46 protein-coding genes, 1 pseudogene and 1 riboswitch (1 of these 48 only partly in view) are annotated in these 57,000 nt (G+C 72.4%); of the genes and pseudogenes, 19 read left to right on the forward strand and 28 right to left on the reverse strand.

Features of this window, described 5'->3' with window-relative positions:
* Window positions 1–197 precede the first annotated feature (197 nt).
* Both ACVV2G_RS20555 and ACVV2G_RS20560 read left to right on the forward strand, forming a co-directional pair.
* The gene (locus ACVV2G_RS20555) at window positions 198–470 is read left to right on the forward strand and encodes a type II toxin-antitoxin system Phd/YefM family antitoxin (RefSeq protein ID WP_453844200.1); all 273 of its coding nucleotides are present in this window, start codon (window positions 198–200) and stop codon (window positions 468–470) included.
* On the forward strand, window positions 467–736 hold the full coding sequence (locus ACVV2G_RS20560; protein ID WP_216723616.1) for a type II toxin-antitoxin system RelE family toxin: 270 nt from the start codon (window positions 467–469) through the stop codon (window positions 734–736). The genes ACVV2G_RS20555 and ACVV2G_RS20560 overlap by 4 nt, the downstream gene beginning before the upstream one ends.
* A 37-nt stretch (window positions 737–773) precedes the next feature.
* Here the strand turns inward: ACVV2G_RS20560 and ACVV2G_RS20565 are convergent, their stop codons facing one another.
* The 12 genes from ACVV2G_RS20565 to ACVV2G_RS20620 all read right to left on the reverse strand — a co-directional run bounded on the left by ACVV2G_RS20565 (window position 774) and on the right by ACVV2G_RS20620 (window position 13,681).
* Entirely contained in the window at window positions 774–1,727 is a 954-nt protein-coding gene (locus tag ACVV2G_RS20565; protein WP_453844201.1) for a Ppx/GppA phosphatase family protein, read from the reverse strand.
* The gene (locus tag ACVV2G_RS20570; protein WP_453844202.1) at window positions 1,724–2,263 is read right to left on the reverse strand and encodes a DUF501 domain-containing protein; all 540 of its coding nucleotides are present in this window, start codon (window positions 2,261–2,263) and stop codon (window positions 1,724–1,726) included. Before ACVV2G_RS20570 ends, ACVV2G_RS20565 begins: the two co-directional genes overlap by 4 nt.
* A gap of 49 nt (window positions 2,264–2,312) precedes the next feature.
* Window positions 2,313–2,795: an FtsB family cell division protein gene (locus tag ACVV2G_RS20575; RefSeq protein WP_453844203.1), complete on the reverse strand. Its 483-nt coding sequence runs from the start codon at window positions 2,793–2,795 to the stop codon at window positions 2,313–2,315.
* Between the two features lie 138 nt (window positions 2,796–2,933).
* Window positions 2,934–4,223, reverse strand: coding sequence for a phosphopyruvate hydratase (gene eno, locus ACVV2G_RS20580; RefSeq protein WP_453844204.1), 1,290 nt, complete (start codon window positions 4,221–4,223; stop codon window positions 2,934–2,936).
* 282 nt (window positions 4,224–4,505) lie between these two features.
* Window positions 4,506–5,246, reverse strand: a complete 741-nt coding sequence (locus ACVV2G_RS20585; RefSeq protein WP_453844205.1) for a transglycosylase family protein — start codon at window positions 5,244–5,246, stop codon at window positions 4,506–4,508.
* A 3-nt stretch (window positions 5,247–5,249) separates the two neighbouring features.
* Window positions 5,250–5,416: riboswitch (cyclic di-AMP (ydaO/yuaA leader) on the reverse strand.
* A gap of 181 nt (window positions 5,417–5,597) precedes the next feature.
* Window positions 5,598–6,641 (reverse strand): transglycosylase family protein, encoded by a 1,044-nt coding sequence (locus ACVV2G_RS20590; protein WP_453844206.1) that lies wholly within the window; start codon window positions 6,639–6,641, stop codon window positions 5,598–5,600.
* 142 nt (window positions 6,642–6,783) lie between these two features.
* Window positions 6,784–8,091 carry a cytochrome P450 family protein gene (locus ACVV2G_RS20595; protein WP_453844207.1) on the reverse strand — a complete coding sequence of 436 codons (1,308 nt, stop codon included), beginning with the start codon at window positions 8,089–8,091 and terminating at the stop codon, window positions 6,784–6,786.
* A 178-nt stretch (window positions 8,092–8,269) separates the two neighbouring features.
* Window positions 8,270–9,265 (reverse strand): nucleoside triphosphate pyrophosphohydrolase, encoded by a 996-nt coding sequence (locus ACVV2G_RS20600; protein ID WP_453844208.1) that lies wholly within the window; start codon window positions 9,263–9,265, stop codon window positions 8,270–8,272.
* Window positions 9,266–9,538: 273 nt separating this feature from the next.
* Window positions 9,539–10,186, reverse strand: a complete 648-nt coding sequence (locus ACVV2G_RS20605) for a SurA N-terminal domain-containing protein (protein WP_453844209.1) — start codon at window positions 10,184–10,186, stop codon at window positions 9,539–9,541.
* Window positions 10,187–10,334: 148 nt separating this feature from the next.
* Window positions 10,335–11,825 (reverse strand): serine/threonine protein kinase PkaE, encoded by a 1,491-nt coding sequence (pkaE, locus tag ACVV2G_RS20610; RefSeq protein WP_453844290.1) that lies wholly within the window; start codon window positions 11,823–11,825, stop codon window positions 10,335–10,337.
* A 38-nt stretch (window positions 11,826–11,863) separates the two neighbouring features.
* On the reverse strand, window positions 11,864–12,493 hold the full coding sequence (locus ACVV2G_RS20615) for a hypothetical protein (RefSeq protein WP_453844210.1): 630 nt from the start codon (window positions 12,491–12,493) through the stop codon (window positions 11,864–11,866).
* A 414-nt stretch (window positions 12,494–12,907) separates the two neighbouring features.
* Window positions 12,908–13,681 (reverse strand): HNH endonuclease family protein, encoded by a 774-nt coding sequence (locus ACVV2G_RS20620; RefSeq protein WP_453844211.1) that lies wholly within the window; start codon window positions 13,679–13,681, stop codon window positions 12,908–12,910.
* A gap of 134 nt (window positions 13,682–13,815) precedes the next feature.
* On the opposite strand from ACVV2G_RS20620, the gene ACVV2G_RS20625 reads away from it, so the two are divergent.
* A complete protein-coding gene (locus ACVV2G_RS20625; protein ID WP_453844212.1) occupies window positions 13,816–14,010 on the forward strand; it encodes an antitoxin in 195 nt (64 codons plus the stop codon).
* 250 nt (window positions 14,011–14,260) lie between these two features.
* Here the strand turns inward: ACVV2G_RS20625 and mfd are convergent, their stop codons facing one another.
* On the reverse strand, window positions 14,261–17,794 hold the full coding sequence (mfd, locus tag ACVV2G_RS20630) for a transcription-repair coupling factor (protein ID WP_453844213.1): 3,534 nt from the start codon (window positions 17,792–17,794) through the stop codon (window positions 14,261–14,263).
* A 442-nt stretch (window positions 17,795–18,236) separates the two neighbouring features.
* Between mfd and ACVV2G_RS20635 the strand changes: the two are divergent.
* A pseudogene (locus tag ACVV2G_RS20635) lies at window positions 18,237–18,458 on the forward strand (HAD family hydrolase); the annotation flags it as partial.
* A 699-nt stretch (window positions 18,459–19,157) separates the two neighbouring features.
* Here the strand turns inward: ACVV2G_RS20635 and ACVV2G_RS20640 are convergent.
* Together ACVV2G_RS20640 and ACVV2G_RS20645 are read right to left on the reverse strand one after the other, a co-directional pair.
* Complete coding sequence (locus ACVV2G_RS20640) at window positions 19,158–21,722, reverse strand: ABC transporter permease (protein ID WP_453844214.1); 2,565 nt, start codon at window positions 21,720–21,722, stop codon at window positions 19,158–19,160.
* The gene (locus ACVV2G_RS20645) at window positions 21,719–22,507 is read right to left on the reverse strand and encodes an ABC transporter ATP-binding protein (RefSeq protein ID WP_453844215.1); all 789 of its coding nucleotides are present in this window, start codon (window positions 22,505–22,507) and stop codon (window positions 21,719–21,721) included. The genes ACVV2G_RS20640 and ACVV2G_RS20645 overlap by 4 nt, the downstream gene beginning before the upstream one ends.
* Window positions 22,508–23,118: 611 nt before the next feature.
* On the opposite strand from ACVV2G_RS20645, the gene ACVV2G_RS20650 reads away from it, so the two are divergent.
* Window positions 23,119–24,648, forward strand: a complete 1,530-nt coding sequence (locus ACVV2G_RS20650; protein WP_453844216.1) for an MFS transporter — start codon at window positions 23,119–23,121, stop codon at window positions 24,646–24,648.
* A gap of 288 nt (window positions 24,649–24,936) precedes the next feature.
* Here the strand turns inward: ACVV2G_RS20650 and ACVV2G_RS20655 are convergent, their stop codons facing one another.
* The 3 genes from ACVV2G_RS20655 to ACVV2G_RS20665 all read right to left on the reverse strand — a co-directional run bounded on the left by ACVV2G_RS20655 (window position 24,937) and on the right by ACVV2G_RS20665 (window position 29,748).
* Complete coding sequence (locus ACVV2G_RS20655; RefSeq protein ID WP_453844217.1) at window positions 24,937–25,827, reverse strand: coiled-coil domain-containing protein; 891 nt, start codon at window positions 25,825–25,827, stop codon at window positions 24,937–24,939.
* Window positions 25,828–25,946: 119 nt separating this feature from the next.
* Window positions 25,947–28,694 (reverse strand): SUKH-4 family immunity protein, encoded by a 2,748-nt coding sequence (locus ACVV2G_RS20660; RefSeq protein ID WP_453844218.1) that lies wholly within the window; start codon window positions 28,692–28,694, stop codon window positions 25,947–25,949.
* Between the two features lie 7 nt (window positions 28,695–28,701).
* Window positions 28,702–29,748 (reverse strand): HNH endonuclease, encoded by a 1,047-nt coding sequence (locus tag ACVV2G_RS20665; RefSeq protein ID WP_453844219.1) that lies wholly within the window; start codon window positions 29,746–29,748, stop codon window positions 28,702–28,704.
* Window positions 29,749–30,019: 271 nt separating this feature from the next.
* Here ACVV2G_RS20665 and ACVV2G_RS20670 point away from each other — a divergent pair, with 271 nt between their 5' ends.
* Entirely contained in the window at window positions 30,020–30,547 is a 528-nt protein-coding gene (locus tag ACVV2G_RS20670) for a YwqJ-related putative deaminase (protein WP_453844220.1), read from the forward strand.
* A 71-nt stretch (window positions 30,548–30,618) separates the two neighbouring features.
* On the forward strand, window positions 30,619–31,113 hold the full coding sequence (locus ACVV2G_RS20675) for an SUKH-3 domain-containing protein (RefSeq protein ID WP_453844221.1): 495 nt from the start codon (window positions 30,619–30,621) through the stop codon (window positions 31,111–31,113).
* An 8-nt stretch (window positions 31,114–31,121) separates the two neighbouring features.
* Here the strand turns inward: ACVV2G_RS20675 and ACVV2G_RS20680 are convergent, their stop codons facing one another.
* Window positions 31,122–32,444 (reverse strand): sensor histidine kinase, encoded by a 1,323-nt coding sequence (locus ACVV2G_RS20680; RefSeq protein WP_453844222.1) that lies wholly within the window; start codon window positions 32,442–32,444, stop codon window positions 31,122–31,124.
* A gap of 663 nt (window positions 32,445–33,107) precedes the next feature.
* On the opposite strand from ACVV2G_RS20680, the gene glmU reads away from it, so the two are divergent.
* From glmU to ACVV2G_RS20705, 5 genes are all read left to right on the forward strand, one after another.
* Complete coding sequence (gene glmU / locus ACVV2G_RS20685; protein WP_453844223.1) at window positions 33,108–34,556, forward strand: bifunctional UDP-N-acetylglucosamine diphosphorylase/glucosamine-1-phosphate N-acetyltransferase GlmU; 1,449 nt, start codon at window positions 33,108–33,110, stop codon at window positions 34,554–34,556.
* A 132-nt stretch (window positions 34,557–34,688) separates the two neighbouring features.
* Window positions 34,689–35,663 carry a ribose-phosphate diphosphokinase gene (locus ACVV2G_RS20690; protein ID WP_453844224.1) on the forward strand — a complete coding sequence of 325 codons (975 nt, stop codon included), beginning with the start codon at window positions 34,689–34,691 and terminating at the stop codon, window positions 35,661–35,663.
* Between the two features lie 205 nt (window positions 35,664–35,868).
* A complete protein-coding gene (locus tag ACVV2G_RS20695) occupies window positions 35,869–36,459 on the forward strand; it encodes a 50S ribosomal protein L25/general stress protein Ctc (RefSeq protein ID WP_453844225.1) in 591 nt (196 codons plus the stop codon).
* A gap of 72 nt (window positions 36,460–36,531) precedes the next feature.
* Window positions 36,532–37,167, forward strand: a complete 636-nt coding sequence (gene pth, locus ACVV2G_RS20700; RefSeq protein WP_453844226.1) for an aminoacyl-tRNA hydrolase — start codon at window positions 36,532–36,534, stop codon at window positions 37,165–37,167.
* Window positions 37,168–37,241: 74 nt separating this feature from the next.
* A complete protein-coding gene (locus ACVV2G_RS20705; RefSeq protein ID WP_453844227.1) occupies window positions 37,242–37,751 on the forward strand; it encodes a hypothetical protein in 510 nt (169 codons plus the stop codon).
* 78 nt (window positions 37,752–37,829) lie between these two features.
* On the opposite strand, the gene ppc is transcribed toward ACVV2G_RS20705, so the two are convergent.
* Window positions 37,830–40,565 (reverse strand): phosphoenolpyruvate carboxylase, encoded by a 2,736-nt coding sequence (ppc, locus tag ACVV2G_RS20710; protein WP_453844228.1) that lies wholly within the window; start codon window positions 40,563–40,565, stop codon window positions 37,830–37,832.
* 290 nt (window positions 40,566–40,855) lie between these two features.
* Here ppc and ACVV2G_RS20715 point away from each other — a divergent pair, with 290 nt between their 5' ends.
* Genes ACVV2G_RS20715 through ACVV2G_RS20725 form a run of 3 tightly spaced genes read left to right on the forward strand, consistent with a single transcriptional unit; the run spans window position 40,856 to window position 43,737 of the window.
* Window positions 40,856–41,866: an acyl-CoA desaturase gene (locus ACVV2G_RS20715; RefSeq protein WP_453844229.1), complete on the forward strand. Its 1,011-nt coding sequence runs from the start codon at window positions 40,856–40,858 to the stop codon at window positions 41,864–41,866.
* Window positions 41,863–42,537 (forward strand): TetR family transcriptional regulator, encoded by a 675-nt coding sequence (locus ACVV2G_RS20720; protein ID WP_453844230.1) that lies wholly within the window; start codon window positions 41,863–41,865, stop codon window positions 42,535–42,537. The genes ACVV2G_RS20715 and ACVV2G_RS20720 overlap by 4 nt, the downstream gene beginning before the upstream one ends.
* A 24-nt stretch (window positions 42,538–42,561) precedes the next feature.
* Window positions 42,562–43,737 carry a CaiB/BaiF CoA transferase family protein gene (locus ACVV2G_RS20725; RefSeq protein WP_453844231.1) on the forward strand — a complete coding sequence of 392 codons (1,176 nt, stop codon included), beginning with the start codon at window positions 42,562–42,564 and terminating at the stop codon, window positions 43,735–43,737.
* Window positions 43,738–44,064: 327 nt separating this feature from the next.
* Here ACVV2G_RS20725 and ACVV2G_RS20730 read toward each other — a convergent pair whose 3' ends face one another.
* Entirely contained in the window at window positions 44,065–44,904 is an 840-nt protein-coding gene (locus tag ACVV2G_RS20730) for a trans-aconitate 2-methyltransferase (RefSeq protein ID WP_453844232.1), read from the reverse strand.
* A 119-nt stretch (window positions 44,905–45,023) separates the two neighbouring features.
* Here ACVV2G_RS20730 and tamR point away from each other — a divergent pair, with 119 nt between their 5' ends.
* Window positions 45,024–45,521: a MarR family transcriptional regulator TamR gene (gene tamR / locus ACVV2G_RS20735; protein ID WP_453844233.1), complete on the forward strand. Its 498-nt coding sequence runs from the start codon at window positions 45,024–45,026 to the stop codon at window positions 45,519–45,521.
* A 108-nt stretch (window positions 45,522–45,629) separates the two neighbouring features.
* Here tamR and ACVV2G_RS20740 read toward each other — a convergent pair whose 3' ends face one another.
* Complete coding sequence (locus tag ACVV2G_RS20740; RefSeq protein WP_453844234.1) at window positions 45,630–46,403, reverse strand: LuxR C-terminal-related transcriptional regulator; 774 nt, start codon at window positions 46,401–46,403, stop codon at window positions 45,630–45,632.
* Between the two features lie 297 nt (window positions 46,404–46,700).
* On the opposite strand from ACVV2G_RS20740, the gene ACVV2G_RS20745 reads away from it, so the two are divergent.
* Window positions 46,701–47,156, forward strand: coding sequence for a GNAT family N-acetyltransferase (locus ACVV2G_RS20745; protein WP_453844235.1), 456 nt, complete (start codon window positions 46,701–46,703; stop codon window positions 47,154–47,156).
* A gap of 5 nt (window positions 47,157–47,161) precedes the next feature.
* Here ACVV2G_RS20745 and galK read toward each other — a convergent pair whose 3' ends face one another.
* Genes galK through galT form a run of 3 tightly spaced genes read right to left on the reverse strand, consistent with a single transcriptional unit; the run spans window position 47,162 to window position 50,374 of the window.
* Window positions 47,162–48,325: a galactokinase gene (gene galK, locus ACVV2G_RS20750; RefSeq protein ID WP_453844236.1), complete on the reverse strand. Its 1,164-nt coding sequence runs from the start codon at window positions 48,323–48,325 to the stop codon at window positions 47,162–47,164.
* Window positions 48,326–48,353: 28 nt separating this feature from the next.
* Complete coding sequence (galE, locus tag ACVV2G_RS20755; RefSeq protein ID WP_453844237.1) at window positions 48,354–49,316, reverse strand: UDP-glucose 4-epimerase GalE; 963 nt, start codon at window positions 49,314–49,316, stop codon at window positions 48,354–48,356.
* Window positions 49,313–50,374, reverse strand: coding sequence for a galactose-1-phosphate uridylyltransferase (galT, locus tag ACVV2G_RS20760; protein WP_453844238.1), 1,062 nt, complete (start codon window positions 50,372–50,374; stop codon window positions 49,313–49,315). Before galT ends, galE begins: the two co-directional genes overlap by 4 nt.
* Before the next feature lie 180 nt (window positions 50,375–50,554).
* Here galT and ACVV2G_RS20765 point away from each other — a divergent pair, with 180 nt between their 5' ends.
* Together ACVV2G_RS20765 and ACVV2G_RS20770 are read left to right on the forward strand one after the other, a co-directional pair.
* A complete protein-coding gene (locus ACVV2G_RS20765) occupies window positions 50,555–52,234 on the forward strand; it encodes a sodium:solute symporter family protein (RefSeq protein ID WP_453844239.1) in 1,680 nt (559 codons plus the stop codon).
* 21 nt (window positions 52,235–52,255) lie between these two features.
* Window positions 52,256–52,567, forward strand: coding sequence for a hypothetical protein (locus ACVV2G_RS20770; RefSeq protein ID WP_453844240.1), 312 nt, complete (start codon window positions 52,256–52,258; stop codon window positions 52,565–52,567).
* A 282-nt stretch (window positions 52,568–52,849) separates the two neighbouring features.
* On the opposite strand, the gene ACVV2G_RS20775 is transcribed toward ACVV2G_RS20770, so the two are convergent.
* The 3 genes from ACVV2G_RS20775 to ACVV2G_RS20785 all read right to left on the reverse strand — a co-directional run.
* On the reverse strand, window positions 52,850–53,524 hold the full coding sequence (locus ACVV2G_RS20775) for a helix-turn-helix transcriptional regulator (protein WP_453844241.1): 675 nt from the start codon (window positions 53,522–53,524) through the stop codon (window positions 52,850–52,852).
* Window positions 53,525–53,721: 197 nt separating this feature from the next.
* Window positions 53,722–55,587, reverse strand: coding sequence for an outer membrane protein assembly factor BamB family protein (locus tag ACVV2G_RS20780; RefSeq protein WP_453844242.1), 1,866 nt, complete (start codon window positions 55,585–55,587; stop codon window positions 53,722–53,724).
* A 139-nt stretch (window positions 55,588–55,726) separates the two neighbouring features.
* Window positions 55,727–57,000, reverse strand: partial view of an outer membrane protein assembly factor BamB family protein gene (locus ACVV2G_RS20785; RefSeq protein WP_453844243.1) — the 3' portion only. It continues 571 nt past the right edge of the window; only the last 1,274 of its 1,845 coding nucleotides appear in the window; its start codon lies off the right edge, out of view; it ends in the stop codon at window positions 55,727–55,729.

The following is a 57,000-nucleotide window of genomic DNA, read 5'->3' on the forward strand; positions in this document are numbered from 1 at the left end:
TCGGGGGGGGGGTGTAGGGGGGCCCGAAAAGCCCCCTCGACACCCGCTCAATCGTCGTCGGCCCTGCTCGGACCGCGACCGCGGAGCCCGGTCGCGGACGCCTGCGCCACGGCCCAGGCGATGCCGTCGAGGATCGCGCACGAACGCGATTCCTCCCGAACATGCGTTGTGTACACGCAGGTGCGTACACTGACTCCATGACTGAGAACACCGTGACCGTACGGGAAGCCCGCGCGCACCTCGCCGACCACATCAACCGGGCCGAGGAAGGTGTCCCGACCGTCATCACGCGCAACGGCGCCCCCGTGGCGGCCGTGGTTCCGATCTCGGACTTCGAAGCCCTGGAGGAAGCGGCCGACGTGATGCTGGCGCGCGAGGCCGAAGCGGTGCTGGCCGAGGGCGGCACCACCGTGACCATGGCGGAACTGCTGGCGGACCTGTTCACCGAACAGAACGGCGACGCGGCGTGAAGTACGCCTTCCGGTTCACCACTGCGGCGCAGCGGCAGCTCCGGGCCGTCAGCCGACCCGACGCCATGCGCATCCTGACCGCGCTGACCGCACTCGGTGACGACCCGTACCGCCAGGACGCCGACGTCAAGAAGCTCACCGGCCCGTCCGGGCTCTACCGGCTCCGGGTCGGAAGCTACCGGATCGCCTATCAGATCAACGATGGCGAACTCGTCGTCCTGGTCGTCAAGGTGGGCGACCGGCGGGACGTCTACCGCAACCTGTGACGCCCCGCCCGACACCCGTGTCGCCGGGCACCGCCCCTCAATGCGCCTCGCTTGCCGCGTAGTGGGCGATGCCGTCGAGGATGTCGTGCTCGCTCACCACGACCTCCTCCGCGCCCGTCCGCTCCATGATCGAGAGCAGCACGAGCGCGCCGGCGCCGATCACGTCGACGCGGCCCGGGTGCATGGACGGGACCGCCGAACGCTCGGCGTGGGTGGAGCGCAGCAGCCACCCGGTGATCTCCCGGACCCGGTCGCGGGAGACGCGGGAGTGGTGGATGGCGGCCGAGTCGTACGCGGGCAGCTCCTGGGCGATCGCGGAGACGGTCGTCACCGACCCGGCCAGCCCGACCAGCGTGCGCGCCTCGCGCAGCGGCACCGTCTCCTCGGCGAGGTCCAGGGCCGCCTCGATGTCGGCCCGCATCGCCGCGATCTGCGCCTTGGTGGGCGGGTCGGTGACGGCGCCGTCGCGCACCAGGTGCCGCTCGGTCATCCGGACGCAGCCGACGTCCACGGAGCGGGCGGCGCGCACGTGGTCGTCGCCGACGACGAACTCGGTGGAGCCGCCGCCGATGTCGACGACCAGGTAGGGCTTGCCGAGGTGGTCGCGGCCGGCGAGTTCCCTGGTGGCGCCCGTGAAGGAGAACTCGGCCTCCAGGTCCCCCGAGATGACCTCCGGCTCCACGCCGAGGATGTCCAGCACCCCGCGCACGAAGTCGTCCCGGTTCTCCGCGTCCCGGGAGGCGGAGGTCGCCACGAAGCGCAGCCGTTCGGCGCCGTACTCCTTGACGACCTCGGCGTACTCGCGGCAGGCGGCGAAGGTCCGCTCCAGCGCGTCGGGCGCCAGGCGTCCGGTGCGGTCGACACCCTGGCCGAGCCGCACGATGGTCATGCGGCGGTCCAGGTCGGTCAGCTCACCGGTGGCCGGGTCCGCGTCGGCCACCAGCAGCCGGATGGAGTTCGTACCGCAGTCGACGGCGGCGACACGGGTCATCGGCCGTCCTCCCCGCACCTCTCGCCGGGCGTCACGCACGGTCCCTTGCGCCACCACTCGGGCAGCATCGCGAGCGCCTCGTCGCCCAGCGGGTTGACGCCGGGGCCGGCCGCCAGCGAGTGGCCTACCAGCACGTGCAGGCACTTGACCCGGTCGGGCATGCCGCCCGCGCTCGGGAAGCCGGTCAGCTCCTCGATCTCGTCGCGGCGCCGGATGTAGTCCTCGTGCGCCGCGCGGTAGGAGGCGGCCAGCTCCGGGTCGGTGGCCAGCCGCTCGGTCATCTCCTTCATCACGCCGTTCGCCTCCAGCGTGCCGATCGCGGAGGCCGCCCTCGGGCACGTCAGGTAGTACAGCGTGGGGAACGGGGTGCCGTCGGGCAGCCGCGGTGCCGTCTCCACGACGTCCGGCTGCCCGCAGGGGCAGCGGTGCGCGATGGCGCGCAGGCCGCGCGGGGGACGCCCGAGCTGCTGCTTGAAGGCCTCGACGTCCGCGTCGGTGGGCTCGGTGCGCGGGGTGGTCGGCGGGGGAGTCTGCATGACTGTCTTCTGCTGGTCTTCCTGTTGAGTCACTGCCGGCGCGGTCGGTTCACGGCCGGTGGGCGGCGGCGTCGGCCTTGTCGACCCCGTCCCAGACGTTCCGGTACCAGGGGCGGTCGGCCCCGCCGGCCTCGGCGCGGGCCTGCTTGGCGGCGTCCGGGTCGACGACGACGAACCCCGTCTCCCCCGGCATCACGTAGTGCAGCCGCAGCCGGACCTGCTGCTCGGCGTAGGCGTCGTCCTGCCAGCGCGCCTTGAGGTCGCGCAACTCCTCGACCCGGTCGCGGGTCTCCCGCTGCTCCCGCTGGAGACCGGCGATCTCGGCGCGCTGGGCGACGTACTGCCGTATCGGGTACGCGAGGGCCACGACGAGCGAACACAGCACCATCGCGAGCAGCGCGGCCCGGCCGGTCAGCCGGGAGCGACGGGCCTGGCGCTTGGTCTGCGAGCGGTAGACCCGGGCCGCGGTCTGCTCCCCGATGATCCGGATCCTGGTCGCGGTGGAGAAACGGTCCCGGTCCTTCACCGCCATGTCCCCGCCTCCCGTCCACCTTCATACGTCGTCATGCGCCGTCCTACGCGCGTACGTCCCCGCACACGGTACGGGACCGAGTACGGGGACGTACGTACGACGCCTCCTCTTGCGGGGCCGGGTCGGCCCTCGCCGCGCCTACTGGTTCGCGGAGCGGAACCGGGGGAACGCGCTGCGGCCGGCGTACACGGCGGCGTCGTCGAGGATCTCCTCGATGCGCAGCAGCTGGTTGTACTTGGCGACCCGCTCGGAGCGGGCCGGGGCGCCGGTCTTGATCTGGCCGCAGTTGGTGGCGACGGCCAGGTCGGCGATGGTGACGTCCTCGGTCTCGCCGGAGCGGTGGGACATCATGCACTTGAAGCCGTTGCGCTGGGCCAGCTCCACGGCGTCCAGGGTCTCGGTCAGCGAACCGATCTGGTTGACCTTGACCAGCAGGGCGTTGGCCGCGCCCTCCTCGATGCCGCGGGCCAGACGCTCCGGGTTGGTGACGAACAGGTCGTCACCGACGAGCTGGACCTTGTCACCGAGCCGGTCGGTGATGGTCTTCCAGCCCTCCCAGTCGTCCTCGAACAGCGGGTCCTCGATGGAGACCAGCGGGTACGCCTCGACCAGCTCGGCGTAGTAGTCGGTCATCTCGGCGGCCGTGCGCTCCTTGCCCTCGAAGGCGTAGGAGCCGTCCTTGTAGAACTCGGACGCGGCGACGTCGAGCGCCAGGGCGATCTGCTCGCCGGGGGTGTAGCCGGCCTCCTTGATCGCCTCGAGGATGAGGTCGAGGGCCTCGCGGTTGGAGCCGAGGTTCGGGGCGAAGCCGCCCTCGTCGCCGAGGCCGGTGGCCAGGCCCTTGTTCTTCAGGACCTTCTTGAGGGTGTGGTAGATCTCGGCGCCCCAGCGCAGGGCCTCGGAGAAGGACTCCGCGCCGATCGGGGCGATCATGAACTCCTGGATGTCCACGTTGGAGTCGGCGTGCGAGCCGCCGTTCAGGATGTTCATCATCGGCACCGGCAGCAGGTGCGCGTTCGGGCCGCCCAGGTAGCGGAAGAGCGGCAGGTCGCTGGCCTCGGACGCGGCGTGCGCGACGGCGAGCGAGACGCCGAGGATGGCGTTGGCGCCGAGCGAGCCCTTGTTGTCGGTGGCGTCCAGGTCGAACATGGCCTGGTCGATCAGGCGCTGCTCGGTGGCGTCGTAGCCGACCAGCTCCGGGCCGATCTGCTCGATGACGGCCAGGACGGCCTTCTCGACGCCCTTGCCCAGGTAACGGCCCGGGTCGCCGTCACGGAGTTCGATGGCCTCGAACGCACCGGTGGAGGCACCGGACGGAACGGCGGCACGACCCGTGCTGCCGTCGTCGAGGCCGACCTCGACCTCGACCGTGGGGTTGCCTCGGGAGTCCAGGATTTCCCGGGCTACGACGACGTCGATGGACGGCACGAGCATCTCCTTCTTCCATGTGACGCTTCGGTGTGACGCGCGGGCCCACGGGACCGCGGCGGCTCTGCGGGACCGAGCCTAACCGGCTCCGGACGATCGGCCAGCCGATCGCCCACCCGATGGACAGAACCGAGAGTAAATTGTTTCCGAACGGAACAAAGACGTTTCCGGAAACACGTGCGGATCCGGGGCGGAACCCCGGGACGGGGTGGGGACGTGAAAATCCCGTCCCGGTGCGTACGGGGGAATACGCACCGGGACGGGAGCAAGGGGGGCCGCTGCCTACTTCAGGTGCAGCTGCTGGCCCGGGTAGATGAGGTCGGCCTCGTCGACGATGTCGTCGTTCAGCTCGAACAGCTCGGCCCAGCCGCCCTTGACGTCGTGCTCCGCGGCGATCGAGCTGAGGGTGTCGCCCTTGACGACCTTGTACTCGCCGTCGCCCTTCTCGACCTTCTTGCCGGTCGGGGTGGTGACGGTCTTCTTCTCGGCCGGCTTCTCGGCGGCCGGGCGCTCGTCGGAACGCGAGGCCTTCTGCTCGGTGGAGCGGTCGGCGGTGGAGCCGCTGCTCTGGCTCTGCGAGCTGCCGGAGCTGCCGGAGGACTGCGCGGAGCCGCCGCCCTGACTCCCGGTGGAGCCGCCGCCGGTGTACGCGGCGCTCGACAGGCCGGTGCCGCAGACCGGCCAGGCACCCTTGCCCTGGCCCGCGAGCACCTTCTCGGCGATCTCGATCTGCTGCGCCTTGCTGGCCTGGTCGGCGGTCGAGGCGTACTGCGTGCCGCCGTAGCCGGCCCAGGTGGAGGCGGAGAACTGCAGGCCGCCGTAGTAACCGTTGCCGGTGTTGATGGACCAGTTGCCGCCGGACTCGCACTGGGCGACGGCGTCCCACTCGGACGCGGTGGCGGCGGAGGCGTTGCCGGCCGCCATCAGCGGGGCGGCGACGGCGGCACCGGTGACACCGGCGACGGCGATGACACGGGTGGCCTTGGACGGGCGGCGGTGCTTGCCCTTGCCGGAAAACAGCATGGTTGATCCCCTCACCGACGCCTGCGAGGTGAGCTGTCGGGTTCGGGCCGGTTGAGTTGCCCGGCCGGGTTCCTCGCGGAACTCGGCTCCACCCCTAGCCGCTCCGGCTCAACTGCCCGGTGCGGCACTTACCTTGGGTCCCCCGCTCCTGCCTGCGGCGCTTGCGCGACGACTGTTCCCGGACGGCCGCTGGCAGGATTCGGCGTTGCGGCAGCCGGGGCCCGCGATGGCGAGCGATCACGACCGTAGACACGCGCGCCGCGGATTTTCAAAGACGATCACGACTTCTGAGACCTATATCTCACGTGATCCAAAACGGACATACGGCTCGAACCGTGACGCGAACTCCCCCTACTTTTCACCCGATTCGCCCCCGACCGTGAGCGTCTGACCGGGCAGGATGTGGTCCGGGTCGGCGCCGACGACCTCCTCGTTGCCGGTGTAGAGCGAGCGCCATCCGCCGTCGACCCCAAGGGAGTCGGCGATGCCCCAGAGACTGTCGCCGGACCGCACGGTGTAGGACCCGTCCACGACCTCTCGCGCCTCTCCCTCACCGCGCGAGGCGTGCCGCCCCGACGGGTCGGACGCACGCTCGTCCACCGGGTTCTCGTCGGCATTGCCGCCGCGGTGCTTGCCCGCGCCGGACTCATCGGTCTCGGCGAGGGGTGAAGAAGCGTCACTCTGCCCGACCTTGTCCACTTCATCACCCTTGGTGGTGGGTGCGGAAGAGCTGCCGGAATCCTGTGGACCGAGACCCGCCGCGGAGTCGGACGAACCGGACCCGGCCGACTCGCTCCGGTCGGCCGACGAGGCGCCGGAGGTGGACGAGGGCGAGGCGGACGGCGACAGTCCGGGCCGCGGCTCCGATGTCCCGGACGAGCCGTCCGACTCCGGGGAACCGGTCAAACCGGACGGATCAGACGGATCGGCCGACGCGGGCGCGGTGGGGGCCGAGGAGGCGTCCGCGCCCTCCGACGAGCCGTCACCCGTCGCACCCGTGCCGCCGTCCGCGGCCCCCGGGGCGTTCCCGATGCCCGCGAGCGGCGCGCAGGTCGGCCAGGCGGCGACGCCCTGGTCCGCGCGCAGCTTCTCGGCGACTCTTATCTGCTGGGAGCGACTGGCCTGGTCGGCGCTCGGCGCGTATTCCAGGCCGCCGTACCGCTCCCAGTCGTCCTGCGACAGCTGCAGGCCGCCGTAGTACCCGTTGCCGCTGTTCTGGCTCCACGCGCCGCCGGTCTCGCACTCGGCGACCCGGTCCCAGTTCGTCCCGTCGACCGCGTGCGCGCCGGTGGCGCCGAGGAGCGGGATCGCGATGGCGGAGCCCGTCACTCCAGCGGCGACGACCAGGGCGGGAGCCTGGCGGGGGCGGCGGTGACGACCGTTCCCGGAGAGCATGCGACGACCTTTCACGAGACAGCGGGGACCGCGCGGCGGTGAGGCTCAGGGCCACGCTGATCCGTGAACGTATAGGCAGATGATCGCTTGTCACAAGTTCATGCCGCGCAGATCACGTGAAGATCACAAAGGTGAGGGCGTGTCATGTTTGCGGAGGTGACGTACCGTTCCGTTCCTCCGGTGCGACCGGGGTGAACGACACGGGCAGGGTGCGCAGGCCCCGCATGATGAGCCCTCCGCGCCAGCGCAGTTCCGCCGGATCCGCGGCGAGGCTCAGGTCCGGGAGGCGGGTGAGGAGGGTGGCGAGCGCGGTCTGCCCCTCCAGCCGGGCGAGCGGGGCGCCCAGGCAGTAGTGGATGCCGTGGCCGTACCCGAGGTGCTGGCTGTCCCGGCGGGAGAGGTCGAGCGTGTTCGGGTCCGCGAACCGCTCCGGGTCCCGGTCGGCGGCGGCGAGGACGACGAGAACGGGGTCGCCCGCCGCGACGTCCTGCCCGCCGAGGGACAGCGGCCGGGTGGCGAAACGCCAGGTGGCCATCTCCACCGGACCGTCGTAGCGCAGGAGTTCCTCCACGCCGGTCTCCAGCAGGGCGTGCTCCCCGGCGGCGAGGGACGTCTGCAGGCGGCCCCGCTGCTCGGGGTGGGTGAGCAGGGCGTACATGCCGTTGCCGATGAGGTTCACGGTGGTCTCGAACCCTGCGAAGAGCAGGATGAAGGCCATGGCGGCGGCCTCGTTCTCGGTGAGGTGCTCGCCGTGGTCGGAGGCGCGGATGAGGCCGGAGATGAGGTCCTCACCGGGGCCGGCCTCGGGCGGCAGCGCCGCGCGCTTGCGGTGGATGAGGTCGGCGAGGTAGCTCCGCATCTTCTTCACCGACCGCGCGACCCCGCCCCGCGGTCCCCCACCGTGACGGATCATCATGCCCGCCCAGTCCCGGAAGTCGTCCTGGTCCTCCCGGGGTACGCCGAGCAGGTCGCAGATGGCGTGGATGGGGAGGGGAAAGGCGAAGTCGTGGATGAGGTCGGCGCTGCCGGTGCCGGCGAACCGGTCGACGAGTCCGTCGGCCAGCTCCTGCACGCGGGGCGCGAACTCGGCCACGCGGCGCGGGGTGAAGGCCCTGCTGACCAGCCGGCGCAGCCGGGTGTGGTCGGGCGGGTCGATGTTCAGCAGGTGGGTCATCAGCTCGGCCTTCCGCTCCCCCGGAATGCCGGTCTTGCCCTTGGCGTGCGCGGACTCGTCGTGGTGGGCCGGGTTCTTGGACAGCCGAGGGTCGGCGAGCGCCTGCTTGGCGTCGGCGTACCGGGTCACCAGCCAGGCCTCCACGCCGCTGGGCAGCCGCGTCCGGTGCACGGGCGCGTGCTCGCGCAGCCAGGCGTACGCGGGGTAGGGGTCGCTCGCGAACTCCCAGGTGAAAAGCTCGGGGGTGGGACAGTCGGGCGTGGAGTGGTCGGTCACCCCTCGACCGTATCCGGGGCGGCGGGGGCGGCCGGGGTGCAGGTGCCTCTTCTCCGGGGCTCGGGCGCCGGGGGGCCGTTTCCCGGGGCTCCGTTTCCCGGGGCTCCGTTTCCCGGGGCTCCTCCGGTGTTCCCTCCCCGGTGCTCCTTTCCTCCGCCGGTACCGGACGGCATCGGCCTCAGCCCTCGGCGCCCTCCGCCTCCCTGATCGCGTCCCGGTACGCCCGGGCCGCCGCTCTCAGGGCCGCTTCCGGGTCCGTGCCCTCGGCCTCGGCGCGGGCCGCCAGGGACAGCAGTTCGTAGCCGATGCCCTCGCCGGAGGGCAGGGGGACCGGGAGGCCTGCCGTGCGCACCCGGGAGGCGAGCTTCGCGGCGAAGGCGAGGCCGGGCTGGCCGAGCGGGACGCCCTCGGTGACCGAGGTGCGCTGCTTCTCGGCCGCCTTGGTGCGCAGCCAGTGCTCCCTGACCTCCTCCGGGGTGGAGGCCGTCTCGTCGCCGAACACGTGCGGGTGGCGGTGGATCAGCTTGGCGACGATGGTGCCGGCCACGTCGTCGACGGAGAACGGCGCGTCGGGGTCCTCCTCCGCGATGCGGGCGTGGAAGACGACCTGGAGGAGTACGTCGCCCAGTTCCTCGCGCAGTTCGTCGCGGTCGCCGTCCTCGATCGCCTCGACGAGTTCGTACGCCTCCTCGATGGCGTACTTGGCCAGGCCCCGGTGGGTGCGCCGGGACGACCACGGGCACTCCACGCGGATGCGGTCCATGACCTGTACGAGGTCGAGCAGGCGGGCGCCCGGGAGGTCGTAGGAGGCGGGGAGCAGTTCCAGGTCCGGCATGGAGACGCGGCCGGAGCCGGCGAGGCGGGCCAGCCCGTCGGTCAGCGCGGGATCGCCCTCACCGGTCGCCACGACCACCACCGTGTGGCCGCCGGCGCAGGTCGCGACCAGTTCCTCGGCGGTCGGGGCCGCCTCGTCGACCGGTATGCCCGCCTCGCGCAGATACGGGAGCTGGGGGTGCGTGCCGTCGGCGCACAGCACACGGTCGGCGGTGCGCAGGGCCTGCCAGGCGGGCCAGGACAGCAGGCCGGGGGCGACCCGGTGGCTGGTGGTGAGCAGGACGATGCGGCCGGGGTCGGGGGCGGTGCCGGGGGTGGCGTCGGCGCTGGTTGCGTTCACGATCAGAACGTAACGCACGCGGCGGACAACCCCCGGAGTTGCCCACAGGGGGGCCGGCCGGAGCGCAGCCGTCCACAGGCGCGGCGCACTGGCGGGGCGTTGTCCACAAGGGCCCGGACCACCGGTGGGACGTTGTCCACAGGGGCCCGGCTCACTGACAGCCCTCTGTCCGCGAGGGATGACGGGAGGCGGGGCACTGTCGGCAGAGGACCGAGGAGGGCGGGACGCTGCCCGCCGGGGGCCGGCCGGAGGCGGCGGCCCCCTGCGGGGCCTTTACGCCGTCTGCGGGGCCGGCGGTGCCGTGATCTCCCGCAGCCACGGCGTTTTCGTGTCGACGCGGCTGCTCTTCTGGACGTCCCAGTCGCCGTAGCGCGGATTGAGGTCGACGTCGAGCTTCGCCGAGGCCTTGGACAGGGCCTGCCAGAACTCGGGCCGGCTGGTGTCGGTGCCGAGGCTCTCGGCGAGCTTCTGGGCCTCCAGCTGGAGACGGAGGTTCTCGTCGAGGCGCTCGGGGGCGACGCCGTACTGCTGCAGCCAGACCGTCTCCAGCTCCTTGGCGCCGCCGGCCTGCTCCTCCAGTCCGCCGCGCATCTCCTGCACCTCCCTGCGGGTGACGGTCACGTCCGCGTCCTCGGCGGCGCGGTGCAGGACCCGGTCCAGGACCATGCTGTGCAGGGTGTCGCGGGCCAGGGTGCCGGTGCGGGCGACGACCTGCTGGTACTGGGCGTCGTCCGGGACGGCGGCCCGCTGCGCCTCGCGTACCTCGTCGACGCGGTTCTCCAGCTGGGCGACGGTGATCCGCTGGTCGCCGACGACGGCCGCCGCTCCCGGATGCGCGTCGTTGCCGCAGGCGGTGAGCAGAGGCGCCGCGGCGGCGATCGCGGCGGTGAACAGGAGCGCGGTGCGACGGCGGCGGTGCAAGGAAACCTCCCGTTGGAGATTGTGCGACGGTGCACAAAGTCTTGCGATGATCGATGGTAGGCAGTGGCCCGGCTCTGGCCAACCCATTCGACCAACGATTCACCAGGACTTCGGGCACCGCCGCGCGGTCCTCCGGGGGTCGCGGTCGTCAGCCGCGTACCTGGCCGAGCCACTGGAGGGTGCGCCGGACCTCGGTCGCCACCGGGTGGCCGGGGCCGTGCAGACGCTCCACGTCGTGCAGCAGCCGGGCCAGCGTCTCGTGGGCGGCGGCGCGGTCGCCGAGGGCGAGGAGCAGGTGCCCGATGCGGCGGCGGACGTCGTGGGCGAGGTCGGGGTCGCCGGCGACGTACTGGTTCTCGTAGTACGGCAGCAGCGCGCGGTACTCGGCGAGGGCGGCGGCCGGTTCGCCGAGCTGCTCCAGGCAGTGGGCGGCGTCGCAGCGGTGGCGCAGGGCCTGCGGGTCGGCCCGGCCGGCCTCGGCGGCGCGTTCGTCGGCGAGGCGGCGCAGTTCGGGCAGGGCGCGCCGGTACTGGCCGTCGTCCATGAGCGTGGCCGCGTACTGCCTGCGCAGGGTGCGCACGACCGGGGAGCGCTCGCCGTGCTGTTCGGCGGCGACGGGCAGGATCGCGCCGAGGACGTCGACGGCCTGCGTGATGCGGCCCTCGCCGAGCAGGCGCTTGACGTCGTCGACGGCACGGGCGACGTCCGGCTTCCCGGCCTCGGCCGCGGGCGGCACGGCGGCCGGCTGGGGGGCGGGGGTGCGGGCGCGGTCGGGCCAGGGGGCGTGCGGGCGTACGAAGGGGCGGGTGGGGTCGAGGGGCCCGCCGGTGGGCACACCGCGCGCGGGCAACAGCAGTGCCAGGTGCTCGTAGACCTCCTGGGCGGAGGCGGGGCGGTGCTGCGGGTCCTTGGCGAGCAGACGCAGGACCAGCGCTTCGAGCGCCTCGGGGACCTCGGGGCGGATGCGGCGTACGGGCACGGGCGGCTCGTACAGGTGCCGGTGGAGCACGCCGAGGGCGGTGGAGCCGGCGAACGGGACGTCTCCGCTGAGCAGTTCGTGCAGGACCACGCCGAGTGCGTACAGGTCGGTGTAGGGGCCGACCGCGCCGCCCATGGCCTGCTCGGGTGCCATGTAGGCGGGCGAGCCTATGGGGGTGCCGGTGTGCGTGAGGCGGGTGGTGTCGGCGTCCATGACGGAGGCGACGCCGAGGTCGAGGACGGTGACGGTGCCGTCCTGCTTCACCATCACGTTGCGCGGCTTGAGGTCGCGGTGGACGATCGGCACGGCGTGCACGGCGCTCAGGACGGCGCACAGTTGCGCGGCCACGGCGACCGCCCACTGCCAGGGGTAGGGGTCGTGCTCGGTGAGATGGTCGGCGAGGTCGGCACCGTCGATGTACTGGATGACGAGGAACAGTTCCTCGCCCTCGCTGCCCGCGTCGTGCACCGTGACGAGACCGGGGTGGTCGACCTGGGCGGTCACCCGGCACTCGCGCACGAACCGGCGGCGCAGTTCGTCCGCCTCCTGGCCCGCCACCTTGTCGGGGCGCAGCAGCTTCACCGCCACGCGCCGGTCGAGCCGCTGGTCGTAGGCCGTCCAGACCTGTCCCATGCCGCCCTGGCCGATGAGTGTGGACAGCTCGTACCGGCCGGCGACGACGCGTCCTGCCGCCACGCTCACCTGCCGCCCCCGTGTCCGCCGTTGCCGCTGCCGTTGCCTTCGTGCTTGCGGAGGTAGTCGCTCAGCTCGTCCAGCTCGGCACGGACCTGATCGATGCGGGCGGGCTGGGGGGTCCGCGGGGGCGCGGGCGGCGGGACGGGCGGCTGCGGCTGCGGCTGCGGGACTTGGTACGGCGGGTGCGTCTGCGGGAGCGTGGGGGCGGCGGAGTAGGGGTACGCGGGCTGCGGGTGTCCGTAGCCGGTGGCCGGGGGCCCGGGCGGCGGGTAGCCGGTGTGGAGGGGCACCTGATGGTGCCGGATGTCCGCGTACAGGAAGTAACCCGCGCAGGCACAGGCGTTGAGCAGCAGGATGATCATGCCCGCGGTGCCGTTCGGCGTACTGAAGTCGTCCGTGTGGTCCGTGACGAGGAAGCCGAAGCTGACCACCAGCACGACGGCCGACGCCGCGAAGGCCCACCAGTCGCGCGGCCTGCGGGTCACGATGGCCGCGTACAAGGTCGATATCCAGGCGAGGAACCCGAGGCTCAACAGGGGCAGGGCCACGAAGAAGACGCGCAGCAGGACCAGCACCGCGGTGTTGGGGCGGCGGCGCGGCGGCGGTGGCGGCACATAGCCCTGGCCGTGCATGACTTCTCCTGGAGACCTGATGAGAGCGGACACACCGGGCGGGCCCGTGTGGAGTCGAGCGTATAGGCCGACACGGACAACCGGCCCCGGGTTGCCGAACCGTTGTCGTGCTGGTCACTTACCGTGCCCGGACCGCCCGGACCGCCCGGACCGCCCGGCCGTCGAGACGGACCACCGGCTCGGGGCGGGACGCGCGGCAGGCCCGCCGCCGGCAGGGGCGCGATCACCCGGCCCAGCCCGAAAGGTCCTCGACGGCGAACGCGGGCCGGCTGTCGGCCATGTCCCGGAACCGCTCCAGCATCTCCGGGCGCTCGGCGAGGCTCGAGATGTTCAACTCCACGCGGTCACCGTAGGCAGGGCGGCCAACGGTCCGGAAACGGTTCTTCGCCGGCCCGCCCCGGGGGCCGCCCCGGCTCAGCCGCCGCACTGCCGGAGCATCTCCTGCCGGTCCGGTGCGGTCACCGCCAGTTCGTACTTCACGGCGACCTGGGCGAAGCGGACCGCGTAAGCGCAGCGGATCGACTTGTCCGGCGGGAGCCAGGACGCCGGTCCGGAGTCGCCCTTGGCGGAGTTGGCGCGGCCCTGGACGGGGAGCAGGTTGAGCGGGTCGTTCGCCAGTTGCTCGCGCTTGCTCTCCGCCCACCGCGAGGAGCCCATCTGCCAGCTGTACGACAGCGGCACGACGTGGTCGATCTGGACCTCGCCCGCTTCCTGCTTGCGCCACTCGATGGTCGTGCGGGTGTACGGGTCGTCCAGCGTCATGGCGACGACCACGCAGTCGGAGCCGGAGCGGAAGCGCAGATCCTGACCGTCGCGCTTCAGGAGATCGTTCCTTGTGTCGCAGCCGTTGCGGGCCAGCGGCACCCCGTCCGCCGTGTCCATCCAGGCGTAGCCGAACTCGTCGCGGTCGTATCCCGTCCGGGGGCCGCGCCCCTTGGTCCGCAGGCCGTCGATGAGCTCGCGGGCCGTCGCCTTCGGCTTGTCGCCCGTGACCGGGGCGAGGCCGGGTTCGGTTCCGTCCGGGTTGCGCAGGGGGCTGACGGCCTGCCCGGCGGCCGGCGCCTCGGCACCGCCACCCGGGGACGAGGCACCGTCGCCGTCGAGGCCCTCGCATCCGGTGACCAGGGTCAGGGCGAGGGCAGCCCCGGTCACGCCCCATCCGGTGCGAATTCTGTCGTGCCGCCTCATGCGCGCCCCTCCCCTTGCCGTTCGCCGTACCACCGTAGCGACAGAGAGGTCCAGTCCACATGGTGCCTTATCGGGCATCTCGGACATATCTGTCGTACGGTCGACAGTGAGTCCCGTTCCGGAAGGAGCTGTGCATGGGCATCCTCGACAAGGTGAAGAGCATGGCCGGCAAGGACAAGGACAGGTCCAGGAAGATGTCCGACGCCGCCGAGCAGCAGGTCAACCAGAGGACCGGGGGCAAGCACAAGAAGCAGGTCGACTCCGCACAGCAACGGGCCGAGGGCAAGCTCGGCTTCGGGCGCGGGCGGGGTGGGCCTGAACACCGGTAGAGCACTCCCGCACCGCGAACACGTCGAAGCCGTCCACGGGCCTGTACCCGTGGGCGGCTTCGACGTGAACGGCTTCTTTCGCGCCACGGGCCGGGCTCCGTCAGCCCGTGGACGGCCCCTTCCGCGCGAGGATGGCCTCCTCAGCCCGTGGACGGCCCCGCCCGGGGCGGGGGCGGCCTCCTCGACCGTGGGCGGCCCCTGCCGTGCGGGGACCGCTCCTCGGCCCGTGGGTGGATTTCCCGGCGGGTGGCTACGAGCCGAGGATCGAGGTCAGGAACTCCCCCACCCAGCCGAGCAACTCGCGCCCGACCAGCGGCTTGCCGCCCACCTTCGCGGTCTTGGGGCGCGGCACCAGCACCTGGTTCGCGTTGGCCCTGATGACGCTGCCGGGGTAGAGCCGCTTGAGCCTCAGTTCCTGCGACTCGCGCAACTCCACCGGCGCGAACCGGATGTTGTTGCCCTGGAGCACGATCTCGCCGACGGCGCACGCCCGCGCGAGCATGCGCAGGCCCGCCACCAGGAGCAGGTTCTCCACCGGTTCCGGCAGTTTGCCGTAGCGGTCGACGAGTTCCTCGCGTACGGCCTTGACGTCGTCCTCGCTGTTGACGGAGGCGATGGACCGGTACGCCTGGAGCCGGAGCCGCTCGCCGGGGGCGTAGTCGTGCGGGACGTGCGCGTCGACGGGCAGCTCGATCTTGACCTCGAGCGGCGGCTCCTCCTCGACACCGCCCTCCAGGGAGGCCCGGTAGTCGGCGACGGCCTCGCCGACCATCCGCACGTACAGGTCGAAGCCGACGCCCGCGATGTGTCCGGACTGCTCGCCGCCGAGGAGGTTGCCGGCGCCGCGGATCTCCAGGTCCTTCATCGCCACGTACATGCCCGCGCCCATCTCGGTGTGCTGGGCGATGGTGGCGAGCCGCTCGTGCGCGGTCTCGGTCAGCGGCTTCTCCGGCGGGTAGAGGAAGTACGCGTAGCCGCGCTCCCGGCCGCGGCCGACCCGGCCGCGCAGCTGGTGCAGCTGGCTGAGACCGAAGTTGTCGCCGCGCTCGACGATGAGGGTGTTGGCGTTGGAGATGTCGATGCCGGACTCGACGATGGTCGTGGAGACCAGCACGTCGAACTTCTTCTCCCAGAAGTCGACGACGACCTGCTCCAGGGCCTGTTCGGACATCTGGCCGTGGGCGGTTGCGATGCGCGCCTCGGGCACGATCTCGCGGAGCTTGGCCGCCGCGCGGTCGATGGACTCGACGCGGTTGTGGATGTAGAAGACCTGGCCCTCGCGCAGCAGCTCGCGGCGGACGGCGGCGCCGATCTGCCGGTGCTCGTAGGGGCCGACGAAGGTCAGCACCGGGTGGCGCTCCTCCGGCGGGGTGGTGATCGTCGACATCTCGCGGATGCCGGTGACCGCCATCTCCAGGGTGCGCGGGATGGGTGTGGCGGACATGGTCAGCACGTCGACGTTGGCGCGGAGCTTCTTCAGCTGCTCCTTGTGCTCGACGCCGAAGCGCTGCTCCTCGTCGACGATGACCAGGCCCAGGTCCTTGAACCTGGTCTCGGAGGAGAAGAGCCGGTGGGTGCCGATGACGATGTCCACCGAGCCCTCGCGCAGCCCCTCCAGGGTCGCCTTGGCCTCGCTGTCGCTCTGGAAGCGGGACAGCGCCTTCACGCTCACCGGGAACTGCGCGTACCGCTCGCTGAACGTCCCGAAGTGCTGCTGCACCAGCAGGGTCGTCGGCACGAGTACGGCGACCTGCTTGCCGTCCTGGACGGCCTTGAAGGCGGCCCGCACGGCGATCTCGGTCTTGCCGTAGCCGACGTCGCCGCAGATCAGGCGGTCCATGGGGACCGTCTTCTCCATGTCCTCCTTGACTTCGGCGATGGTGGTGAGCTGGTCGGGGGTCTCCGCGTAGGGGAAGGCGTCCTCCAGCTCGCGCTGCCAGGGGGTGTCCGCGCCGAACGCGTGCCCGGGCGCCGCCATCCGCGCGCTGTAGAGCTTGATCAGGTCGGCGGCGATCTCCTTGACCGCCTTCTTCGCACGGGCCTTGGTCTTGGTCCAGTCGGCACCGCCCAGGCGGTGCAGGGTGGGGGCCTCGCCGCCGACGTACTTGGTGATCTGCTCCAGCTGGTCGGTCGGGATGTACAGGCGGTCGCCGGGCTGGCCGCGCTTGGCGGGGGCGTACTCCACGACCAGGTACTCGCGGGTGGCGCCCTGCACGGTGCGCTGGACCATCTCGATGTAGCGGCCCACGCCGTGCTGCTCGTGGACGATGTAGTCGCCCGCCTCCAGTGTGAGCGGGTCGATGGTCTTGCGGCGCCGGGCCGGCATCCGGGCGCCCTCGCGGCCCGCGGCCTTCTGGCCGGTCAGGTCCGTCTCGGTGAGCACGGCCAGCTTGAGCGCCGGGTCGACGAAGCCGAAGTCGATCGAGCCGCAGGAGACGTGCACGACGGAGGGGCTCAGGGTGCCGAGGTCGTTGTCGAGGCGGGCCGCGATGCCCTCGCCGCCGAGGACCTCGACGGTGCGGGCGGCCGGGCCGTGGCCCTCGGTGACGTAGACCGCGCGCCAGCCGTCGGCGAGCCAGCCCTTGGTGTCGGCCAGCGCCTTCGCGGTGTCGCCGCGGTAGGTGTCGGGGGCGTGCATGCCGAGCTTGAGGGTGTCAGCGTCCTCCAGCGCGTCGTCGGCGGCGAAGGGCGAGACCGACCACCACATCACGTCCAGCTCGCGGGCCCGCTCCCGGACGTCCGCGAGGGACCACAGGGAGGCCGCGTCGACGTCGATCGGCGCCTCGCCGCCGCCCGCGGTGGCCGCCCAGGAGGCCTGGAGGAACTCCTGGCTGGTGGCCACGAGGTCGGCGGCCCGCGTGCGCACCCGCTCCGGGTCGCAGACGAGGGCCATCGCACCCTTGGGCAGCACGTCCAGCAGCAGTTCCATGTCCTCGACGAGGACGGGGGCCAGGGACTCCATGCCCTCGACCGCGATGCCCTCGGCGATCTTGCCGAGCAGTTCGCCCAGCTCCGGGTGGTCCTCGGCGAGGACCCGGGCACGCTCCCGTACGTCCTCGGTGAGCAGCAGCTCGCGGCAGGGCGGGGCCCACAGGCCGTGCTCGGCGACCTCCAGGGAACGCTGGTCGGCGACCTTGAAGTAGCGGATCTCCTCGACCTCGTCGCCCCAGAACTCGACGCGCAGGGGGTGTTCCTCGGTCGGCGGGAAGACATCCAGGATGCCGCCGCGCACGGCGAACTCACCGCGCTTCTCCACCAGCTCCACGCGCGCGTACGCGGCGGCCGCCAGGGCCTGGACGATCTCTTCGAGATCGGCGCTCCGTCCGCTGCGCAGGGCGACCGGCTCCAGCTCACCGAGGCCCTTGACCTGCGGTTGGAGCACGGAGCGCACCGGTGCGACGACGACGGAGACCGGGCCGGTCTCGGGGTCGTCGGGGCGGGGGTGGGCCAGGCGGCGCAGGACGGCCAGGCGGCGGCCGACGGTGTCGCTGCGGGGGCTGAGGCGCTCGTGCGGAAGGGTCTCCCAGGAGGGGTACTCCACGACGCCCTCCGGCGGGAGCAGGGAGCGCAGGGCGGCGGCCAGGTCCTCCGCCTCGCGTCCCGTGGCGGTCACCGCCAGCACGGGGCGACCCGTCTCGCGGGCCAGCGCGGCGACCGAGAAGGCTCGGGCGGCGGGGGGGCCGACCAGGTCGACGTGCATGCGGTTGCCGTCTGCGGCCGCCGAGATCGCTTCCGCGAGGGCGGTGTCCTTGACGACGGCGTCGAGCAGACCGTGCAGGCTCATGGAGGGGGCGCTTCCGTCCTGGGGTGTAGCCGGGATGTGTCTGGGGGGGCGTCGGAGTGTCTGGGGTGCGTCCGGGGGTGTCTGGGTGTGTCCGGGGGCGTCTGGCGTCTGGCGTCTGGCGTCTGGCGGGGTGTGTCCGGGTCTGTGCGGGGTGTGTCCGGGTCTGTCTGAGGTGTGCAACGCGAGTAACCCGGCGGGGTGAGGACCGGGGGTCTCCAGCGTACGACGCTGCGCGGGCCGGCGCGGGGGCTGTGGACGGCGTCGGCTGCCGGATCGACCACAGATCGACGCGGGAGCGTCGTGCGAACCGGCGCCTGGTCGCCCGGCAAGAGACGCACGAGGAGATCCCCGGGAACTCGTCCCCTACTCCTCCGACTAACCGCGGTCCCCCTCGCCTTCGGGCGGCGGGGACCGTTTCGTCATGCCCGGCTGCCCCGCCCGCATGATTCGCGCTGTGATCTTCGACGTCGGAGAGACCCTGGTCCGAGACGATCGGTACTGGTCGTCATGGGCCGGCTGGCTCGACACTCCCCGGCACACCGTATCCGCGCTCGTCGGCGCAGTCGTCGCCCAAGGCCGCGACAACGCGGACGCCCTGCGTCTCATCCGCCCCGGCATCGACATCCCCGCCGAGTACGCCGCACGACCTGTCCGCGCGGCTGGTGGACTGATGCGCTGGGCAGCGAACCAGACCGAGGACCGCATCGCGCAGGCCACGGCCGCCTACGTGCGTTCGGAGACGTTCTTCGCCGCCCGCGCCCACGGTCCCGGGCTCCGCGCACTCGAGCAGGCCATCGACGCCAGCCCGAGCCCGCTCAGCAGGCCATCAACCGCCGCCCGCGGCGCACTGCACATGCGGGCCGACAGGCTACGGGCAAGCCCACGCAGGTGTGGTGTGCCGAGTGCAGGGCGCGCGTACTCCTGACGCACCACCGCCTCATCCCACGTCCCTGGCTGGGGGATTCCGGGGTGTACCTGACCTACGCCCACGCCGGTCCCTGTCCAGCCGCAGGGAGGCGGGGCGATGGAGCACTGCGCGCGGTGTGACCGGCTGCCCCCCGTTCCTCCTGCGACGTGATCGCGCGACCCGGGGCGTCCGGCGCCGGCGCTGCACCAACCTGCCCCGGTCCACCCCTCACTTCGAGACGAAGCGAGCGAAACATGAGCCGCCCCGACCGCCGACTGATCGTCCTGTACCTGACCGTGCTGGTGGTGCTGCCGGCCGCCCTCGCGCTGGGCACCTTCGCCGCCACCGGCACCACCGACTGACCGCCCCCTGCGCGGCACCCACCCGGGTGCCGCGCTTTCTTCCGCTTCGGTGACACCCCTTAGGTGCACTGTCCCGGTGCGGTGGCTGTCGGTGTCACTCCGTCGCGATGGCGTTCAGGACGTTCATGCGGCCCGCGCGGAACGCCGGGACCATCGCGGCGAACAGGCCCACGAAGGCCGAGCCGATGAAGACGCCGATGATCGTCGGCCAGGGGATCTCGAGGACGTTGAGTCCCTCCAGGGCGAGCAGCCTCTGGGCCGTAGCACCCCAGCCCATGCCCAGCCCCAGGCCCAGCAGGGCGCCGAAGAGGGCGATGACGACGGACTCCAGGCGGATCATCCGGCGCAGCTGGCGGCGGGAGAGGCCGATCGCACGCATGAGGCCGATCTCGCGGGTCCGCTCCACCACCGACAGCGCCAGGGTGTTCACCACACCGAGGACGGCGACGATGATCGCCAGGGCGAGCAGGCCGTAGACCATGTTCAGCAACTGGCCGACCTGGTCCTTCAGCTCCTGCTTGTAGTCGGTCTGGTCGGCCACCTGGTACTGCGGGTACGGGTCCATCGACTTCTTCAGCGCCGCGTACGCCTGCTCCGTCTGGCCGTCCTCGGCCTTGGCGAACATCATCGTGTTCGGCGGGATGCGGTCGGCCGGCAGGTACTTCCGCATCGTCTCGATGCTGATGTACCGCGCGCCCTGGTCGAGGGCCACGTCGTCGTCCGTGATCGCGGCGACCTTCAGCTCGGCGGTCTCGCCGCCCTCGAAGGCGACGGAGAGGGTGTCGCCGACGTGCACGTCGTACTTCTTCGCGTAGTCCGTGCCGACCGACATGGCGTCCGGCCCGTAGGCGGCCGAGAGCTTGCCCTCCGTCGTCGCGCGGTTCACGTCCTGGGCGTAGGTCGGGTCGGCGGCCGTGATGCCTTCGTCGTCCGTCCTGCCGTCGGGCGAGGTCAGCGTGGCGTCGAGCATCTTGTAGCGGGTCACGTGCTCCAGGCCGGGCGTGTCCTGCATCGCCTTCTCGGCCTGCGGCACGATCCGCTGGTTGCCCTGGACGATGAAGTCCGCGCCGACCGTCCTGTCCAGCTCGCTCGTGGCCGAAGCGACCATGGAGGAGCCGACCACCGAGAGGCAGGCCACCAGCGCGAGGCCGATCATCAGGGCGGCGCCCGTGGCGCCGGTGCGGCGCGGGTTGCGCAGGGCGTTGCGCTCGGCCAGGCGGCCGACGGGGCCGAAGGCCCGCAGCAGCACCGCGCTGATCACCCGCACCACGATGCCGGCCAGCAGCGGCCCGATGACGACGAAGCCGATGAGCGACAGCACGATGCCCGCGCCGAGCATCAGCGCACCCTCGCTCGCCTTGTCGGAGGCGGCGGCCGTGAGCAGGGCCGTGACACCGGCACCGGTGAGGACCAGGCCGATCAGGCCGCGTATCAGGCCGGCCTTGCCGTCGGCCGGCGTCCCCGCGTCGCGCAGGGCGGCCATCGGGGAGATCCGGCCGGCGCGGCGGGCCGGCAGGTAGGCGGCCAGGACGGTGACGACGATGCCGAGGACCAGGCCGACCACGGGGGTCGCCGTCTTGATGGTCAGGTCGTCGGTGGACAGGTTCATGCCCGCCGCCGACATCAGCTTCATCAGGCCGACGGCTATCCCGACACCGGCCGCGACACCCAGGACCGAGCCGACGACGCCGAGGAGGAGGGCCTCGACCAGCACCGAGCGGTTGACCTGCCGGCGGGAGGAGCCGATGGCCCGCATGAGGCCGATCTCGCGGGTGCGCTGGGCGACCAGCATGGAGAAGGTGTTGATGATCAGGAAGATGCCGACCAGGAACGCGATGCCGGCGAAGCCGAGCATGGCGTACTTGATGATGTCCATGAACTCGCCGAGTTCCTGGCGGTTCTCGTCGGAGTTCTCCTTGGCCGTCTGCACCTTGTAGGTGCCGTCCGTGACCCGGGAGACGTTCTGCTTGAGCTGCGCGTCGGAGACGCCGGCCGCGGCGGTGACGTTGAGCTGGGTGAACCTGCCGGTGGCGCCCAGCAGTTCGCGCTGGGCGGTGGGCGTGTCGAAGTAGACGACGGCGGCGCCAGGGTTGGTCACCGTGAAGGAGGCGACGCCGACGATCCTCGCCTTGAAGTCGCCGGTCTGCGCGATGGTGCGCAGTTCGTCGCCGAGCTTCAGGTCGTGCTTGTCGACGGTGTCGGCGTCGACCATCACCTCGGTCGGCCCGCGTGGGGCGTGCCCGGAGGTGATCTCCATCGACCGCAGTTCGTTCTCGGTCCAGTTGCCGGCGATGGTCGGACCGCCGTCGGTGGCGCCCACGTTGTCGTTCTCGCTGTCGACGACGGTCACGTTCATCGAGGCGACCGCGCCCTCGGCCGACTTGACGCCTTCGGCCTCGCGGACCTGCTCCAGCGCGGAGGCCGGAAGCGCCTCGGGCACGCCGTTCTGCGGGGTCTCCTCGCCCTCGGCGTCCTTCGGCATGACCGTCACGTCCGACGCCGTGACCGCGAAGAGCTTGTCGAAGGTGGTGTTCATCGTGTCCGTGAACACCAGAGTCCCGCACACGAACGCCACCGACAGCAGCACTGCCACCGCCGAGAGCGCCATGCGGCCCTTGTGCGCGAAGAAGTTGCGCATCGAGGTCTTGACGACGGTCATGACGTGCGCCCCCGGGCGTCGAAGTCCTTCATGCGGTCGAGGACGGCCTCCGCGGTCGGCTTGTGCATCTCGTCCACGATCCTGCCGTCGGCGAGGTACAGCACCCGGTCCGCGTAACTGGCGGCCACCGGGTCGTGGGTGACCATCACGATGGTCTGTCCCAGTTCGGTGACCGAACGGCGCAGGAAGCCCAGCACTTCGGCGCCGGCGCGCGAGTCGAGGTTCCCGGTCGGTTCGTCACCGAAGATGATCTCGGGGCGCGCGGCGAGGGCCCGCGCCACCGCGACCCGCTGCTGCTGGCCGCCGGAGAGCTGGGTTGGCCGGTGCTTCAGCCGCCCGGCGAGTCCCACCGTCTCCACGACCCGGTCCAGCCACGCGCGGTCGTACTTGCGCCCGGCGATGTCCATGGGCAGCGTGATGTTCTCGATCGCGTTCAGTGTCGGGAGCAGGTTGAAGGCCTGGAAGATGAAGCCGATCCGGTCCCGGCGCAGCTGTGTGAGCTTCTTGTCCTTCAGCCCGGTGATCTCGGTCTCGTCAAGGTAAATCTGGCCACTGGTGACGGTGTCCAGGCCGGCCAGGCAGTGCATCAGGGTCGACTTGCCCGACCCCGACGGGCCCATGATGGCGGTGAACCGGCCCCGGGCTATGTCCACGTCCACGTGGTCGAGGGCGACGACCCGGGTCTCGCCCGACCCGTAGGCCTTCACGACCTGCCGCGCTCGCGCGGCAACGGCCGTACGCCCTCCAGCGTCCCCGTGCCTGGGAATGGTTACGGCCGATGTCATGTCAAGTCTCCTATGTCGGTCATGGTCCGAGCCGCCGGTGCCGGCGGTGAACGCTGAGCGGTACCGCTGGTCGTGTCGCTGGAACGCGTCGCTTGAAAGTCGTGCTTGTACGTCGTGCTCGTACGGGGCGCGGGAACGTCGTCGTGCTCGTGCGTCGTGCTTGTACGTGGTGCGGGGACGTCGTGCTCGTACGTGGTGCGGGAGTTGCGTCGTGCTCGTATGTGGTGTTTCTGCGTGGTGCTCGGGCTTCGTGTCGGCTACGTCGAAGAGTCTGGCCGGAACCAGGGGGCGAGCGCGCTGAGGTACAGCACACTCTTCTCCTGGGGAAAACCCCACCCCCACGGGTCCGGTTCGCCGCCCCCAGCGGCGTAAAGCCAGACTAAGGACGCCACCGGCCCGTCTCGTCCTCCGTCGGTACGAACCCTCCCCGACCCGTAGTACGGAGGTACCCCTAGGGGCAGTCCGCCCTTCGGCGGAGCCCGCCTAGGGGTCGACTCCGCCCCGAGGCCCACCCGGCGTCCGCCCTCCCGCGGCGTCGGGGACAAGTGGCAAGCTGACTCCGGCAGATGGATGCAGGGGGAACGCAAGGGGGAGGCACCCAGGTGGACGGCGTGGACGGCACCAGACCCGCGACACACGAGGTCCCGCGGGGCACGGGCCCGGACCGGCGCGGTGCCGTCGTCGCCGCCCTGATGCTCACCATGGGGCTGGCGGCGCTCGACGCCACGATCGTCTCGACCGCGGTCCCGCAGATCGTCGGCGACCTCGGCGGCTTCTCCCTCTTCTCCTGGCTCTTCTCCGGCTACCTGCTGGCCGTCACCGTCACGCTGCCCGTCTACGGCAAGCTCTCCGACACCTTCGGCCGCAAGCCGGTCCTGGTGGCGGGGGCGGCGCTCTTCCTCCTCGGCTCCCTGCTGTGCGCGCTGGCCTGGAACATGGGCGCCCTGATCGCCTTCCGGGTCCTGCAGGGCCTGGGCGGCGGCGCCCTCCAGGGCACCGTGCAGACGCTCGCCGCGGACCTGTACCCGCTCAAGGACCGGCCGAAGATCCAGGCCAGGCTCTCCACGGTGTGGGCGGTGTCCGCGGTGGCGGGCCCCGGCCTGGGCGGAGTTCTGGTCGCCTACGCCGACTGGCGCTGGATCTTCCTCATCAACCTGCCCGTCGGCGCGCTCGCCCTGTGGCTGATCGTCCGCCACCTGCACGAGCCGCCGCGGGAAACGGACGGCACGCGCGCGCGTGTCGACTGGGCGGGCGCGCTGGCCGTGTTCGCCTGCGGCGGCGTGCTGCTCACCGTCCTGGTGCAGGGCGGGGTGGCCTGGCCGTGGCTGTCGGCGCCCTCGCTCGCCCTCCTGACGACGGGCCTCGCCCTGCTGGCGGCCGTGGTGGTGATCGAGCGGCGGGCGGCGGAGCCGATCATCCCCGGCTGGGTGTGGCGGCGCCGTACGATCGCCGCGGTGAATCTGGCGCTCGGCGCGCTGGGCGTGCTGATGGTGGCGCCGACCGTGTTCCTGCCCACCTACGCCCAGTCGGTGCTGGGCCTGGCACCCGTGGCCGCCGGTTTCGTGCTGTCCGTGTGGACGCTGAGCTGGCCGGTGTCGGCGGCCCTGAGCCAGCACGTGTACCGCAGGATCGGCTTCCGCAACACGGCGATGCTCGGGATCGGCACCGCCTCCCTGCTCCTGTTCGCCTTCCCCTTCCTGCCCTACCCCGGCGAGGCCTGGCAGCCGGCCCTCCTGATGCTGCTGCTCGGGGCCGCGCTCGGCCTCTTCCAGCTGCCTCTCATCGTCGGGGTCCAGTCCACGGTCGGCTGGTCGGAACGGGGCACCGCGACCGCCTCCATCCTCTTCTGCCGCCAGACCGGACAGACCCTCGGCGCGGCGGCCTTCGGCGCGCTCGCCAACGGGGTGCTGGCCGCACGACTGGGCCGGACGGGCGGCGGCCTCGGCGCCGGCGAGCACGGCGCCGGCAACCTCGACCCGGTGACCAGGGCCCTGGATTCGGGAGCCGCCGGCGAGTCCGTGCGGCGGGCGATCGCCGACGCCGTGCACGCGGTGTACCTGGGCGCGGCGGGTGCGGCGGCGCTCGCGTTCCTGGTGCTGCTGGTGGTGGCGCCGCGCCGGTTCCCGGTGCTCCAGGACTGACGTCGCGGTGCCGGCGCCGGCCGGGCGACGGGGCGGTACGCCGGTGCGCATGGCGCGGGGGTGTCCGGCCGCGGCCGGACGGCCCGGACGCCTCGGTCACCCCGGACGCCTCGGACGCCTCGGACACCCCGGAGGCCCCGGAGGCCCCGGAGGCCCAGACACCTCGGACGCCCCAGACGCCTTAGACGCCCCGGACACCTCGGAGCACCTCAGACATTTCGGACGCCCCAAACACCCCGGACACCTCGAAAGTCCCCAACACCCCGGACATCCCGGACACCCCAGACGTCACTCCACCGCCCGTCCCGTCAGCGTACGGAGATTGCTGCGCACGGAGGCCATGTGGGCCTGGAGTTCGTCCCACCGCTCCCCGTGCTCGCGCAGCACCCGCTCGGTCTCGCGGGCGATCCGCTCCTGCCGCGCCCGGGCCTCGGCGACCACCTCGGCCGCCCGGGCCCTGGCCTGCTCCTGCCGCCGCCCGGCCGCCTCCTCGGCATCGGCCAGGGCCCGCCTCGCCTCGTCCACGCCCTGCTCGGCGCGCGCCACCAGCTCCGCGTGGTGCGCGTCCAGGGTTCGCGTCCGCTCGTCCAGCGCGCGTTCGGCGGCGGCGCGCCGTTCGGCGTGCTCCCGGTTCTGCTCGGCGAGCATCCCGGTGGTCCGCCTGCGCATCTCACGCAGCACCGACAGCGCCTCTCCGCGTCCGGCCTTGACCTCGCACCGCGCCTCGATCCGCGCCCCGTCGGCCTCCGCACGCGCCGCGAGCAGCCGCTGCCGGGCCCGTTCGTCGGCCTCGGCGCGTACGGCGTCGGCGTGCGCCCGCGCCGCCTCACGCACCCCGGCCGCGTGCGCCCGCGCCTGCTCCAGCAGACCCTCCGCCGCGCTCCGGGCCGCCTCCCGTACCGCCTCGGCCTCCTCCTGCCCGAGCAGGAACAGGCGCCGCGCGCGCTCCCCGAGCGCCTCGTAGTCCTGCGGGGTGAGCTGTGCGGCCGCTTCCCGCAGCTCCGCCAGATCCTCCCCCATCTCCCGGGCGAGCACGGTCAGCCGGGCGGCCCGCTCCCAGGCCGCGTCGCGTTCCTCGGAGAGGGCCGCGGCACACGCCTCCACCTGCTCGGGACGGTAGCCGCGCGCACGCCCGCGTACGGTCACGAAGCCGTGCGGGGACGCCGACGCGCTGCTCATCCTCATCACCCCTGCGGTGTACCTGTCGCGCTCAATGGACTTACCCGACTTTATGGATCAGAGGTAAGCCGACATCATGCGACACACCGCCCGTCGGATGCGTCAGCGGCGGCGCCGCCTCACAGCAGCCCGTCCCACATCTGCTCCAGCAGCACCGACCACCAGCTCTCCGGAGAGCCGAGCGCCGCCGGGTCCAGTGCGGCCAGCTGCGCCTGGAAGTCCACCGTCCAGCGGCCCGCCTGCTCCTGGTTCAGGCCGAACCTCAGGCGCCACATACGGCCCAGCAGCGCCAGACTGCGCGCGAACTCCGGCAGCCCCGTGTTCACAAACTGCGGCGGCACGGGCGCGCCGCCCGGCCCCGCCTCCACCGGCACCGCGACGATGGCCGCCGTGCCGTACTGCACACAGATCGCCCGGCCGAAGTCACTGCCCACGACGAGGTACGAGCCCGCGTCCGAGGCCGGCTGCACCCCCCGCTCGACCGCCAGCTCCGCCAGCGTCGGCACCGGACGCCCCGGCTGGGCCTGCGCCCAGAAGAACGGGCCCATGTCCATCGGCAGTCCCGCCGCCACCAGCGTGTGCGCCACGACCGGCGGCACGCCCTGCCGGGAGACCGCGGCCTGCTCGAACCGGAAGACACCCGGGCCGAAGGCGCCGCCCAGCTCCTGCCCGATGGCCTCCGGCGGAACCGGCGGCACCGGCTGCACGTGCGGCAGCGGGGCCCGCACCGGCGCCGGCCGGGCCGGACCGTCGGCCACCTGGTGCAACTCGCCCTGGTGCGCCAGGAGTTGCCGCATACCCTGCTGCCGGCTCGCGTGGTCCGTGCCGTACAGGGCGATGGAGGTGATCCGCGCCTGGGGCCACTGCTCCCGGATCATCCGCGCGCAGTACGCGCCCGGCAGCTCGCACGACTCCAGCTCCGTGTGCAGCTCCAGCACCTGGTCCGGCGGTACGTTCATGGCCCGCAGCTCGTGGAAGATCTGCCACTCCGGGTGCGGCGTGCCCGGCGCCGAACGCCGGATCAGCTGCTGCTCGGAACCGTCCTGGGCGCGGTAGCGCAGCACGGCCTGGTAGCCCGGACCGACGGTCGGCAGACCGGCGGGCTGCTGCGGGTAGCCGTACGCGGGCGGCTGACCGGGGGCGGGCCCGCCCGGCGGCGGCACGGCACCCGGCGGCATGGGCTGCGCGGCGCCGGGGGCGCCCGGCGGTGGCGGAGGTGTGCCGGGGCCGCCCACCGGGGGCGCGGCCAGCACGGTCTGCGCGTGGTGCACGGCACCGCGTGCACCTCCGGAGGAACCCTGGGGGCCCGGCGCGCCGGGAACACCGGGAGCGGCGGGAGGCGGAGGCACCCCCGGACCACCGGACGCTCCCGGCACCCCCGGAGCACCGGGAGGCGGGGGCGGTCCGGGCTGCCGGGGCGCGCCGCCGCCCGTCCGGCCCGGGCCGGCCAGCATCGTCGCGGCGTGGTGCATCCCGCCCGGCGGCGTCCCACCGGGAGCGGCCGGCGCACCCGGCGTCCCCTGTCCGGCGGGCGGCTGCGGGGCGTTCGGCGGAGGCGGCGTCCCACCGGAGGAGTTCGGCGCAGGCGGCGGGCCCGGCGGCGTCCCACCGGGAGCGTTCGGCGGGGCCGGCGTTCCGGGGCCGCCGTCCGGACCCTCGGGGCCGAGTGACGACACCAGCTGCGTCGGTACGTAGCCGCCCGCCGGCGCCCCCGGCACGGCGGGCCCCGACGGCTCGGGCGTACTTCCGGACCGCGCGCCCGGCACCCCCGGAGCGCCCGGCGGGGGCGGGGTGGCCGCACCGCCGTCACGACGGGACGGAGGCGCCGCCTTGCTGGTCGCGGCGTCGGCGCTGTCCCCGGCGTGCGGAGCGAGCGGCCGGGGCGGCGTGGCGGACGCGCCCGGGCCGGCCGACGGCTGCGGCACGGGCGGCGGCGACGCGAGCGACGACGGCGACGCGGGGGGCGGCGTGCCCGTCCCCGCGGTCCCGGGGGACGCGTTCGGGTCCTCGATCGCCGGGGCGACCGCCGTCGGCGGGAGACCGCTGCCGCCCGACATCAGCGTCGTCTTGGCGTCCGGCGGGGCCGCGGGCGGCGGCGTGTCGTGGTCCGCGTTGCTCAGCGGCGGCGCGAACACGGTCTCGGGCAGCGGTACGGAACGGTCCTCACCGGCGTCCGCGTTGGTGTCCGTCCCCGCCCAGGGCGTCGCCCCGGCCGGTGCGCCCGACGCACCGGACGCGTCCGCGTCCGTTCCGGGGCCACCGGCCCCGGCGGCCGGCCACACCGCACCGCTCGCCCCCGCGCCGGCCGAAGCCGCGGGGGCCGACGACGCCGCGTCAGCCGGCGACACGGAGGGAGCCGCGGCGGGAGCGGCCGGCACCGGCATCCCGGCCTGCGTCTCGGGAAGCGCCCCGGACGCCGGGCCGGGAGCGCCACCGGAGCCGGAACCGGAACCGGCGGTGTCGTCGTCGCCGTCCTTCCGCCGCCGGTCCGGGATGCCCAGCTTGTCCGCCGCCTCCTGCAACCACTCCGGCGGGCTCAGCAGGAACGACGTCTGGTTCAGGTCCACCCGCGCCGCGGGCGCCGGACCCGGCTGCGCGGCCTCCTCGGGACGGCCGTACTCCTCCTCGTACCGGCGGATGACCTCGCCCACCGGCAGCGCCGGCCACAGCGTGGCCTCGCCGCTGTCCCGCGCGATCACCAGCCGCTGCGCGCCCCCGTCCGAACGCGGCCCGTCCGCGCGGTCCTCGGCCCACACCACGAACCCGAGGTCGAACTCCCGCACCCGCACCTCACGGTGCTGGTACGCCGGCAGCTCGCCGTTGACCCACTCCTCCGCACGCTCCTGCGCCTGCGCGAACGTCACCATCGTCAGCTCACTCCCCTACCGAAGACGCCGTGGGCGCCGAAGCCGCCGACGCGACGGGCACCGCACGCGCGAACCCGCCGTCCACCATCAGGTTCGCCACCGTCTCCAGCTCCGGCGGAGATCCCGCCAGCCGCGCCAGGAAGGCGTCGAAGTCCTCACCGCAGGGCAGCAGCAGCCGCTCCACCCGCTCGGCGGGCGGCGTCGAGGGGTCCACGTCCCGCACGTCGTCGTACGCGCAGAACCAGACCGAACCGATCCGCTCGCCCTTCACCTTCACCGCGAGCAGGCCGCCCTGGACGAACGCGACGCCCAGGTAGTCCTTCGTCAGGTGGTCGCGCAGGCACTTGTTGACGTAGACCAGGTCGTTGACCGCCGCCTCCTCACGCACCGTGAAGAACGGCTGGTCCACCAGCAGTCCCAGCTCCGCGTCCAGCGCCGTGCCCACTGGCGCGCAGCCACCCGCCGCCTTCAGGAACGACCGGTACGCGCCCGGCAGCCGGTACCCGAGGTCCTCCTCGACCTCCTGCACCTGCTCCTCCGAGACGGCGACACCCGACTTCGGCAGACCGAAGTGCGCCGGACGCGTCTCCTGCAGCGGGCGCGTGCCCCGCTTGCCCTGGTCCACCGCCGCCGTCGCGAGCCCGCCGTGGTGCCGCAGCAACGCCTTCACCTCGACCGGGACCAGTTCCATGCGCCGCGTCCCGGCCACGTGGTGCCACGTCCAGCCGTGCGGTGTCGCCACCGCCGGCACCGTGTCCCACAGCTCGTGCCCCGACGCCGACAGCGCCGCGTTCGCCGACACGTAGTCCGTCAGCCGCAACTCGTCGACGCCGAACCCCTCCGGCGGGTCCGCGATCTCCGCGACCGCGCGGGCGTACGGGGAGAAAACGGGGTAACCGTCCTCGTCCACCCGTACTCCTCTCGGGTGACGGGCCGCCCGCACCGGATCCGGGAAGTGCACGACCTGCCCGGCATAGGCCGCGTTCGGCGGCGCGGCGTGTCCCCCGGCCTGGCGGCCGGGAGGTGCCCCCAGCCCGAGCCGACCTGTCGTCATGGCGGTTGCCCCCTGCGGCGTCTGTCTGATCTGTCTGCTGTGTCCGGTCACCGCACGCGATCGCGGTGCCGACAGCCTATGCGGTACGGCGAGAGGGGTCACCGGCCCCGGACCCCCACGCGACACGCCCACCTCCGGTTCCGTGACCAGCCGTCACCCTCCCGTGACACACCGCCCATAAGCGGGCGTGTCGCCACGCCCCAGCTATCGCAGCAGTCACGGGATTTGGCACTCTGTGACCTTCGGGGGAGCTCAGGAGGGGAAGACGATCATGAGTGCGACACAGACGGGACCCGACACCGGGCGGTCCGGCGACCCCCGCGGCGGCGACCCCCGCATCGGCTGGAGCAGCACCGCGGCCCACCACGCCCCCGTCCTCCTGCACCGCCGCGACGGCATCCTCCCCACCGTCGCCGCCGCCCTGTCCGTGCGCGGCACCACCCTCACCGGCACCGCCACCCGCGCCGACACGCCGCCCGCCCTGCACCACCTCGTGCAGGACTTCCTCGACACCCTCACCAGCGGCCAACGCGACCGCTACACCGGCCGCTGCGCCGAGACCATCCTCATCTCACGGCACCTGGCCACCGCCGACGCCGCCCGCAGCAAGCGCGCCGCCCGCAAGCCCATGACCAACGGCGAAGCCCGCAAGGCGCTCAAGCACGCCAAACTCACCACCCGCCGCATCCGCGAGGACGGCGACCCCCTGCACGGCAGCTTCGCCGCACCGTGCCGCGCCTGCACCGCCCTCAGCGCCCACTTCGGCGTCCGCGTCGTCGAGCCCGCGGCGAACGACTGACCCGCCGGCCACCGACACCGAAGACCGAGCCGCCAGAGCCGCCAGAGCCGACCGAAACGAACCAAGGGCAGATGCAAGCCGACCGCACCTCCACCACCCGCTTCCCCGTCCCCGTCGACGCCGCACTGCGCGACGCCGGCTGGCAGCCCGGACGCTGGGACATCAAGCAGGCCGAGATCTGGGCCGACACGCTGCGCGAACACACCTCACCCGCAGGACACCGCCACGCCGTCTTCCCCGCCGCCGTCGAGGCCTGGGCCGAATTCGGCGGCCTCCACATCACCCCCGCCGGACCCGGCCGCCAGATCGCCCCCGCCGTCCTCCACCTGGACCCCCTGCACGGCCTCCACATGGCCCGCACCCTCGGCGACCTCGGCCGCGCCCTCGGCACCCGCGCCTGCCCCCTCGGCATCGAGACCGACAGCCGGGCCCTCGTCGCCATCGACACCGCGGGCCGGGTCTACGTCCTCGACCACACCGGCGACTGGTACCTCGGGCCCGACATCGACCAGGCCCTCGCCACCCTCGTCGCCGGCACCCAGCCGATCCGCCTCACCACCGGCTGACCCGGGCGCTACGACGACGCCGGGATCACCGCCGACACCCGGAAACCCCCCGCGTCCGTCGGGCCCGACACGAACACCCCGCCGAGAGCGGCCACCCGCTCCTTCATCCCCACCAGCCCGTTGCCGCCCGACGGCAACCGCGCCGACGACGCGGACGAGGGCTCCGGCGGCGGCTCGTTCTCCACCTGCATCGCGATCTCCGACACCCGGTGGGCCAGCCGCACATGCGTCTTGGCGCCCGCCGCGTGCTTGTGCACGTTCGTCAACGCCTCCTGCACCACCCGGAACGCCGTCGACTCCACCTCCGCCGGATACGGCCGCTCCTTCCCCTCGACCGACAGGTTCACGACCATCCCGGTCGCCTCCGACTGCCCGATCAACTCGTCCAGCTCGGACAGGCACGGCCCCTCGGCGAGCCCGTCGCCGTCCCCCGCCGCCCGCGACGCGGCGGCGGCAGCGGCCACTCCCACGGCCGCCAACGGCACCGACGCCCGCTCGGCGCGCCCGCCGTCCGCACCGCTGCGCAGCACGCCGAGCATCTCCCGCAGCTCCGTCAGCGCCTGCCGCCCCATGTCCCCCACGAGTGCGGCGTTCTTGACCGCCTTCTCCGGGTCCTTGCGCGCCACCGCCTGCAGCGCGGCGGCGTGCACCACCATGAGACTCACCCGGTGCGCGACCACGTCGTGCATCTCCCGCGCGATCCGCGTGCGCTCCTCGTTGCGTGCCCACTGGGCGCGCTCCTCCGCCCGCTCCGCGAGCAGCTGCAGCTCCCGCTCCAGGCTGTCCGCCCGCTCCCGCAGGCTCTCCATCAACCGCCGCCGCTGCCCCACGTACAGACCCAGCAGCAGCGGGGGCGCGGTCGCCCCCAGCGACATCGTGATCGACGCGAACGGCAGGAACCAGTCCCCGAGCTGCAACTCGTCCTGCGAGGTGTCCTGCCCCAGCCGGACGAACGTCACGATCAGCGTCCCCAGCAACGACATCCCGGCCAGCGCACCGATGATCCGCCGCGGCAGCTCCGACGCCGCCAGCGTGTACAGACCGACGATGCCCATCAGCATCCCCATCTGCGCCGGCGTGATGGCGATCGCCACCAGCACCACCGCGATCGGATACCTGCGCCGCACCACCAGCACCGAGCCGGCCAGCGCCCCGAAGACGACCCCCGCCGCCAACGGGATCCCCGCGTCCCGCGCGAAGGGAATCCCCTCCGCCGTGCACTCCGCCGCGGACACGACACCGAGGCTCACGTCGAGCACCGCACCGCGCCGCCTGTCCCACCACCAAGGCCCACCCCGGGCCGGTACGTGGTCTTCCCCCGTCGTGGTCATGCCTCCCAGCCTACGGGCGGCGGGCGCCCCGTTTCCGGTGACTTTCGGCAAACGATAGGACGCGATACCCCTCGATCCGCCGGGCCGTCCGGCCGCCGGCCGACGGGCGCCGGGCCCCGCGGAAGCGGGGAGCCGGCGCGGCGTCGTACCGTCGCACGGAAGGCACCTGGTACGGCATAGTGTTGGGTGCCGGCTCGGCGAGCTGACGCGACGTCCGCTTCGGTCGAGTTCCATCCCCCATGGTGTAATCAGGCAGCACTGAGGGTTTTGGTCCCTTAAGTTCAGGTTCAAATCCTGATGGGGGAGCTGCTGCTTCCGGGCCCCGGCATCCGCGCCGGGGCCCGCAGCCATGTCCGCCGGGACCCGCACCCAAGCCCATGCCGGGACCCGCACCCAAGCCGGTGCCGGAGCCCGCACCCAAACCCGCCGGGACCCGCACCCATGCCCGTGCCGGGACCCGCACCCAAACCCGCCGGGGCCCGCATCCACCCCTGCCCGGGCCCGCATCCACCCCTGCCCGGGCCCGCATCCACCCCTGCCCGGGCCCGCATCCACCCCTGCCCGGGCCCGCATCCACCCCTGCCGGGGCCCGCACCCACCCCCCTCACAAACCACCCCGGTATCCTGCGGACGTCCACCCCACCCAAAGCCGAAGGGCATCCCGTGAGCGCCATTCGCCCGGCAGCCGTCGTCGTTCTCGCAGCGGGTGAGGGCACCCGTATGAAGTCGGCCACACCCAAGGTCCTGCACGAGCTGTGCGGCCGGTCCCTCGTCGGTCACGTACTCGCCGCCGCCGGCGAGCTGGACCCCGAGCACCTGGTCGTCGTCGTCGGCCACGCCCGCGAGAAGGTCACCGCGCACCTCGCCGAGGTCTCCCCCGACGTCCGCACCGCCGTCCAGGAGCAGCAGAACGGCACCGGGCACGCGGTGCGGACGGGGCTGGAGGCGCTGGGCGGCGCCGTGGACGGCACGGTCGTCGTCGTCTGCGGTGACACCCCCCTCCTCACCGGCGAGACGCTCCGGGCCCTGGCCGCCACCCACTCCGCCGACGGCAACGCCGTCACCGTGCTGACCGCCGAGGTGCCGGACGCGACGGGGTACGGCCGGATCGTGCGGGACGGGGCCTCCGGCGCCGTCACCGCGATCGTCGAGCACAAGGACGCCTCCGAGTCGCAGCGGGCCATCCGCGAGATCAACTCCGGAGTGTTCGCGTTCGACGGGCAGTTGCTCGCGGACGCGCTCGGCAAGGTGCGGACGGACAACAGCCAGGGCGAGGAGTACCTCACGGACGTCCTCGGGATCCTGCGCGAGGCCGGGCACCGCGTCGGCGCCTCGGTGGCCGGCGACCACCGGGAGATCGCGGGGATCAACAACCGCGTACAGCTCGCCGAGGCCCGCCGGACCCTCAACGACCGGCTGCTGACGCACGCGATGCTGGCCGGCGTGACGGTCGTGGACCCCGCGACGACGTGGGTGGACGTGACGGTGACCTTCGAGCAGGACGCGATCGTCCACCCGGGGACGCAGCTGCACGGCTCCACGCATCTCGCCGAGGGCTCGGAGGTCGGCCCGAACTCCCGGCTCACCGACACGCGGGTCGGCGCCGGTGCCCGCGTGGACAACACCGTCTCCCTCGACGCCGTGGTCGGTCCCGGGGCGACGGTGGGCCCGTACGCGTACCTGCGTCCCGGTACCCGGCTCGGGCCGAAGGCGAAGATCGGCACGTACGTCGAGACGAAGAACGCCTCGATCGGCGAGGGCACGAAGGTCCCCCACCTCTCCTACGTGGGTGACGCGACGATCGGCGACTACTCGAACATCGGTGCCGCGAGCGTGTTCGTGAACTACGACGGGGAGAACAAGCACCACACGACCGTCGGGTCGCACTGCAAGACGGGCTCGGACAACATGTTTGTGGCTCCCGTCACGGTCGGGGACGGCGCCTACACCGCCGCCGGCTCGGTGATCACGAAGGATGTGCCGCCCGGTTCGCTGGCCGTGGCCCGCGGCCAGCAACGGAACATCGAGGGTTGGGTGGCCCGCAAGCGACCGGGGAGCGCGGCGGCGAAGGCGGCCGAGGCGGTGTCCCGGGAGGCCGGCGGCGAGAGCTGACCGGAAACCGGTGCGTCGAACACGGCGTACCGTGATAAGTGCACATCCGCACCCCACCAGCTGAGACGCCCCCGCAGCCAGCCGGGAGAGCGCCGTGACGCTCAGCTGCGAAACCTCTGAGGAGAAAGTGCTGTGACCGGGATCAAGACGACCGGCGAGAAGAAGATGATGTTCTTCTCCGGCCGCGCCCACCCCGAGCTTGCCGAGGAGGTCGCCCAGCAGCTGGGTGTCGGGGTCGTCCCGACGAAGGCCTTCGACTTCGCCAACGGCGAGATCTACGTGCGTTACCAGGAGTCGGCGCGAGGTGCGGACTGCTTCTTGATCCAGAGCCACACGGCTCCGATCAACAAGTGGGTCATGGAGCAGTTGATCATGATCGACGCGCTGAAGCGCGCGTCGGCCCGCTCCATCACGGTCATCGTGCCGTTCTACGGTTACGCGCGGCAGGACAAGAAGCACCGGGGACGTGAACCGATCTCGGCGCGTCTGATCGCGGACCTGATGAAGACCGCGGGTGCGGACCGGATCCTCGCGGTGGACCTGCACACGGACCAGATCCAGGGCTTCTTCGACGGCCCGGTGGACCACCTGTTCGCGCTGCCGCTCCTCGCGGACTACGTGGGCGCGAAGGTGGACCGGTCGAAGCTGACGGTGGTGTCTCCGGACGCGGGCCGGGTGCGGGTGGCGGACCGCTGGTGCGACCGTCTGGGCGCGCCGCTGGCGATCGTGCACAAGCGGCGCGACAAGGACGTGGCGAACCAGGTGACCGTCCACGAGGTCGTGGGTGAGGTCGAGGGCCGGGTGTGCGTCCTGGTCGACGACATGATCGACACCGGTGGCACGATCTGCGCCGCGGCGGACGCGCTCTTCGCGCACGGTGCGGAGGACGTCATCGTGACCGCGACGCACGGTGTGCTGTCGGGCCCGGCGGCGGACCGGCTGAAGAACTCGAAGGTGAGCGAGTTCGTGTTCACGAACACGCTGCCGACGCCGAACGAGCTGGAACTGGACAAGATCACGGTGCTGTCGATCGCGCCGACGATCGCGCGTGCGGTGCGTGAGGTGTTCGAGGACGGTTCGGTGACGAGCCTGTTCGACGAGCAGTGAGCGTCCCGCGCTGACCGCCGCGGGGGACGTGGCTCCTGATCGTTTTGGGTACGGCCTCCCCGTCCGAGTAGACTGCCCGAGTTGCTCGGCGAGGGAGGCCGTACCCGTTTTCGCGGATGCGGCGGTCCGTTATCGACGCGCTCTTCGTAGCAGGCCGTTCGTGGCCGGGTGACCACGTCCGTTTCTACCTCTACGAGGAGTGACCATGTCCGAGGTGAAGATCTCCGCCGCGACGCGCACCGAGTTCGGCAAGGGTGCCGCGCGCCGTATCCGTCGTGACGACAACGTTCCCGGTGTTCTGTACGGTCACGGTTCCGACCCGCTGCACCTGACGCTGCCGGGCCACGCCCTGCTGCTGGCGCTGCGTACGCCGAACGTGCTGATCGCGCTGGACATCGACGGCAAGACGAACGAGCTGGCGATCCCGAAGTCCGTGCAGCGCGACCCGATCAAGGGCTTCCTGGAGCACGTCGACCTGCAGCTCGTGCAGCGCGGCGAGACGGTCGGCGTCGAGATCTACGTGCAGACCGAGGGTGAGCTGGCGCCGGGCGGCAACCTGCTGGAGCACGTGCTGAACGCGCTGCCGGTCGAGGCCGAGGCCACGCACATCCCCGAGTCGGTCACCGTCTCCGTCGAGGGCCTGGAGGCCGGTGCCTCCATCCTGGCCAAGGACGTCCCGCTCCCGGCCGGCACCAAGCTGGCCGTCGACGGGGACACGGTCGTCCTGCAGGTCCTGTCCGCGCAGGCCGAGGAGGCCCCGGCCGAGGGCGAGGGCGCCGAGGCCACCGAGGCCTGATCCTCCCCCGAAGTCGACGCTCGGCCGCTGTTCCCGTGCGGGGCAGCGGCCGACGCGTATGCGCGCACGGTCATGGCGGACGGTCATGAAGGACACGAAGGAGACAGGGACGTGACGACGGACGCGGGTGCGCCCTGGCTGGTGGCCGGTCTCGGCAATCCGGGCCCCGAGTACGCCTCGAACCGGCACAACGTCGGTTTCATGGTGGCGGATCTGCTGGCGGAGCGGATCGGGGCGCGGTTCAAGCGGCACGGCAAGACGCAGGCACAGGTGGTCGAGGGGCGGATCGGGCCGCCGGGGCCGGCGAACCGCCGGGTGATCCTGGCGAAGCCGATGTCGTTCATGAACGTGTCGGGCGGGCCGGTGACGGCGCTGCGCGACTTCTACAAGGTCCCGGTCGGCAACGTCGTGGCGGTGCACGACGAGCTGGACATCGACTACGGCGCGCTGCGGCTGAAGCTGGGCGGCGGGGACAACGGGCACAACGGACTGAAGTCGATCACGAAGGCGCTGGGACCGGACTACCACCGGGTGCGCTTCGGGATCGGACGCCCGCCGGGACGGATGCCGGTGGCGGACTTCGTGCTGCGCGACTTCTCGTCGGCGGAACGCAAGGAGCTGGACTACTTCGTGGACCGGGCGGCGGACGCGGTGGAGGCCCTGGTCATCGAGGGGCTGGAGCGGACGCAGAGCACGTACAACTCCTGAGCCGGGCGGGCACACCTCCCGGCTTGTCCGCCGATGGGCCACGGGCGAGTTGACCCAGCGTGCAGGTATGGCCAATGATCCCGGCCATGCCTGCCTCCTCCGCCGCCGCATGTCCCCGCCGGGCCTCGTACGCCGTGCTGCGGTTCGGCCGGATCGCGGTGATGGGCACGGTGGCGGCGCTGATCCTGATCGCGGGGGTGTGGGCGTCCTGGGGCACGGCGCAGCACGTGCTGCTGACCAAGGGGCGGGAACAGGGCACGGTCGAGGTGACGCGGTGCGGCGGGGGCGTGTGCAGTGGGCCGTACGCGCCGGTGACGGCGGGGTCGCAGCCGCGGGAGCGGGTGGTCCTGGAGGACTCGGTCGCCGTGGCGCAGGGGCGGACGTACGCCGTGGTGGTCAAGCCCGGTGGTGACGGCGCGGTGCGGTCGGGTCCGGCCGGGGTGCTGTACGCCTGGGTGCCGCTCGGCGGGGCACTGCTGCTGGCGTCGGTGGTCGTGGCGGGCGGTCTGCGGCGGACGCGGGCGGCGTGGGTGCTGGGCGGGGCGGGATTCGCCCTGCTGACGGCGGCGTTCCTCGCGGTGTGACCGCCGGGCGTACGACGTGACGGTGCCCCCGTGCTCTCGGTGGGCGCGGGGGCACCGTGGTGTGTGCGGGGGCGCGGGTCAGCCGGTGTTGCGCAGGCCCGCGGCGACGCCGTTGACCGTCAGGAGCAGGGCCCGGGCGAGCAGCGGGTCGGCTTCCTCGCCCGCGGCGGCGGCCTCGCGCTGGCGGCCGAGGAGGGCGACCTGGAGGTAGGAGATGGGGTCGAGGTAGGCGTCGCGGATGGCGAACGTCTGCTTGAGGACGGGGTCGGCGTCCAGCAGTTCACTCTCGCCGGTGACGCGCAGGACCTCGTCGACGGTCAGCTCGTGCTCGGTCTTGATGGCGTCGAAGACGTGCTTCAGCTCGTCCGGCACGAGGGTGTCGACGTAGTGCTGGGCGATGCGCAGGTCGGTCTTGGCGAGGGTCATCTCGACGTTGGAGATGAAGTTGCGGAAGAAGTGCCACTGCTGGTGCATCTCGTCGAGGACGGTGTCCAGGCCGGCCTCGCGCAGTGCCTTCAGACCGGAGCCGACGCCGTACCAGCCGGGGACGATCTGCCGGGACTGGGTCCAGCCGAACACCCACGGGATGGCGCGCAGCCCGTCGAGCGAGACGCCCGAGCCGGGTCGGCGGGAGGGCCGCGAGCCCAGGTGCAGGTCGGCCAGCTGGTCGACCGGCGTGGAGGCCAGGAAGTACGTCGGCAGGTCGGGGTCCTCGACCAGCTTGCGGTAGGCCGTGTGGGCCGCGTCGGAGACGACGTCCATGGCGGCGTCCCAGCGGGCGAGGGCCTCGTCCGACTGGCGGGGCGCGGTGTGCAGGGCGGAGGCCTGGAGGGTGGCCGCGACCGTCAGCTCCAGGTTCTCCCGGGCCAGGGACGGGATGAGGTACTTGTCGGAGATGACCTCGCCCTGCTCGGTGACCTTGATCTCGCCCTCCAGGGTGCCCCAGGGCTGGGCGAGAATGGCGTCGTGGGTGGGGCCGCCGCCGCGGCCGACGGTGCCGCCGCGGCCGTGGAAGAGGCGCAGCCGCACCCCGTAGCGGTGGGCGACGTCGCGCAGGCGGCGCTGGGCGCGGTGGATCTCCCACTGCGAGGTGGTGATGCCGCCGAACTTGGAGGAGTCGGAGTAGCCGAGCATGACCTCCTGGACGTCGCCGCGCAGGGCGACCAGGCGCCGGTAGGAGGGGTCGGCGAGCAGGTCCTCCAGGATGGTGTCGGCGGCCTTGAGCTCGTCCGTGGTCTCCAGGAGGGGCACGATGCCGATCTTCGCCCAGCCGGCGTGCAGGTCGATCAGCCCGGCCTCGCGGGCGAGGACCGCCGCGGCGAAGACGTCGTCGGCGCCCTGGCACATGGAGATGATGTAGGACTCGACGACCTCGGGGCCGAACACCTCCAGCGCGCGCCTGACGGTCTGGAAGACGCCGAGGGTCTTCTCGCCGGCCGCGTCCACGGGGGCGGGGCTGGGGGCGAGCGGACGCCGGGACCGCAGCTCCTTGGCGAGGAGCTTGGCGCGGTACTCGCGGGGCATGTCGGCGTAGCGCCAGGACTCCTCGCCGAGCCGGTCGAAGAGCTGGCCGAGGGCGTGGTGGTGGGCGTCGGCGTGCTCGCGGACGTCCATGGTGGCGAGCTGGAGGCCGAAGGCGGCCAGGGTGCGGATGGTGCGGGCGAGGCGTCCGTCGGCGAAGAGGCCGCCGCGGTGCTCGCGCAGGGAGACCTGGACGATGCGCAGGTCGGCGATGAGTTCGGCGGTGCCGAGGTAGTCGCGGCCGTCCTCGTGCGGGGTGCCCTTGGCGAGGCGCTCCTTGGTGTTCTCCAGCTTCTGCCGGATGCAGGTGGCCTTCAGCCGGTAGGGCTCCTCGGCGTTGAGGCGCTTGTAGCGGGGGCTGATCTCCGGGAGCCGGTCCAGGTCGGCCCGCAGGGAGGTGAGGAGTTCCTCGGTGGCTCCGGCGTAGCGGATGGAGTTGGAGAGGAAGCCGCGCAGCTCGTCGATCATCTCCAGGGCGTCGTTGATGCCGTGCTCGTGCTGGAGGATCAGGACGTCCCAGGTGACCTGGGGGGTGACGTTGGGGTTGCCGTCGCGGTCGCCGCCGATCCAGGTGCCGAAGGTGAGCGGGCGGGTGTCGTCGGGGAGCGTGACGCCGGCGCGCTCCAGCTCCGCCGTCAGGTCCTCCAGGACGTCGCCGACGGCGCCGGCGTGCAGCTCGTCCAGGTAGTAGATGGCGTTGCGGGCCTCGTCGGCCGGCTCGGGGCGCACGACGCGCAGCTCGTCGGTCTGCCAGACGAGGTCGATGTTCTCGGCGAGGCGGACGTCGAGGCGGCGCCGGTCGGACTCGATGACCGGGGTGTCCAGCAGTGCGGCGATGCGCCGCAGCTTGTTGAGGACGGAGCGGCGGGCGGCCTCGGTGGGGTGCGCGGTGAAGACCGGGCGGACGTTGAGGTTGCGGACGGTGTCGCGCAGGTGCTCGGGGTCGGCGTCCTTGAGGCGGTCGGCGGTACGGGCCAGCAGCCCGCCCTCGGCGGCGCGCTTGGCGCCCAGCTCCCGGCCACGGTGCACCTGCTCGGTGACGTTGGCCAGGTGGAAGTAGATGGAGAAGGCACGGACCAGCTTGGCCGCGGTCTCCAGTTCGGTGCCGCGCAGCAGCTCGGCGGCGGCCTCGCCGTCCTCTCGGGTGAGGCGGCGCACCTTCTCGACGAGTTCCAGCAGCTCGGGGCCCTCCTGCCGGACGAGGGTCTCTCCGAGGAGATCACCCAGCCGGCGGATGTCGGCGCGCAGCTCGCTGCTGGTCGTCATGGTGGTCTGGTCGTCGGCACTGCTCACAGGTGCGGCTCCTTGCAGTGTTGAAGCTCGTCTGGGAGGGGACCCGGACGGCGTCTCGCGCGGCGGCGCCGCTCACGAGGCCGGGCGTCCGGGAAGTATTCCGAGCGGACCGCGCTGTCCGACCGACTCCCAGGATAGGTGTCGGCCAGGACGCGCAGGCTGTCGGGCTCTTGCCGGAGGTCGACGCGCTGCCATACTTACGTCGCCGTAGGTTACGAAACCGTAGGAATGAGCACACGGTCACCGAGGCACGGCACCGGACACCACCCTCGACCCCCCAGGGGACGCGCATGACCACACCTTCCGATGTGATCCCGAACGCTTCGCAGAATCCCGACGGCACCTCCGCACCGTCCGCCACGCTGGGCGGTGAGCAGAAGCGGTCCCTCGAACAGATCACGCTCCTGCTGTTCATCACCGTCCCGTTCCTCGCACTGGTGGCGGCGGTGCCGCTGGCGTGGGGATGGGGCGTGAGCTGGCTGGACCTGGGCCTGCTGGTCTTCTTCTACTTCCTGGGCTGCCACGGCATCACCATCGGCTTCCACCGTCACTTCACCCACGGTTCCTTCAAGGCGAAACGGCCACTGAAGATCGCGCTCGCGATCGCGGGCTCGATGGCCGTCGAGGGCCCGCTGGTCCGCTGGGTGGCCGACCACCGCAAGCACCACAAGTTCTCCGACGACGAGGGCGACCCGCATTCGCCGTGGCGGTACGGCGAGACGGTGCCGGCCCTGATCAAGGGCCTGTGGTGGGCGCACATCGCCTGGATGTTCGACGAGGAGCAGACCCCGCAGGACAAGTACGCCCCGGACCTGATCAAGGACCCGGCGCTGCGCGCGATCTCCCGCCAGTTCATCCTGTGGACGATGGTCTCGCTGGCCCTTCCGGCGCTGATCGGCGGGCTGGTCACGATGTCGTGGTGGGGAGCGTTCACCGGGTTCTTCTGGGGTTCGCTCGTCCGGGTGGCGCTGTTGCACCACGTGACGTGGTCGATCAACTCGATCTGCCACGCGGTCGGCAAGCGCCCGTTCAAGTCGCGGGACCGCTCGGGCAACGTGTGGTGGCTGGCGATCCTGTCCTGCGGCGAGTCCTGGCACAACCTGCACCACGCCGACCCGACCTCCGCGCGGCACGGGGTGATGCGCGGCCAGCTCGACTCGTCCGCGCGCCTGATCCGCTGGTTCGAGCAGCTCGGCTGGGCCTACGACGTGCGGTGGCCGTCACGCTCGCGTATCGATTCCCGCCGCAACCCGGACCAAGGCGGCTCCCGCCGCCGGAAGGAGACCTCCGAGGCGGCATGATGGTCGCTGTGGCGACCGACTCCAGCACCCCCAGCGATGACAAGCCGCGCCGTGTGCGCCGCACCCGGATGACCGGTGCCGAGCGCCGCGAGCAGCTGCTGGAGATCGGTCGCACCCTCTTCGCCGCGAAGGGCTTCGAGGGCACCTCGGTGGAGGAGATCGCGGCGAAGGCCGGGGTCTCCAAACCGGTGGTGTACGAGCACTTCGGCGGAAAGGAGGGGCTGTACGCCGTGGTGGTGGACCGGGAGATGCGGCGGCTGCTGGACATGGTGACCAGCTCCCTGACCGCCGGCCATCCGCGGGAACTGTGCGAGCAGGCCGCCTTCGCGCTCCTCGACTACATCGAGGAGTACACGGACGGGTTCCGCATCCTGGTCCGCGACTCCCCCATCCCGCAGTCGACGGGTTCCTTCGCGTCGCTGATCTCCGACATCGCCACCCAGGTGGAGGACATCCTGGGCCGCGAGTTCAAGAACCGGGGCTTCGACGCCAAGCTGGCCCCGCTGTACGCGCAGGCACTGGTCGGCATGGTGGCGCTGACCGGGCAGTGGTGGCTGGACGTGCGCCGCCCCAGGAAGGCGGAGGTGGCGGCGCACCTGGTGAACCTGGCGTGGCACGGGCTGGACGGCCTCGAACCCAGGCCGCGGTTGATCGGGCACCGCAAGAGCTAGCGCCGCACCGGGGGAGGGAAACGCATGCAGCCGCTCCGCGGGGTCACCGTCGTCGCGCTCGAACAGGCGGTCGCCGCGCCCTACGCCAGCCGCCAGCTCGCCGACCTCGGCGCGCGGGTGATCAAGGTGGAGCGCCCCGGCACGGGCGACTTCGCCCGCTCCTACGACACCCGGGCACGGGGTCTCAGCTCGCACTTCGTCTGGGTGAACCGCAACAAGGAGTCCCTCACCCTGGACATCAAGGACCCGCGCGGCATGGACGTGCTGCGTCGCCTGATCGCGGACGCCGACGTCTTCCTGCAGAACCTGGCACCGGGAGCGGCGGCCCGGGCCGGCCTCGGCGCGGAGGAACTGCGGGCCCGCCACCCGCGGCTGATCGTGTGCGACATCTCCGGGTACGGCGCCCCCGGCCCCTACGAGGGCCGCAAGGCCTACGACCTGATGGTGCAGTCCGAGTCGGGACTGCTGTCCGTCACCGGCACGCCGGACGAGATGGCCAAGGTGGGCATCTCGGTGTCGGACATCGCCGCCGGGATGTACGCGTACAGCTCGATCCTCGCGGCCCTGCTGGAGCGCGGGCGGACGGGGCGGGGCACGCACCTGGACGTGTCGATGCTGGAGGCCACCGTGGAGTGGATGGGCTTCCCGCTCTACTACGCCCTCGACGGCGCCGAGCCGCCGCCCCGGGCGGGCGCCGCGCACGCGACGATCCACCCCTACGGCCCGTTCACGGCGGGCGACGGCAAGGTCGTCATGATGGCGATCCAGAACGAGCGCGAGTGGCGCGGCTTCTGCGCGGGTTTCCTGGGCCGGCCGGAGCTGGCCGACCACCCCGACTACGCCACCAACGCCGACCGCAACGCGCGGCGCGGGGCGCTGGGCGCGATCATCGCCGCCCGCTTCGCGGAGCTGACCAGCACGGCGGCGATCGAGCTGCTCGGCGCGGTGCCCGTGGCGAACGCCCGGGTGAACACGCTCGCCGAGGTGTGGGCCCACCCGCAGCTGGCCGCGCGCGGGCGCCTGCACGAAGTACCGACCCCGGCCGGTCCCGTACCGGCCCTGGCTCCGCCCGGCCCGACGGGGGACGCTCCGCGCATGGACCCCGTGCCCGCGCCGGGCGAGCACACGCGGGCCGTCCTCGGCGAGCTGGGACTGTCCGCCGACGCCGTCGACGCGCTGCTGGCGGACGGGGTGGCCTGACCGGTCCGGCCTGCGGGACGGACGCCCGGCGGGACGCGAGGCGCGTCTCGGGACTCAGGGATCTCCGGGGCGCCGGCCGGGGACCTCCGCCCCATCCGGGTGACAACCGGCCGGGGGACTTCCGCGTCACCCGGGTGACCACCGGCCGGGCGGCGCCCGCACCGGCCCCTCACGCCCGACCCCTCTCCGGACGGGCGGCCTCCGTACCGCCCCGTCACGCCGGGACGCTCGACAAGCGGCGGCGCCTCCGGAACCCCCTCCCCCGGCCCCTCACCGAGCGGGCGGCCTCCGTGCCGCCCCGTCACGCCGGGGACGTGACCGCGGTGGTCACCGGCCTCCCTCCTTGCGGGCGACGGCGAAGATCCGGCGGAACGGGAAGGGGGTGCCGTGGGGTCCGGCCGGATAGGCGGCGCGCAGGACGGTCCGGTACTCCTCCACGAAGGCGTCGCGGGCCTCCGGATCGTCGTCGAGCGCGGTGAGCACGGGCCGCAGCCCCGTCCCCCTCACCCAGTCCAGGACCGCGTCCTCGCCGGTCAGGAGGTGGACGTACGTCGTCTCCCACACGTCGGCGGTGCAGCCGGCCGAGGCCAGGCGGTCGAGGTAGGCGCCGGGCGTGAGGACGGCGCCGTCGTGGCGCAGGGTGCCGGCGAGGCGGTCCCGCCAGCGCCGGGAGTGGGCGAGTTCGCGCATCAGGCGGTGGCTGGGGGCGTCGAAGTTGCCGGGCACCTGGAAGGCGAGGACGCCGCCGGGGGCGAGGCCGGCGATCCAGTCGGGGAAGCGGTCGGCGTGACCGGGGACCCACTGGAGGGCGGCGTTGCTGACGACGAGGTCGAACGGCTCGGCGGGGGTCCAGGTGCGGACGTCGGCGGCGGCGAAGTCGAGGCGGCCGCCCCGGGGCGTGGGCCCGGCGTACTCCTGCGCCCGTTCGAGCATCCGGGCCGAGTTGTCGTAGCCGGTGACGTGGGCGGTGGGCCAGCGCTCGGCGAGCAGGACGGTGACGTTGCCGGGGCCGCAGCCGAGGTCGGCGATGCGGGGCGGCCCGGCGGACGGCCCCGCGGTGAGGCCGGGTACGCGGGCGAGGAGGTCGGTGAAGGGACGGGCGCGGTGTCCGGCGTGGCGCAGGTACTGGGCGGGGTCCCAGGCGGGGGCGGTGGCGGTGGCGGACATGGAAACCTCCGGGGGACGCGGTCCGGGACGGGTACCCGGCGACGGACGCCAACTACCTCGATGTCAAGAAAATGGATGTCAAGAGACTTCACGTCGACACAACCATTACACTGATCGTCATGGAGGACGAGGTCGATCGGCTGGTCGCTGCGTGGCGCCGGGAGCGCCCTGACCTCGACGTGGAACCGCTCGAGGTGCTGAGCCGGGTCAGCAGGCTCGCCCGTCACCTGGACCGCGCACGTCGGCTGGCCTTCTCCGAACACGCACTCGAGCCCTGGGAGTTCGACGTCCTGACGGCGCTGCGCCGCGCGGGCACCCCGTACCAGCTCTCGCCGGGCCAGCTCCTCACCCAGACCCTGGTCACCTCGGGCACGATGACCAACCGCATCGACCGCCTGGCCAAGAAGGGCCTGGTGGAGCGCCTGCCCGATCCCAGCGACCGGCGCGGCGTGCTGGTCCGGCTCACGGACGAGGGCCGGGACCGCGCCGACCGGTCACTGGCGGGCCTGCTGGACCAGGAGCGCGCGATCCTGGCCGAGCTGTCCCGGGCCCAGCGCGGCGAACTGGCGGCACTGCTGCGCGGGCTGACCGCCCCGTTCGACAACATCCCCGGCTGACCGCCCCGGTCGACGGCATCCCCGGCTGACCGCCCCGTTCGACAACATCCCCGGCTGAGGGCCCCGGTCGGGCCACGCCGCGGGCGCCGGTCCGCTCACCCGTACCGGTCAGGCGCTGGTGCTCTCCCGCGCCCCGATCCGCCCGGCGGGCCCCAGGTCCGCCGGCCCGACCCCGGCGCGGCGGGCCAGGGCCACGGCCGCGAGGGTGGAGTGGACGCCCAGCTTGCCCAGGACGTTCTGCATGTGGGTCCGCACGGTGTGGGGGGACAGGTACAGCCGTTCGGCGACGGCCTTGCGGCCGAGCCCGGCGACCATGCAGCGCAGCACCTCCCGCTCCCTCGGGGTCAGCGACTCCACCAGCCGCTCGCTCTCGGTACGGTGCCTGCGGGCGGCGGTCAGTTCGCGCAGCACGCCGGTGAGCAGGGCGGGCGGCAGATGCGTCTCGTCCCGCAGGACCCCCCGGATGACGCTGAGCAGCCGCGACAGGGAGCAGTCCTTGGCCACCCACCCGCAGGCACCGGCCCCCAGCGCGAGGGCCGCCCGCCGGGGGTCGTCCTTCTCGGCGAGGACGACGATCCGCGCCCCGGGCTGCGCCGTGCGCACCCCGGCGACCAGCGAGATCCCGTCCACCAGCCCGTCCTCGTCGCCCTCCCGCACGGGCACGGCCGGCCGGGTGCCGGGCACGTGCCCGCCGAGGTCGGCGTCGACCAGCAGCACGTCGAAGGGCCGCCCCTCGGACGCGGCCCGCTCCAGGCAGCGCAGCGCGGCCGGGCCGCTGCCGGCCGCGGACACGTCGACGTCGGGCTCGGCGGCCAGGGCGGCGGCGAGCGACTCGGCGAAGATGCGGTGGTCGTCGACGACCAGGACTCGGATACGCACCACGAAACCCCCTCCCCCGAGCTCCTCCCGGAGCAGGGGATCCATCGTCTGCCCGTCGTCGAGGGACGACACCGGCACGGGTACGACGCCCGAAGCCCCGTGTCCACCTGCGCACTCGGTACTCCGGGACGGGCCGCCGCACGACCGCCGCCGTGCAGTAACCGCTACCCCCGCCCCGGGCGCCGTACCCGGCTGTCTCGCCCCCTGAGCGGCACCGGCCCCCACCGGTGCTGTCCATCAGAGTACGGGCGGGTGCCGTGAGCGGAAGGGTATGTGCAGAACTGACGGTCCGGCACGTTTATGGTGAGCCGCATGTTTCGTCTTGTGACAGAAGTGGACAAGGCACGGCGGGATCTGCTGCGCAGTCGCCTGCGGGAGACGAACACGGCGGCCTCCTCGGTCCTGCGCGCGTTGCGCGGAACCCCTCACGAACGCGAATGCCCGCTGCACGTCTGGGTCCTGGACGGGGCCGGCGCCCTCGCGGGTGGTCTGGTCGGCCACACCTGGGCGGCCTGGCTGCACGTGACCTACCTGTGGGTGGACGGCCGCCACCGCGGGGTGGGCCTCGGCTCCGCCCTGCTGGCGGAGGCGGAGCGCGGGGCCCGCGGGGAGCGGGGCTGTACGGCGTCCCGCGTGGAGACCTGGGACTTCCAGGCACCGGACTTCTACGTGAAGCAGGGGTACGAGGTGGTGGGCGTGATCCCCGACTACCCGCCGGGGATCACGGAGTACACGCTGGTGAAGCGGCTCGGGTGACGGGCTCAGACGAGACGCCGCGCCCCCGCCGACGGCACCGCCTCGAACACCCGCACGGCGGTGAGGCCCGCCGCCGCGAACGCCTCCTCGACCGCCCCGGTGACGGTGTCGACGTCGGCCGCCTCCACGAGGACGATGGCCGAGCCGCCGAAGCCGCCGCCGGTCATGCGGGCGCCGAGGGCGCCGGAGGCCAGGGCCGTGTCGACGACCAGGTCCAGTTCCCGGCAGGAGATGCGGAAGTCGTCGCGCAGGGAGGCGTGCCCCTCGGCCAGGACCGGGCCGATGGCGCGGGTGTCGCCGGACTCCAGCAGCGCCACCACCCGCTCGACCCGCTCGTCCTCGGTGACGACGTGGCGCACCAGGCGGCTCACCTCCTCGTCGTCGGCCAGCCGCTCCAGCGCCGCGTCCAGTTCCTCGGGGGCCACGTCGCGCAGCGCGTCCACGCCCAGCAGCGCGGCGCCCTTCTCGCAGCCGGCGCGGCGCTTGCCGTACTCGCCCTCGCTGTGGGAGTGCTTGACCTGCGTGTCCACGACGAGGAGGCGCAGGCCCTCGGCGGCGAGGTCGAAGGGGATCTGGCGCTGGGAGAGGTCGCGGGTGTCGAGGAAGAGGGCGTGCCCGGTCTCGCAGCAGGCCGACGCGGTCTGGTCCATGATGCCGACGGGGGCGCCGACGTAGACGTTCTCGGCGCGCTGGCACAGCCGGGCCAGCTGCCAGCCGCGCAGCCCCAGGGAGTACAGGTCGTTCAGCGCCAGTGCCACGACGACCTCCAGGGCCGCCGAGGACGAGAGCCCCGCGCCCGACGGGACCGTCGAGGCCAGGTGGATGTCGGCACCGGTCAGCTCGTGGCCGGCCTCGCGCAGCGCCCAGACGACGCCGGAGGGGTACGCGGTCCAGGACGTGTCCGGCCCGGGGGCCAGGTCCGCCACGCGCAGCTCGACGGGGTCGGCGCCGATGTCCGCCGAGTGCAGGCGCAGGACGCCGTCGTCGCGCCGGGAGACGGCGGCGACCGCGGTGTGCGGCAGCGCGAACGGCATGACGAAGCCGTCGTTGTAGTCGGTGTGTTCGCCGATGAGGTTCACCCGCCCCGGCGCCGCCCACACGCCGTGCGGCTCCGCCCCGTACAGCTCCCGGAACCGCTCGCCGACGGTCTCCGCGACAGCCTCGCCCATGCCCTGACCCCTCGCCCTTCCGTAAGTCCTAGTCCGCGCGCCGCTGCGCGAACTCCCACGCGTCCGCCACGATCCCCGCGAGGTCCGCGCGGGACGGGTTCCAGCCCAGTTTGCCGCGGGCGACGTCCGCCGACGCCACCAGGACCGCCGGGTCGCCGCCGCGGCGGGGCGCCACGGTCTCGGGGATCGGACGGCCCGTCACCCGGCGGACGGTCTCGACGACCTCGCGGACGGAGAAGCCGTTGCCGTTGCCCAGGTTGCAGATGAGGTGCTCGCCCGGGGTGGCCGCGTCCAGGGCCAGCAGGTGGGCCTCGGCCAGGTCGGCGACGTGGATGTAGTCGCGGACGCAGGTGCCGTCGGGCGTCGGGTAGTCGTCGCCGAAGACGGAGATGGCGTCGCGCCGGCCCTGCGCCACCTGGAGGACCAGCGGGATCAGGTGGGACTCGGGGTCGTGGCGCTCGCCGTACTCCCCGTACGCGCCCGCGACGTTGAAGTAGCGCAGCGAGACCGCGCCCAGCCCGTGGGCCTTCGCCTCACCGGTGATCATGTGGTCCACGGCGAGCTTGGAGGCGCCGTAGGGGCTGGTGGGCCTCGTCGGCGCGGACTCGACGATCGGCGACCGGTCCGGCTCGCCGTACGTCGCGGCCGTGGAGGAGAACACGAGCCGGCCCACGCCCGCCGCGCGCATCGCCGCCAGCAGGGCCATGGTGCCGCCGACGTTGTTGTCCCAGTACTTCTCGGGCTTCACGACCGACTCGCCGACCTGCGAGAAGGCGGCGAAGTGCAGCACCCCGTCGAAGGTGGCGTCCAGCCACTGGGCGGCGTCGCGGATGTCGCCCTCGACGAAGGCGGCGCCCGCCGGTACGCCCTCCCGGAAGCCCGTCGACAGGTTGTCGAGGACGACGACCTCGTGGCCGGCCTCCAGCAGATGCTGGGCGACCACGCTGCCGACGTAGCCGGCCCCGCCCGTCACCAGGTACTTCCCGCTCATGAACTCGCTACCTCTCGCAGTCGCTCGGCCGCGCGCTCCGGGGGCACGTCGTTGATGAACACGTCCATGCCGGACTCGGAGCCCGCGAGGAACTTCAGCTTGCCGGACGTACGGCGGATGGTGAAAAGCTCCAGGTGCAGCGCGAAGTCGTCCCGCGCCACGCCCTCGAAGTCCTCCAGCTGCCCGAACGGCGCCTGGTGCCAGGCGGCGATGTACGGCGTCGGAGGCTCACCCTCACCGAAGATCCGGTCGAAGCGCCTCAACAGTTCCAGATAGACCTGGGGGAACTCTGTGCGCGCCGCCTCGTCGAGGCCGAGCAGGTCGGGCACCCGCCGCCTGGGGTAGAGGTGCACCTCGTACGGCCAGTGCGCGGCGTACGGCACGAAGGCGACCCAGTGCTCGCCCGCCAGGACGACCCGCTCACCGGCCAGTTCCTCCTCCAGGACCGCGTCGAACAGGTTCCCCCCGCCCGTCGCGTCCTTGTGCGCGGCGAGCGAACGGAGCATCTGGGCGGTACGGGGGGTGGTGAAGGGGTAGGCGTAGATCTGCCCGTGCGGGTGACCCAGCGTCACACCGATCTCGGCGCCCCGGTTCTCGAAGCAGAACACCTGGTCGACGGAGGGCAGGTGCGACAGCTCCGACGTGCGGTCGGTCCAGGCGTCCAGCACGAGACGGGCCTGTTCCGCGGTCAGGTCGGCGAAGGAGGCGTCGTGGTCGGAGGTGAAGCAGACGACCTCGCAGCGGCCGGAGTCGCCGGCCAGCGAGGGAAAGCGGTTCTCGAAGACCACCACGTCGTACGACGAGTCCGGGATCTCGCTCAGCCGTTCCCCCTGCGAGGGGCACAGCGGGCACTGGTCGGCGGGCGGGTGGTAGGTGCGGCCCTGGCGGTGCGAGGCGATGGCGACGGAGTCGCCGAGCAGCGGGTCGCGGCGGACCTCGGAGGTGGTGACGGTCCGCTCCAGCGGGCGGCGGTCCACGGCCTCCCGCACGGTGTCGTCGCGCAGGTCGTAGTAGACGAGTTCACGCCCGTCGGCCAGCCGGGTCGAGGTCTTCTTCACTGCCGCACTCCTCCGCACCCGCACTTTCTTACTCAACACAATCAAACATAACACGCCACAACCGACCAGCACCCCCCGCTCATCACAATCAAACAAAGAACGCCATCAGAAGTGTTCAATAACTGAACGCGGAGGCGTAGGTTCCGCTCCGGACCAGTTCGCGCAACGAAGCGAGTTCGTATGCATACCCCCACATATCTAGCCGCGGAGCTTCGACTCCCCACCAACTGGCTCGACTACTCGATCCTCGGTATCTACTTCGTCGTCGTGCTCGGCATCGGCTTCGCCGCCCGCCGCTCCGTCAAGACCAGCCTCGACTTCTTCCTGTCCGGCCGCTCCCTGCCCGCCTGGGTCACCGGTCTCGCCTTCGTCGCGGCCAACCTGGGCGCCACCGAGATCCTCGGCATGGCCGCCAACAGCGCCCAGTACGGCGTCTACACGACCCACTGGTACTGGATCGGCGCCATCCCGGCGATGGTCTTCCTCGGCCTGGTGATGATGCCGTTCTACTACGGCTCGAAGGTCCGCTCGGTGCCGGAGTTCCTGCTCCTGCGCTTCGACCGGTCCTCGCACCTGCTGAGTTCGGTCCTGTTCGCCGTCGCCGCCATCCTGATCGCCGGGGTGAACCTCTACGCCCTCGCGATCGTCGTCGAGGCGCTGCTGGGCTGGCCCCAGTGGGTGGCCATCGTGGTCGCCGGCTTCTTCGTCCTCGCGTACATCACGCTCGGCGGCCTGTCCTCGGCGATCTACAACGAGGTCCTCCAGTTCTTCGTGATCCTGGCCGGCCTCATCCCGATCACCGTCCTCGGCCTGAAGAAGGTCGGCGGCTGGGACGGCCTGTCCGACTCCCTCACCGAGTCCCGCGGCGGCGACTTCATGACCGCCTGGGGCGGCACGGGCATCGGCAGCGACAACCCGCTGGGCGCCAACTGGCTGACCATCGTCCTGGGCCTGGGCTTCGTGCTGTCCTTCGGCTACTGGACGACGAACTTCGCCGAGGTGCAGCGCGCCCTGTCGGCGAAGAACCTCTCGGCGGCCCAGCGCACGCCGCTCATCGCCGCGTTCCCGAAGATCTTCATCGTCTTCGTGGTGATGATCCCCGGCCTGGTCGCCGCGGTCCTCGTCCCGCGGATCGGCACCCCCGGTTCGGACCTCCAGTACAACGACGCGATCCCGTACCTGATGCAGCAGCTGCTGCCCAACGGCGTCCTGGGCATCGCGGTGACCGGTCTGCTGGCCGCCTTCATGGCGGGCATGGCGGCGAACATCTCGTCCTTCAACACGGTCTTCACCAGCGACATCTGGGCGAAGTACGTCGTGAAGGGCCGCGAGGACGGCTACTACGTGCGCTTCGGCCGCCTGATCACCGTGATCGGCGTCCTGGCCTCGATCGGCACGGCGTTCCTGGCCTCGTCCTTCTCCAACATCATGAGCTACCTCCAGACGCTCTTCTCCTTCTTCAACGTGCCGATGTTCGTGGTCTTCATCATCGGCATGTTCTGGAAGCGGGCGTCCATGAAGTCCGGTTTCTGGGGCCTGCTCGCGGGCACCACCGCGGCGATGGTGAACTACTTCGTCGTCTACAAGCAGGGCATCGTCGACATCCCCACCGACCAGGGCGCCAACTTCGTCTCGGCGATCGCCGGCTTCGTGGCCGGCGCGGTCGTCATGGTCGCGGTGTCCCTGTTCACCGCCCCGAAGCCCGCCGCCGAGCTCCAGGGCCTGGTCTACGGCACCACGTCGCCCGGCATGACCGAGGCGCCCGCCCAGGGCGACGACGCGTGGTACCGCAAGCCGGCACTGCTGGGCTGGGGGGCGGTCGTCCTGGCCGCCGCCTGCTACATCCCGTTCTCGTTCTGATCGCGGGAGGATTGAGAGAGCATGTCCGATTCCTACTCCGACGAGAACGTCCGGTCCGAGGTCTCCGAGCTGGAGACCAAGTCCGTGACGGCCGCGCGGCTCTTCGACATCCGGCGGATCATCGGCGGGCTGTTCGTGGTCTACGGCGTCATCGTGACGATCGCGGGCTTCGTGGCGTCCGACGACGACATCGACAAGGCGCAGGGGGTGAACATCAACCTGTGGACCGGGCTGGGCATGCTGGCGCTGGGGCTGTTCTTCCTGGCCTGGCTGAAGCTGCGGCCGACGGCTCCTCCCCCGCCCCCCGCCGCGGAGGGGGCCCCGCGGGAGTGACGCCGGTGCCGTGACCGGGCCGGTCCGCCGCCGGGCGCCCAGGCGCCCGGCGGCGGGCGGCGGGGCGGAAGGACGCGGCCCGGCGCCGTGGGGCCACGGGCGGGGGCGTGGCCCGGCGCCGCAGGGCCGGGGCGCAGGGACGCGGTCGGGCGTCGTAGGACCCGCGGGAGCGGGACGCGGCCCGGCGCCGTACGGCCGACGCGGTCGGGCGCCGCAGGGCCGGGGCGCAGGGACGCGGTCGGGCGTCGTGGGACCCGCGGGAGCGGGACGCGGCCCGGTCCGTCAACCGCCGGAGGCTCCCGCCCGGTCCAGCAGTCCCGTGCGGGCCGCCAGCGCCGCCGCCTCCAGCCGCGAGCCCACGCCCAGCTTCATCAGCACCCGCTGGACGTGCGTGCGCGCCGTGGACGGCGCGATGCCCATGCCGGCCGCGATCAGCCGGGTGTCCTCACCGTCGGCGACCCGCACCAGCACCTCCACCTCCCGCGGCGTGAGCATCCGCAGCAGCCGCTGGCCCTCGTCGTCGGGCTGGGCCGCCGGGTTGAGCAGTTCCCCGAACGCCCCCTGCAGCAACGACGGCGCCACCGCCGCCTCCCCGGCCCGTGCCTTCACGATCGCCCGCTCGACGCCCTCTATCCGCTCGTCGTGCCGGACGTACCCCGAGGCCCCCGAGGCGAACGCCGCGGCGATCCCGCGGGGACTCGGGACCGGTCCCAGCACCAGCACCGCCACCTGCGGACGCTCCCGCTTGATCCGCACCACCGGATCGAAGATCCCCGGCTCGGCCGGTGCCGCCGTGCCCAGCAGGCACACCTCGGGCGCCCTGCTGATCACCAGCTCCGCCGCTCCGGCCGCCGGCGCCGCCGCGGCCAGCACCCGGTGCCCCCGCAGCTTCAGCGCCGAGGCCAGCGCCTCGGCGAGCAGTCGGTGGTCGTCGACCACCATGAGCCTCACTCCCATGGAGCAACCCCCCAGTCACCCGGCCTGCCCCGGAAGCTACACGCTGGCTCGACGTCGCGCTGCCCTACCGGTGATAACCGCCTCGGATCACCACCGTCCCGCGGTACGGCCCGCCCGGCACGGTCCCGCCGAAACGGCCCCGCCCCTGTCCAGGGACGGGGCCGTGCGGCTCCCGCGCGACGCCGGGGGACCGTTCCTCAGCCGCTGGTGCCGAAGCCGATCACGAGATACTCCTTCTCGTCCGCGCTGGTCAGCTCACTGGCGTAGGTCTGCGCCATGTACAGGCGCCCTTGCGAGTAGAGGTACTCGGAGTACTCCGGCAGCATGCCGGCCTCCACGTCCCGCACCGCGTCCGTCGACGGGTTCTCCAGCAGCGTGGTCTGCTTGAAGGTCCCGCCGTCGATGCTGACGATCTGGCCGCCCTTGTCGTACGGCGGGCGCTTGTAGGCGATCACGTTGCCGCCGTCCATGCGCAGCGGGGTGATCGTGTACTCCTCGCCGGCGTCGGCGCGCTGTCCGGTCTGCTTCCCGGTGGCGAGGTCGAAGGCGACGACCTCGTTGGTCCGGCTGTAGGACTTGCCGCTGCCCTCGTGCTCCTCGGTCGGGAGGTAGATCCGGCCGTTGCCGACCGCGAGGCCGGTGCACTGCTCGACCTTGGTGATGATGTCGCACTCGGCCGCGAACTTGTCGCCCGGCACCGAGATGCGGGTGAGCAGCTTCCCGGTCTTGTTGTCGATGGAGAACAGGTCCGAGATACCGCTGCCGTCTCCGGCGGAGTCGGCGACGTCCGTGGCCACGACCAGCGGGTTCGTCGACGCGATACCCGCGTACTCGATGCCCTTGGCCATCTTGTACTCGGAGATCACCTTCCCGGACTTCGGGTCGACGGTCTGGATGTTGAGCTGCCGGGCGCCGTACGAGCCGCACCGGCGCACCGCGACCAGCTTCTCGCCGCCCGCGTAGCCCGCGTCGTGGCAGGTGTCGGTCGCCTTCGGGGACCACAGGACGTCGCCCGTGGCGACGTCGAAGGCGACGCCTCCCTCGTTGCTGCCGGCCGCGACCGTGTCACCGCTGATCGTGACGTTGTCGAAGGAGATCGGCTGGTCGCCGGCGGTCTTCGTCCACACCTCCTTGCCCGCGTCCAGGTCGATGACCGCGACCTGGGTGCAGCCGTGCGAGGGCTCCGCCTTGGTCGGCATGGCGGGCTGGTGGACGACGACCGCCTTGTGGTCGTCGGTGACGTGCTTGCCGGCCGTGCAGACGGGGCCGGCCAGCTCGACCGTCCACTTCTCGCTGCCCTTGGCCGGGTCGTAGCCGACGATCTCGGCGATGCCGCTCTTGGCGTACACCTGGTCGGTGAGCCACGAACCGGCGACGACGACGCTGTTGTCCTCCTTGGTCACCGCCGGCGCGGGGACCTGGAAGAGCACCTTGGCGGCGGGGTCGGCGGGCACCTTCTCCACGCTGCCGGGGGACGTGCCGCCGTCGCCGCCCTTCTCGTCCGTGCCGCCCTCGCCACCGGTGCCGCCGCCGGAACTCGCGGTGTCGTCCCTGCCGTCGTCGGAGGAGCCGGCGTACCAGACACCGGCGCCGATGATCAGCGCGATCGCCACGACGGCCGACACGATGATCGCCAGCTGCGCGTTGATCTTCCGGCCGCCGCCCGGCCCGCCCGGCTGGGCCTGCATCGGCACGGTCGGCTGGGGATAGCCGTAACCGGGCTGTCCGGGCTGCCCGTACGGCGGCGTCGGCTGCCCGTAGGGCCCCGGCTGCTGCGGCTGCCCGTACCCGCCGGGGTAGCCGTAACCGGGCTGGGGCTGCGGGGGACCCTGCGGATACCCGTACCCCGCGGGCGGGGCCGCGGGCGTCTGCGCCGGGGTGGGCGGAGGCGTCTGCGGCGTCTGCGGCGTCTGCGGGTAGCCGTAGCCCGGTTCGGGGGTCTTGCCGAGGTTCGGCCCGCTGCCGGACGGCGGGGCCGGCGGCTGCGACGGCTGGTCCTGCGGTGGACCGAAGCCTCCCCCCTGCGGGGGCTCGTGGGGCGGCGGGGACGGCGGCTGGGTCATGACGTGTGCACCTCGGGGAGCAGGGAGCGGGGACGACGGGGAGGACCGTCCGGACCGTCCGGACCGTCCGGACCGGGCGGACCGGGCGGGCCGGCCCGGACGGAGGAGGCCTCGGGAGCGGACGGGGCGGGCGAGAAGGTCACTTGCCGAAGGCAAGCATCAACTTCTCCTTCGCGTCGTCGTTCCCGGTCAGACGGGTGCTGGAGAGGTAGAACCGCCCGTCGACCCAGTCGATGTCCTTGGAGTAGAAGCCGCTCTCGACGGCCGCGACGCCCTGCGGGTTCTGGAGCAGCTTGACCGGCTCGTGACTGCCGCCGCCGGTCGCGATGGACACGACCTGGCCGCCCGCGTCGTACGACGGCTGGACATACGCGATGAGCCGGTCGCCCTCGACCTTGATCGGCGTCATCGTCTCGTCCGCGGGGGACTTGACGCGCCACTTCTCCTTGCCGGTGGCGAGGTCGATCGCGACGATCTCGTTGGCGCCGGAGGCCGCCTCGGTCGGCAGGTAGAGGGTGCCGTCGGCGACGGCGACGCCCGCGCAGCCCTGGAGGTCGCGTTCGAGGATGGCCCAGCCGCACTCGGGGGCGAAGTCCTCGTCGACGCCGACCTGTTCCAGGATCTTGCCGCCGGAGGTGAAGGTGGAGATGTTCCAGACCTTCTTGTCCTCGTTGGTCGCGTAGATCACCAGCGGGTCGACGGAGTAGGCGCGGGCGACCCGCCAGCCCTTCTCGTACTTGTGGGTCCACTGGACCTTGCCGGTCCTCGGGTCCAGCCCCTGGACCTCGTCGTGCGCGTTGTCGCCGCCGGCGCCGCAGGAGGCGACCTGGACGAGCTTGGTCGCGCTGCCCGCGAACCCGGCCGGGAAGCAGGCGTCGCCGTACCGCTTCTTGTCGTACAGCTTCTTGCCGCTGGTGACGTCGTAGGCGGTGCCGGACTGGGAGCGGCCGACCATGAGGACCTTGCCGCTGACGTTCAGCTCGACGGAGAGCGCGGAGTCGAACAGCTCGCCGTCGGAGACCTCCTGCGTCCACCCCTTCGCGCCGGTGGCGAGGTCGATCTCCTGGAGCTTGTTGCACTTGGCACGGTCGCTGGAGCCGCTCATGTAGGCGACGACGATCCTGTCGTCGGCCGTCTTCTCCGGGGTGACCGCGCAGATCTTCTCCGGGAAGGCGATCGGGTCCCAGCTGGGCTTCCCGTCGCCGACGTCGTAGGCGAAGAGCTGCTTGTACGCCGCCTTCACCGCGGTCTTGTCGGTGATCCACATGCCGTCGGCGTCGGCGCCGGAGCCGGGGGCGTCGGGCGCCTCCTTGTACCAGAGCACCTTGGACTCGCCGGCCTGGCGGCCCTCGTTGAGGTCCTCGGGGTCCTCGCCGCCGTCGCCCCTGCCGTCACCGGGGTCGACCGGGGCGT

It is taken from the genome of Streptomyces sp. JK94, assembly GCF_053613315.1.

What these genes read in the sequence shown, in the direction of transcription:
- ACVV2G_RS20670 (WP_453844220.1), top strand. Translation starts at nt 30,020, where the DNA reads ATGAGTGCGACACAGACGGGACCCGACACCGGGCGGTCCGGCGACCCC.
- ACVV2G_RS20680 (WP_453844222.1), bottom strand. Translation starts at nt 32,444, where the DNA reads ATGACCACGACGGGGGAAGACCACGTACCGGCCCGGGGTGGGCCTTGG.
- galK (WP_453844236.1), bottom strand. Translation starts at nt 48,325, where the DNA reads ATGGGCGAGGCTGTCGCGGAGACCGTCGGCGAGCGGTTCCGGGAGCTG.
- ACVV2G_RS20655 (WP_453844217.1), bottom strand. Translation starts at nt 25,827, where the DNA reads ATGAGCAGCGCGTCGGCGTCCCCGCACGGCTTCGTGACCGTACGCGGG.
- ACVV2G_RS20695 (WP_453844225.1), top strand. Translation starts at nt 35,869, where the DNA reads ATGTCCGAGGTGAAGATCTCCGCCGCGACGCGCACCGAGTTCGGCAAG.
- ACVV2G_RS20675 (WP_453844221.1), top strand. Translation starts at nt 30,619, where the DNA reads ATGCAAGCCGACCGCACCTCCACCACCCGCTTCCCCGTCCCCGTCGAC.
- ACVV2G_RS20775 (WP_453844241.1), bottom strand. Translation starts at nt 53,524, where the DNA reads ATGGGAGTGAGGCTCATGGTGGTCGACGACCACCGACTGCTCGCCGAG.
- mfd (WP_453844213.1), bottom strand. Translation starts at nt 17,794, where the DNA reads ATGAGCCTGCACGGTCTGCTCGACGCCGTCGTCAAGGACACCGCCCTC.
- ACVV2G_RS20770 (WP_453844240.1), top strand. Translation starts at nt 52,256, where the DNA reads ATGTCCGATTCCTACTCCGACGAGAACGTCCGGTCCGAGGTCTCCGAG.
- ACVV2G_RS20625 (WP_453844212.1), top strand. Translation starts at nt 13,816, where the DNA reads ATGGGCATCCTCGACAAGGTGAAGAGCATGGCCGGCAAGGACAAGGAC.
- ACVV2G_RS20615 (WP_453844210.1), bottom strand. Translation starts at nt 12,493, where the DNA reads ATGCACGGCCAGGGCTATGTGCCGCCACCGCCGCCGCGCCGCCGCCCC.
- ACVV2G_RS20645 (WP_453844215.1), bottom strand. Translation starts at nt 22,507, where the DNA reads ATGACATCGGCCGTAACCATTCCCAGGCACGGGGACGCTGGAGGGCGT.
- ACVV2G_RS20660 (WP_453844218.1), bottom strand. Translation starts at nt 28,694, where the DNA reads ATGGTGACGTTCGCGCAGGCGCAGGAGCGTGCGGAGGAGTGGGTCAAC.
- ACVV2G_RS20575 (WP_453844203.1), bottom strand. Translation starts at nt 2,795, where the DNA reads ATGGCGGTGAAGGACCGGGACCGTTTCTCCACCGCGACCAGGATCCGG.
- ACVV2G_RS20765 (WP_453844239.1), top strand. Translation starts at nt 50,555, where the DNA reads ATGCATACCCCCACATATCTAGCCGCGGAGCTTCGACTCCCCACCAAC.
- ACVV2G_RS20745 (WP_453844235.1), top strand. Translation starts at nt 46,701, where the DNA reads ATGGTGAGCCGCATGTTTCGTCTTGTGACAGAAGTGGACAAGGCACGG.
- tamR (WP_453844233.1), top strand. Translation starts at nt 45,024, where the DNA reads ATGGAGGACGAGGTCGATCGGCTGGTCGCTGCGTGGCGCCGGGAGCGC.
- ACVV2G_RS20780 (WP_453844242.1), bottom strand. Translation starts at nt 55,587, where the DNA reads ATGACCCAGCCGCCGTCCCCGCCGCCCCACGAGCCCCCGCAGGGGGGA.
- ACVV2G_RS20730 (WP_453844232.1), bottom strand. Translation starts at nt 44,904, where the DNA reads ATGTCCGCCACCGCCACCGCCCCCGCCTGGGACCCCGCCCAGTACCTG.
- ACVV2G_RS20555 (WP_453844200.1), top strand. Translation starts at nt 198, where the DNA reads ATGACTGAGAACACCGTGACCGTACGGGAAGCCCGCGCGCACCTCGCC.
- ACVV2G_RS20665 (WP_453844219.1), bottom strand. Translation starts at nt 29,748, where the DNA reads ATGACGACAGGTCGGCTCGGGCTGGGGGCACCTCCCGGCCGCCAGGCC.
- ACVV2G_RS20585 (WP_453844205.1), bottom strand. Translation starts at nt 5,246, where the DNA reads ATGCTGTTTTCCGGCAAGGGCAAGCACCGCCGCCCGTCCAAGGCCACC.
- ACVV2G_RS20720 (WP_453844230.1), top strand. Translation starts at nt 41,863, where the DNA reads ATGATGGTCGCTGTGGCGACCGACTCCAGCACCCCCAGCGATGACAAG.
- ACVV2G_RS20565 (WP_453844201.1), bottom strand. Translation starts at nt 1,727, where the DNA reads ATGACCCGTGTCGCCGCCGTCGACTGCGGTACGAACTCCATCCGGCTG.
- ACVV2G_RS20570 (WP_453844202.1), bottom strand. Translation starts at nt 2,263, where the DNA reads ATGCAGACTCCCCCGCCGACCACCCCGCGCACCGAGCCCACCGACGCG.
- ACVV2G_RS20715 (WP_453844229.1), top strand. Translation starts at nt 40,856, where the DNA reads ATGACCACACCTTCCGATGTGATCCCGAACGCTTCGCAGAATCCCGAC.
- ACVV2G_RS20640 (WP_453844214.1), bottom strand. Translation starts at nt 21,722, where the DNA reads ATGACCGTCGTCAAGACCTCGATGCGCAACTTCTTCGCGCACAAGGGC.
- ACVV2G_RS20705 (WP_453844227.1), top strand. Translation starts at nt 37,242, where the DNA reads ATGATCCCGGCCATGCCTGCCTCCTCCGCCGCCGCATGTCCCCGCCGG.
- ACVV2G_RS20725 (WP_453844231.1), top strand. Translation starts at nt 42,562, where the DNA reads ATGCAGCCGCTCCGCGGGGTCACCGTCGTCGCGCTCGAACAGGCGGTC.
- galE (WP_453844237.1), bottom strand. Translation starts at nt 49,316, where the DNA reads ATGAGCGGGAAGTACCTGGTGACGGGCGGGGCCGGCTACGTCGGCAGC.
- pth (WP_453844226.1), top strand. Translation starts at nt 36,532, where the DNA reads ATGGCGGACGGTCATGAAGGACACGAAGGAGACAGGGACGTGACGACG.
- ACVV2G_RS20590 (WP_453844206.1), bottom strand. Translation starts at nt 6,641, where the DNA reads ATGCTCTCCGGGAACGGTCGTCACCGCCGCCCCCGCCAGGCTCCCGCC.
- ACVV2G_RS20620 (WP_453844211.1), bottom strand. Translation starts at nt 13,681, where the DNA reads ATGAGGCGGCACGACAGAATTCGCACCGGATGGGGCGTGACCGGGGCT.